Raw genomic sequence first — 57,671 nt, forward strand, 5'->3', positions numbered from 1 at the left:
CTGCGTGTGGGACAAGGTGAGACACAGCGGGACAAGCCATTTTAATAAACAGCTCATAATAAGTGGTTTGCAATAAAACTCCCAAGCCGCCTGGGACAAAGTGAGACTACTTATAAGTCAGGAAAATTAGCTGTGGAAATGGGTTAACCCGTTCATTATCAGTAGTGCTCCCGAATTACGAAATCTTGTCCCACGGTGGGACAAAGAGTGTTGCTTAAGTAGTTATCGGCGCAAAAATAGTTTACTCCTGTTTTGCGGCCAGTTGTATTGCAATCACCCAATCTTTAATCTTCAATGACTAATCTTCCCAACAAATTCCGCTACTTTTGATGGCATCATTAAATTATCTATCTTAAGCCCGCAACAGCAGTAAACCGCATGTTATCAGAACCAACTTACATACCCGCCCGCGTGGTGGCGCCAACCATTGAGGCGCATTTTGCTACTCACCTGGCCGATGCGCGCGAGCAGGGTGCGCTAGACCTGGGGTGCGAGCCTTCGGAAGCCATTATTGAGTCGGTTATTGATGTGTGTTTTTGGGCGAGCTTGCGTAAGGAGGAGGGCAAGTCGCCAAAAATTTCGCTGGCGCTGTTGCCTCCGGATCAGGCTATACACCCTCTTGTTTTTGGTAACCGCCTGCGCTTAACACCACATAATTTAACCAAGCTGGCCCCTGCAGTTGAGAGCCCGGGTATACACCTGGGGGTTTGGGTAGATGATAAGGATGAACTTTATGTATGGGGCACCACGCTTGCCATACCGGGCATTTGCATGGTGTTAGAAGTTATTGAACCAGGTATGCTGGTGGTAAAGCACAGCAGGATAGATGGTTACGGAAAGTTTGTTAACATTGCCGTTTTAAAAGGCGACGAAATAAAAGTGATTGACGAGCAAAACACCGGCCTGTTGCATTGCCCGGGCCTGTTAACATCGCTGGCTAATATGCCGTCGTTTTTATTGGAGGAGTCGGTTAATATTATTGTTGAGTTGGCGGCTGCAATGCGGTCGCATAAACGGGGAGGACTGGTGCTGATCGTACCATCGTACTCAAAAGACTGGATGCAGTCTATTGTACAGCCCATGGGTTATCCTGTAACGCCTCCATTTACGGGCGTTACCGTCCTTATGCAGCAAAATGCTACAGAGCGTTTGCGCGAGGGCTGGCGCGAAGCTCTGCACAGGGCCATTGACACCGTTGGCGGCTTTACCGCGGTTGACGGCGCCACTATTATTAATCGAGATTACGAAGTGATGGCCTTTGGCGCTAAAGTGGCAAGGGCCGAAATGAGTTCGCCGGTTGACGAGATAATTACCACTGAGCCCGTTATTGATTCTGTACCACGCAATGTGCACCCCAGCAAAAGCGGCGGCACACGCCATTTAGCGGCAGCACAGTTTGTCTATGATCAGCGTGATGCTATTGCATTGGTAGCATCGCAGGATGGTCATTTTACGGTGTTCGCCTGGGCACCGGATATGGAGATGGTGCATGCGCATCGGATTGATACGTTGTTGCTGTAGAAAAGGTAACAATCCTACTATCCTTAAATCAACTAAATCTAGTTCAAATAACTGTGCTGCTTGTCACTTTGTGAGGCCCATGCGCTTGGCTTGCCCCGCTCATTTGCCGCGGCGGCTGTTACTTTTGGCTTGATCCAAAAGTAACCAAAAGATCAAGCCAAGCTGATCGCTGCTACTACACAGGCCAGACTCCCGGCCGCGCACCTTGGCGGGCCTTTACGCGCTTTTTTCGATATGCAGAATCATTAGCGTATTCGTCAGCAGATAAGCTTCGGGTGAAAGCAGGAAAAACTGATAGCCCGTGCGCGGGCAGGGGCATAGTAATTTTTTGCTGAAGCGTACGGCCTGTGCGAGCGAGAGCGGGGCAAAATTTTACAGCCCGTGGTTTTTCCTGATTTGCCGGGCAAAGGCCCTGTGCGGCAAAGAAGCCTCTCTGCTGACTTGATTTTTGTTTCTTTTTATCAAGAAAAAGAAGAAAGGCCTCCGCGGCCCTAGCGGGGCAAGCCAAGCGCGAGGGACTAACCGCTTTACACAACCTAGTCACCTAATCTTTAATTAACTAATCTTTAATCTTCAACAACCAATCTTCAATCACAAAAAAAAACCTAAATTTCTGTAACCAAATATTTTTGGCGGAGTTTACATGGATAATAACACAATATATTAATTGAACACGCTTACTGATAACGTTATTATGCTGAAAGTAAAAGCAGGTAATCTTGACCTGATGGGGCTGTTATTTAAACGCCATCACAAGACGCTGTTTAATTTTTTGTATCACATGACCTATCAGCGCGATGTGGCCGAGGATATGGTGCAGCAGGTGTTTTACCGCATGCTTAAGTATCGTGATAGCTTTACCGGGAGCGGCGAGTTTTTGCATTGGATGTATACCATTGCCCGCAACGTGATAAAAGATCAGGGCCGCCGCCGCAAGCTGCCAATGGCTGGTGATCATATTGATGATATTGTGGATATGGTGCCGGGCCATACCCACGTAGAGGAAGCTTTAGAGCGGAAGCAAAGTGCAGAACAGTTACGAAAAGCAATAAGTACACTGAATGAAGGAGAGCGGGAGATCTTGTCGCTAAGCAGATTTCAGGAGCTCAAACACCAGGAAGTGGCCGAGATATTAGGCATAAGCGAGGGAGCGGTAAAAGTGCGGTTGCACAGGGCCATGCATCAGTTAAAGCAGGTTTATTTAACAACATTAAACAAAGAGCGCTATGAAATGTGAGCATTATGAAGAATTGTTTATAGGAAGATTACAACGCAGCCTTACAATGCAGCAGGAGGCTGATCTGGAGCAGCATTTAAAAGCCTGCCCGGCTTGTCGCGAGGAGTTGGCAGCGTTAACTATAGTTTGGCAGGATATGGCCACCATTGAAGCGCCTGAGCCTTCTGCAGCAATAGAGGGCGAGTTTAATGCCATGCTAAAAAATTACAAGCAATCTGTTGCGCAACAGGGTGTAGCAGCTAAACTGCGGGAACGTTTGGGGCAATTATGGAGACGCCCTTCGGCCTGGCCTTTAAGCTACCAGCTGGTTTTAGTTTTTATGAGCTTTTTCTGCGGATATATGGTGTTTTGGCAGGGCAAGGGTGCGCAGCAGGATAAGCAACTGGCACAACTTAGTGGGCAGGTGAACGAACTAAAGCAAATGACCATGCTGGCCATGCTGGAAAACCCCTCGGCATCTGAGCGGATGAAGGCGGTTAGTTATACAGATCAGTTAGAAGATACAGACCGGCAGGTTATTGCAGCTTTGTTAAGTACTTTAAATAATGATGCGAATGTAAATGTGCGCCTAACAACATTAGAGGCGCTGGCCAAACTTGCCGACCATCCGGAGGTGCGGGAAGGTTTGATCAGATCTGTAACGCAACAGGAGTCGCCGTTGATGCAGTCGGCAATTGCTGATGTAATGCTCAAACTGCAGGAAAAACGGGCCATAAAACCATTAAAAAAGTTACTTAAAGACCCTGGTTTGAATGAGGGCGTACGCGAGAAACTAACGCAAACTATTAACAGTTTAATTTAAGCCATTACAACATGAAAAGGATATTATTGATCCTGCTGATAGCAGGGTGGGGCACCTGTTTTGCCCAAAAAAAAGCAGAGTTTACAGCTGCTGATCACATCAGCAAAAAGTTTACGCTTACAGCCACCGCGGCTAAAACTACTTTCGCCTTATACAATACCTGGGGTAGCATAAAGGTTGAAGGCTACAATGGCAACGAGGTGATAATTGAGGCAGAGCAAACCATTCACGCCAATACTGCCGAAGATCTGGAAAAGGGTAAACGCGAGTTTAAAGCCGGATTTATTCAAACTATTGATAGCATTATAGCATACACCGCTGCGCCTATTAATAACCGACCGGAATTTAAGGCTGAGCGAGCGCGTAATACAGAATGGCCCGGATACTATGTGCAGCTAAATTACATAGTGAAAGTGCCTAATAACATTAATTTACATGCTGTTGCAGTAAACAATGGCAGTATAACTGTTGATAATGTTTATGGAGTGTTGAATGTACGAAACGTTAACGGGGCTATTACAATAAATAACGCCAAGGGAACTACCCAGGCTCATACAGTTAACGGCGCTGTTACGGCAAGTTATCTGGCAGCTCCGCCAGAGGGTTGCAGTTATCAAACCATTAACGGAAAGGTAGAAGTAACCTATCCGGCTGCTTATGGGGGAGAAGTACAATACAAAAGCTTTAACGGGCAGTTTTATACAGATTTTGATAATGTACAGGGGGTAGCCACCCAACCCGAGGTTACTAAGAATAAATCAGGCAATGGTACGGTTTACCGCATTAATAAGAACAAGCGTTTCCGTATTGGCAGTGGTGGTAAGCTAACCACTTTTGAAACGCTAAACGGAAATATATACCTTAAAAAGTCGTAGTTAATCAATTATGAAAATATCTATCCTGAAAGTTTTAATGATCTGCCTACTTGGCGGGGTTGCTAATGCTCAGCATAAGTTTGACAAACCGGTAAACCAGTCTGCAATAATATTAGATACGGCTTTAAAAAATTTAAAAACGCCTGCAATATCTGTTGCTGTTGGTATCAACAATAAAATAGTTTGGGCAAAAGCTATAGGTTATCAGGACTTGGAGAAGCAAGTGCCGGCCAACACTGACACCAAATTCCGGGTAGGTAGTTCATCCAAATCAATAACATCTGTTGGGTTTGGTAAACTATTAGAAACCGGAAAGATAAATCTCGATTCCGGCATTCGCTACTACCTTCCTTATTTTGATGCTAAAAAACCGAGGATCACCATCAGGCAACTGGCTTCACATTCGTCCGGGATCCGGAACTATAAAGACAATGAGTTTAATAGCGAGAAAGAATATTTATCCATTGAAGAAAGCATGAAGGTATTTATGTATGATACGCTGTTGTTTAATCCGGGCGACAAATTTGCTTACGCTACTTATAATTACACTGTACTTAGCGCTGCTATGGAACAGGTTGCTAAAATGAGTTTTCTGGACTATATGCAGAAAGCTATACTAACCCCGCTGAAAATGCGCAATACTACTGCCGATTATAAGTCTCGTAATATTTCGGATAAGGCCCAATTTTATAACTATGATGCTAAAACAGGTAAATACAAAATGGCTCCCGATGTGAATATTAGCAATAAGTGGGCTGGCGGAGGTTATCTTTCAACGCCGTCAGATTTAGTATTATTAGGTAACGCCCTTTTAAATAATACACTGTTAAAACTACGCACAACAGAAATATTATGGACCCCTCAAAGACTAAACAGTGGGAAAATTAACGGGATAAACTATGCTATAGGCTGGAAGGTGGATACCGTAAAGCTATTTAACGGAGCAAGGTCTGTGCGGCAAATTCATCATGGAGGCAGCGCGAGCGGCGCAACTGCTATGCTTGTATTATTACCCGAATACAACATGACGATAAGTATGCTGGCTAACCGCGATTTCGCGTCTGCTGATCTGTTTAAATACGTTAACCAGATAGCCGAAGCATTTATATCTGAAAAAGAAAATGATAATTAATTATAACTTTAAATACATAATAAAATGAAAGCACTAAAATTTATAATACTATTAATGGCAGGCTTAACTGCCGCGTTGGCATTAAAAGCGCAAACAGGCACATCTCAGCTTAAGGTTCCTTTAAGCAGTCCGGGTAAACCTTACACGCTTAATGTAGGTTTGATGAGTGGTAATATTGATATTGCCGCTTACGACGGAAACGAGATACTGATAGATTTTACCGGTGATGATGCAAAACGCACCCAAAGAGCCTATACAGGTAGTATGCGTGTTATAGGCGGGGGAAGTACCAGCGTTACAGCTATTGAAAAAGACAACAAAGTAACCATAAATGGCGATGCTTCGGCCCGGAGGGGAAACGTGAAGATAAAAGTGCCAAGAGGCACCAATACCTTTAAGCTGACCACGGTGAATTCTAACGGGATACTGGCAACAGATATAGGCGGGGAAATTGAAGTGAGCAATACCAATGGAGACATTAAGCTTACCAACGTTGCCGGATCTGTAGTTGCTAATACCACCAACGGCAATGTAGTGGTTAGTTTTAAGTCGGTGGATGCTAAGTCGCCAATGGCTTTTACCACTTTAAATGGCAAGGTTGATATAACAGTACCGGCTGCAATTAAAGCAAATATTAAATTACATACCGACAGGGGAGAGATCTTCAGCGATTTTGACGTAGCTGTAGAGGCCAGCACGCCAACAACAACCCGCGGAAAAGACGGAAGTTACCGTTATACAGAACAGGAATGGGTTACCGGCAAACTAAACGGCGGCGGCCCCGAATTTACTATGCGCACCTTTAACGGCAACATATTCATCCGCAAAGCCAAGTAAGCAGCAAAAAATCCACCACGTTTATGAAAACAAAGATCTTCGCTTTTTTAAGCGCCTGGCTTTCCTTTGCCTTAACAATAGCACAGGCTCAAGCCCCGGTAGGTAAGATAACAGGATTGGTGCGCGAGGTTGGCGGTGAGCCCGCAATAGCCGCTACCGTTAGGCTTAGGCAATTGCCTGACACATCTAAGATAACAACTACCCAAACTGATATTACAGGCAGGTTTACTTTTAATGATCTGAAGCCCGGAGATTTTAATGTTGAAGTTAGCGCTGTAGGTTTCAAAGGTCATCGCAGCGGCCCCATTCGTGTAAGCAACGGACCGGCTGCTGCAGACCTGCCTGTTATTATTTTGCAGAAAGATGCGCTAAGCCTTAACCAGGTGGAAATAGCTGCCCAACGCGACGTTATAGAGCAAAAAGTTGATCGCACGGTGGTGAACCTTGGCGCATCCATATCAAGTACAGGCGCAAGCGCGTTAGAGGTGCTGGAGCGCATGCCCGGTGTACTGATTGACCAAAGTGGGAATATCACTTTTAAAGGAAGAACAGGTGTAATGATAATGATAGATGATAAACCAACTTATCTATCAGGAGATAACCTGGCAAATTATCTTAAATCACTTCCTGCATCGCAGTTGGAGCAAATAGAACTGATGACCAATCCGCCTGCACGTTACGATGCAGCAGGCAACGCTGGGGTTATCAATATTAAAACAAAGAGAATTAAGGCGGCAGGCTTTAACGGTACTATTAATTCTTCGGTAGGCAAGGCTGCCTATCCGTTTACCAATCATAGCCTTGCGTTAAACTACAGGCAGGGTAAGTTTAACTTCTTTACCAACGTGGCTTATGATGTAAGAAATTTTTATAGAAGGCTTGATCTCGTTCGCAGGTATTATGATAACAATGGCATACAAACAGGCAGTTATACCGAAGAGGCTTATTTTCATCCCCTTAATTACAACCCAAGTTTAAAATTAGGTGTTGATTATGATCTGTCGCGCAAAACTACTATAGGTATGGTATTAACCGGGGGCATTAATACCGGCACCAACCCTAACCCGTTAACAAGCACTATGCGAAACGCCGCCGGAACGATAGACTCTACCATTGTAGCCAACAACACCAACAACAGTAAGTTTAAAAATGGCGGTATTAACCTAAACATGCTGCATCGTTTTGATAGCCTGGGCCGCTCGCTCAGTTTTGACCTTAACTATTTAGGGTATGATAATATGCGGACACAGGGATTTCAGAATACAGCTTTCAACAAATTTGGCGTGCCTGCCGTATCGCAGCATATTATTGATACGCTACCCACCCATATTAATATTTATACCGCCAAGGCCGATTATTCGCACCCGCTGAGGGGTAAAGCAACGCTATCGGCAGGTGTAAAAACCAGTTATGTTAATACAGATAACGCCGCGTACTATTATAACATTAACAACGGCATTACTACTGTTGACGATGGCCGCACCAATCGTTTTTTATATAAAGAGAACATACAGGCAGCCTATTTAAATTTTAATAAAGAATGGAAACGCCTGTCATTCCAGAGCGGTTTAAGGATGGAGTATACCAATGCGCGCGGGCACCAGTTAGGTAATTTGAAGGGAGCCGATTCATCATTTGTTAACCGGTATGGTAGCATCTTCCCAACAGCTTATTTACTGTATAAATTAGATACTGCCGGTAACCACTCGCTAAAAGCATCGTTTGGCAGGCGTATAGACAGGCCATACTACCAGGATCTGAACCCTTTTGTATTGATACTGGATAAGTACAGCGCCTTTGTCGGCAATCCTTTTTTGCGACCGCAATATTCAAACAACTATGAGCTCACTTATAGTTTTAAAAAGCTGATCTCGGTATCAATGGTTTATAGCCTTTTGACGGATTACCAGGTAGAGCATGACTATCAGCAAGGCAATATCTTTTTTGCCAGTTCAATTAATCTCGGTAAAACTATTTCAAAAGGCGTTAATGCCAACCTCACTTTCCCGCCGGCAAAGTGGTGGAATTTTAGCTTGTATACCCAGCTTTATCAAAACAGCTATGAGGGGCAGCTTAAAAACTCTTATCTTACTTCTGCACGTACTTTCTTTTATGCCACAACCACCAGTCAGTTAGCCTTTGGTAAAGGATGGACGGGCGAAATTACCGCATTTTATCAATCTAAAAACGTTTGGGGGCAGTTTGCCAGCCAAGCGCGTAAACAAGTAAACATCGGCCTGCAAAAAAAGGTGCTGAATAATAAAGGTGCCATAAAACTAAGCGCGCGCGATATTTTCCGCAGTAATTTCTCAGCCGGCGATATTACCAACCTGGGGAATGTAAAAGCAACCTATCGTAATGATAATGCTAACCGCAATGTGATCTTAGGGTTTAGCTACAACTTTGGCTCAAGCGCCAAAAACCAACGGAAGCATGACAGTACCGGGGCAGAAGCAGAAGCGGGTAGAGCAGGGAATTAGATATGCTGGTTATGGTGCAGGTTGATCTACCTTCACCGTAACCTTCCTCCAGATAGAATACACACCGAAAACAAATATAAACGCGATTACGGCGTATACCCACGGCGCTATATTACGGCCCACAATCATAACATACGTATAGGGTACACAAAAGCTGATGCCCGCAAAAAGTAGCTGTGTTACAAAAGGCTTTTTAAGGCGCATGTTATTGATGGCCCACCCCAGGCAGGTAAACAGACTTACCTTGCTGCACAGGTACAGGCAAAATATAAGCAAGGGGTCAACGCCGTGCTTGTCGCCAAGGTCAACCACCCAATCTTTAATTATGTTAAAGAATTCCTGCATAGGTGCAAGATAGGCAATAGCCGTTAAAGTTAAACATCACCAATGAACGAATATTGCGGTAGCATATTGCTGAAGGCTTTCAAAATACTATTTTGCAAGCAGCGCTTCGCCTTCAAAAATTATCCCCTCCCAGCCATTAGCCATAAACTGCCTTATGTTCTGATGATCCGTAGCGGCAGGAGTAGCGAGTACGGCCTTATAATGCTCGGCAAAAAGTTGCAGCGTGTCTTCTGCACTTAGATTATTCAACTTCGCAAAGGCGAAAACGCGGGCACTGCCCTGGTTCTGGGTCGCTTCATTATAAGCATCGCCATTTTTAAAAGCTGTTGGTTGGTGCCGGTATTGGGTATCTATAAATTCAATAACCTTAGCAAAATTAGTAGTGTTTGTTTTTAAGGATGCGAGTAAAGTTTGCAATTGTTCTTTCATGCGGTAAAAATAGCAGATGGAAACGTGACACAAAACTAAATGAACAATTTTACCCTAGATCAGTCTTCGCCATCCAGCAATCCGTTTACCAGCATTTTCCATTGCGGGCCTGCCAGGCCTATTCTTGCTGTTAAGGCTACAATGGTGTTACGCACCTTATCGTGCAGGTCCACATCCTCATTATTGGGGGTTTCGTTGCGGCCATGCGCGCCGGCTATCACTTTGTTGTGTGAGCGTTTAACTATAAAAGTATTGGTGGTTAAATCCTTATAAAAGTGCGCTATCTGCGTATCTGTCTTATGCGGATCCGGTACCGGGCGCACCGTAATGCTTATAAATTCTTCATCCGCTTTCGCGTCCTCAATCACCTCAATACGTTCAATCGTTACCCACTCCAATCCGTCGCCCGCGTTAGAGCCAGGTACCGGCAAATCTATACTGATCAGAAGGCCCTCTTTTGCAAATCCATTCAATTCCTGCCCTTCATTATTGGTAAGACAAAATTTAGACGAACCCGCACCTGCATACTGCTGCCATTGGTTAATAGTGAGCAAACGTGACGCGGCCTGTTTGAAGGCTTTGTGCGCGCTTTGTCGGTCGTCAAATTCGCGATCGGCTGTAAAATCCGTCGCGCGGCCGGTTTTCTGTTGTGGTATAGTTTGTTCTGCGTTTTGCATAAGCCGGATTAGTGTACTATACCTATTGTAACTGTTTGCAACGACGCTTGTTTTTAAAGAATTTAAAATTAGAAAACTACGCTGCAAAGTGCTTCTGGCGGTCGCTTACCTTGCAAACGTAAATTTAGCACCCTATAAATGAGGCGGTTTTAAATAATATGTGCCCTGGGATAAAAAAAATGTAAATAACCGTTGCGTAATTAGTTGCTAAATCCTACTTTTGCACACTCCAAACCGGATAACACTCCTGAGTAGCTCAGCCGGTTAGAGCATCTGACTGTTAATCAGAGGGTCGCTGGTTCGAGCCCAGCCTCAGGAGCAAAGGAAAGCCTTTCAGTGTATGCTGAGAGGCTTTTTTGTTTTTAAGTCCTTTACGTTAGGTATATCCAGATACAGCTTGTACGATGTAAATGTTTGTACATTGTTTGTACATGCTACTGCACACGCAAGGCCACAATCCGTGGTTCCATGATTACTTATAAAGTAGTATTAGACGAAAGAAGAGTTAAAGCCGGAGGGAAATACCCTTTGGTGTTCAGAGTAACTTGCAGTAGAAGCTCAAGCAATTATTATAGTGGCTTATCCATAGCTAAAGAACATTGGGATAGTGCGGCTTCACTTATAAATAAGCATTGTCCAAACTATAAAGAATTAAACAGAAGCTTAACAACGAAATTTTTAAACTTTCAAAAGCTCATTCTAGATATTGAAGCTGAAGGTGAGTTTACATTTGACATGTTACGGGAGCGATTAACAGAGAAGCCTAAACAGAAGGTGCAAAACTATACCTTCCTTACGTACTCACAGTTGCTAATTTCGGAGCTTATTGAGGTCAAACGAACTGGCAATGCAATAGTATATCAGACAGCAGTAAATAGGGTGATGAAGTTCTCTGAGAACAAGCAATTGAGATTTGAGCATATAGATTATAACTTTCTTGATAAGTTTAAACATCAACTGGCGAAAGATGGTGTTAAACAGAACACTGTTGGCAATTATCTCAGGTCTATAAGGGCCATATACAATAAGGCTATCAAGGCAAAGCTAGTTGAACGCAAGCATTACCCCTTCACCGATATATCAATCAAGACCGAAAAGACAGCTAAGCGTTCAGTAAGTATAGACAACATAAGCGCTTTATCACACTTGCAATTGAAGCCAAAGTCTCCTAAGTGGTACGCAAGAGCATACTTTCTTCTTAGCTTTTCTCTGATTGGGATGTCATTCACTGATTTAGCATATGTGAAGAACAGTAACATTGTAAATGGAAGGTTGATTTACAAAAGAAGGAAAACGCACAAAGGCTACAACATAAAATTAACTCCATTAACCATTGCATTGCTAAACGATTTGAAGCGAGGAGGCTTCTATCTGCTACCCGTACTTAAAGCGAATGTGGAGGAGGATAGCGTCGAAAGTAAAAAGATAATTCATCAATGGATTAAAACCTCGAACAAATGGCTGAAACGGATTGGTGCCGATTGTGGAATCGAACATCTAACAACCTATGTGGCGCGTCATACTTGGGCTACAACTGCGAAACGTATGGGTTATTCGATTGAAGTGATTGCAGAAGCTATGGGTCATGAACATGGTAACCGCATTACAAATATTTACTTAGATACCTTCGATCAGGATGTCATAGATGATGTTAACGCTAAAGTAGTGGAGGTTCTAAATAAGTAACTTTTAATAGGTAGTGGAGTGTAAAGCTCTGCTACCTTACTTAAGGATTTCACATCTTTGCGGTATGCACCATTCACAACGCATTAGCCTAAATTGGGATAGTCAAGCCAATACTGGTAGTGTTAGCTTAATCCTTGATATGAAGATTCTGGGAAAGTACTATCTACCGCAAATCTTAACCGCCTATAACCAGGAACATCAAATAGGACTCATCACTTACCCATGTGATTCCTCACAAGCCTACGAAGCTTATAAAGTACATGTTGAAGGCTATAGGGAGCTTCTCTCGATCTACCACCTAGATGCTGAATCAGACTTTCATGGAAGCCACTTGTTTTATTTGATGGTAGAGAATACCGCTCAACAATCTAAACTGGAACATCAACAGGAAGTGAAAAGACGTTTACACAACCGCTTCTACCTTTTAAAGCATCTGATGGACTTAGAACACTATGATAGCTACAACATAGAAGTGTACGATACAGTAAAAAATTTTAAGTACCACTTTGGTTCTGAACCTATCCTCAAAAGGAGCATAATTAAGTACATGGTAGGTGAAATGAAAGCACAGATCAAAGAATATGACCGGAAGCTTTATAAACGTCTAATCGATGGTGCTACGCTAGAAGAATTGGCAGCGGCTGTTGAAAGACTCAGTGAACATGAGATTAGGAAAGTCATGACTGCAAAACTGGCAAGAGAGATTGTTACCTATTTAAATAACGAAACGCAGATCCTTTCTAACCCAAGTAGAGTCGACGATCTGTCTGTATCTAATACGCAGGGCGACTTTATCTATGATATACTAACTCACTTCGGTTTATATCAACCTAAGCAACGGACTAACAGCACAGTCGTAAGGCATCATGATACGATACGTAAACTTATAAAACGATCAGCAGTGTAGGATGAAGACAAAGAAAATTTAAAATAGAATCTGGTTGTCTCCAGTCACCAATCCTAACCTTGACACTTTTGTATCGTCATCTAAACAAATGGCTTACAAAAACATGAGTTCAGCACTTATAATCAAAGCAGCTTACGAGAAAGCACAAGTCAAAGGCACACATAGATTGGCACCACGGGTGGGCCACTATTTATTTCAAAAACTCGAAGTTACGACCGTAACAAAAGAGATTGAAGTAGAGTTAGTGAAAACCTTATGGAAACCACTAGCAGATAATTCTTTTGTTGACGGTTTAACATTTGAAGTTATTACTCGAAGCTTTTATAGTCCATTTGCCACAGGCCCCGTTCACATTAAAACCAGTGATCTGATTAACCGCTTAGTCGTTGTTAAAGAAGTAACCATTTTCGATAATAATGTATGTGTGACATGGGATGTGCTTGCCGACAAACCTGGGATTGCTAAACCCACAAGCTTGTATGGTATGAATCCACTGAGCTACGACGATATTAATAGGATGAATAGAAGATTTGGAATTGATGACAATCCGAATGATAATGCACCTTATGATGCACCTGATGACTTATAATCATTCCTTACAATCCTTATCAACCAACAGTGATTCATTAAACATTAAAGTAACACACAATGTCAATTATATTCAATCAACTAGTAAAACATCGTATCGAACAATTCAACAGGTGCAATCCTGAAGGATCAGGCAAACATGACGTTAAGCCAGGGCAAGTTGTAATACATGAACTTTATCCAAAACGAATCGGTGTAACTGGAGAAACAATGTTTTGCGATGCCAACTGGCGACCTGATGATAAATCTCCCTTTTTACAAGGTTTAGCCTTCCGAATGAACACCGATGTACTATACAACAGCGCATCTAGGAGTAAAAACAAAAAGGTACCTGTACATGACCTAGTAAATAAAGTTGTATGCGTCACCAATCCGGGTATTATGAAATACCTAAGGAAGAATAGAAAATCATTATTAAAATACAACGTAACATGGGAAATTACAGATGAAGAGCCAAATCAGGTAATACTAACTCCCAAAGCTGCTGGTGTGTATGCTTTGACTAATACCGGAAGGGAAGCGGAAAAGCTAGGTGAAGCGATGGAAAACTTTTATGAGCAGTGTGGGCAGTACCTGAAAGACGCGGCATGTGATGAGGGCTATATTGATTTCGATATAGATAGTGTTGACTTATAAATATCAAGACGTGAAAATAACAAACATAGAGTACGACAGACAGATACCCTTTGACAGCAAGACCACCAAATACTTTACTGATATAGTGAGTGTTTATCCGATACCGGCATATACAATCTTATACAAAACAATCACGGGTATAGGTGCAACATTTGGTGAGATTAAGGCTAACCGCCATAGCATCATCGTTCTACCCCATATATCAATTGTAAAAAGCAAGCAGGAACAGCATAAGCTTAAGGATGACACATTCGCAGTATATCATAAGGTCTCGATAAAACAGGTGCTCGAATATTTGGTTAGGGCAGGTGCCTATAAAAAGTTTTTAACTACACCCAAGGGTTTAGACAAAATCTTAAAGGCACTTAAAGTTAGCGGGCATGATCTAAGAGAGAATGATTTCTTCCTGTTGATAGACGAACAGCACAAGTATATACAAGATGCTACTTACAGAGCGGATATGGTAAATGTGATGGAGCGATTCTTTACTTTTAAAAGTAAAGCTATGATATCAGCTACGCCAATACCACCAAGCGATCCCAGGTTTGAAATGCAGGGATTTGAGCATGTGCTTGTCAGACCGACTGATGATTACAAAAGACCCATCAAGTTGGTTCATACCGACAGCATTGCGAATTCGGTTAAAGAATACATTGATTCAAGTACTGCAAAGCACATTTGTGTCTTCTATAACACCGTGGATGGTATTGTTGGACTTATAGATGAGCTCAATGTAGAGAATTACATGATCTTTTGTTCCGAACTAAGCACAGTCATGCTTAAAGTTCTTTCTGATCATAACGTTTCGCATGATCTACGTCCACTATCAAAAATTAACTTTTTCACTAGTAGCTTTTTTAATGGGTTGGATGTTTACGATATTGATAATGATGTAGATGTACTATTAATATCCGATGTTGGGTTCAGAACACATACTGAGCTAGACCCTTATACAGATGTTTTACAAATTATAGGGAGGTTTAGAAAGAAGTACAAACGAGCTGTCCATTTTAACAACTGCAAGTCTGTTACAAGGCCTTTAACGGAAGAAGAAGTAAAGGACAACATTGCCAAGAGTAAGGCAGTCTACGAGGCAATCAGTATACTAAAGAACTCCTATGTACACGGAGACTTAGATATAATCTACGACCAAGCCTTGAATGCCATTCGACCTTACTCTAATTTTATTGACGAACGTGGCAATTTCAATCATTTCCTTTTAGATAACTACTTAGACGATTGCCGAATCAGTAGGTACTATACGGATGTTTCCTCATTAAAAAAAGCGTACCTTGATACGAACTTATACCATTTTGAAGAAGATAGGGAACCTTATAAACGATCTGAAAGGATAAAGATGGCTAAGGATACTTTAAAGTATCGTGCTACTAACATTGAACTAATCGCTGACAAACTTTTAGAACTCGAAGACTTTAAGTCTTCGGATGCTTACGAAGAGCAACGTGATGAAATCTTGGAGATGTTTCCTATAACTTTTGATGGGTATGAACGCCTTGGTTATGATAGACTCGTTGAATTAGAATTCGAAAAGAAAGAGATTGTGAAAGCCTTGCTGAAAGATAAAGTAGACGTAAATATGATTGCTTATCCTGTAATTGAATGTGTCAACCTAACGTTTTTTCCTAATCAAACCTATTCGGTTGCAGAAATAAAAATCAAACTACAGGAAATCTATGATGAATATAAGGTACCGGCAGTTGCTAAGGGTACAGATATATTATTTTATTTCCATGCAGATGAGAATTTCAAAGGAAGAGGCAAGAACCGTAGAGCCTTTGATTTAAAAGATAGGAAGTTTAATTCTGTTAAACAGTATCAAAGAGTATAGTGACTGCACATTTTATTTACACATCTTAACTTATAATACTATGTGTTTATAAAATGTGCAGAGTAGTCATGCAACTTTTAAAAGTCCAAACTTGCTGCATTCATACTTAAGGAAATCAAATCTTACGTATGGCTTAACCGGCTTCTCATACATGCTGAAATCCCAATCAACCTTATTCGTCAACTGGTAGTAGGTACGTACTTTATCCTTTTTCTTATATATAACGAAACGTTCTTCTACAAATCCTTTACTTATTAGGGAAGAGAACTGCTTGCGCACTTGCTCCCTTGTAAGTCCCAATTCACTGGCAAAGTGTGTAATGGCTTTAGGGGCGTGGCATTGAAGCCTGAACTCATTGAAGAATTGTCTAACGCATAACAGCATAGCACTTTCGTAACTGGATAGTTCTGAAGTAGCTTCAAAGTAATCCTTTGGTATCTTTGACAGTGAATTAGTATGCCACGGTCTAGCAAAGTAATAAAGATTAGATTTGTTCTTTTTATCACTTCTCTTTACATCAATAACACCTGAACGTTCTAAACGTTTAATTGAAGCAATCACGGTCTTCTTACACACACCTGAACGCTCACTTATAGTTTCGTGAGTTGGGAAGCACAGGTTATCTACCGCATTGTTGTACCACTTTAAAGCAGTGTATACTTGTATATCTATGTATTGAAGTCCACTTCTAGTTAACTTGTTAAAATTGGGTAAACCCACATAGGGTTTCGGGTCAAACATCATTAGGTCATGAAAATATTTTTCTACTGGGTGCGTCCAAGACAATGAACGCTTATCTCAAGGAATGTAAGGCAGTTGAGGTTCCAACTGATTACATATCAAATATACTAAAAGTTTAGTTTATATGCAAGTTGCCTGTATAATAATTAGTAAGGTATTTAATCAACATTGTTCGGGTGCATTTGAGAACAATATTAAAAACGTTCCAGCATGCACACGAACAATAGTACCTCTTTACTTTACTAGTTGAAAGAATTTACAAGATTGTTCGAGTGCGTCTCAGAACGAAACGAGAATAACTATGAAATTAGTTGTATGGCTCGTGTGTTATTGGTATCTTTGTATCATAAAGTTCAGCACAAGGTCAGGTGCAAACATTATTCTACTGAAGTGATAAGGGCTATGTCGACTAGCTCTTACTTAAAGATTAACAACTCTCTTCTCAGATACTTTACAAGTAAACAAATGTTAATACCAATGATCGTGAATAATACGCAACATGAAATCAAACAACTTACAGTAGCACAGTTCGCTACAGAGGCAGATACACAAGAGGACAAAGACTTACTAAGAGTAATAAGTTCCTTAAAGGACTTAATACCCGACATCATGAATTTTCCTATAGGTCGTCAACAGTTTCTTTTTAAATCAACAGTTTCCCTTTAAAGGTAACATGTTTAAATAACGAATCTTTACATACTATATACACACTTGAAGGCTGCCTCGTGCAGCCTTTCTCGTTTCTACTACTTGTGTAATTCGATGTAATTACACATCTTGCTTCACCTCATTACAATATGGAGCAACATCATTTTAAAAGTCTACTTAGTCAAGTAACTACCTTAAACAATCATTATATAAAAATCAACGAGCTTACAGGAGAGAACTTCAATGTCTTTCGAATCCTTAAGCTTGATTCATCTGAAGTAAGGATGCATTCAGCTTTCATTGCTGAACTATTGAATCCCCAAGGTTCACACGGTCAGCATGATATCTTCTTGCGCCTATTCATTAGAGAGTTTTGCTTTAAAGCAAATGGGTTTGATTCAAGTAATTGTCATTCAGATGTTGAACTGCATACAGCTTTTATAAGTCAAGACGGCTCCGAAGGAGGGCGCATAGATATTATAGTTACAGATTGCAATCACAACAAGATTATTATTGAAAATAAGATTTACGCAGGTGATCTAAAATCAACAGCTTGTAAGATACTATAATCACGACCCTAAAGCAGACTTGTTTTATCTCAATTTATACGGCAACCAGCCTGGGGATGATAGCAAAGGACATCTTAAGGAGCACGATCATTATCGATGTTTATCCTATAAAGATGATATTATAAACTGGTTAGACACTTGCCGGAAAGAGGTTGCTACACTACCTTTTATAAGGGAATCGATAACACAGTACATAAACCTTTTAAAGTACCTAACAAATCAAACCACTAACCGTACTATGCAAAATGAACTAACACAACTTATAAAGTCTAACGTCGAGGCATCATTTCTAATTAAGAACAACCTTACTCGCGCTCTAAACGAACTCGTTGAAGACTATACATCCCAATTAGATAGTATATGTAAGCCAATGGGACTGACCTGTAAAGACAATGTTGATTTTGAGGAACGGTATACGGGTTTTTTCATCTTTAAACCTGAGTGGGAGTATGCCAACATTGGTTTTCAGTTTCAAAACTATAATAGAGAACTCCGATTTGGTATCGTTGCCAAGCGAGACCCAGGTAAGTTTCCAAATGACCTGCGTATAAAACTTCGCGCCCTTCCGAACAACAACAAGAAGGAAAACGATTGGTGGCCTTGGCACAACTTCGCAGAATCACCATTTGCCGATTGGAGTAAAGTGGAAGCATGGAAAGCTATAGAAGATAGGCGCATGTTAAATTTCATGAAGCAGAAAATTGAAATGTTATTAGCAATGATTGGTAACATTAAGCTTTAACAAAGGCTATTATCTATCGTTAAGGTTTAATCCTGTAGTCAGTTATCTCTTCACTCTTCAACAGGAAATTCAAATGCCTTTCTATGTCTTCTAATAATACTGTCATGCGCTTGCCGGCGCATCGTTTCAATTTCTAAATCAGACATATCATACCCGTAATGAGAGAGAGTGGCTCTAACGTCATCATAAAAGCTTTGCTTGAATGCTGGATCACTGTCAAACTGATTCTTTACCATTTTGATGTTCTCCACAAAGGTCGCTTCTGAATCTTTGTAAAAAAAGTTAGATGTAGCATCTAAATCAAAGTATGCTTCTACGAGGTTACCTTTAGCAATAAGCGATTCGAATAACTGACTGAAATCTTGGACAACCTCGTCGAGCAAGACTTCTTTGCTTGCTGAAATATAGCCAGAGTAAGGGGATTTCTGTTCAGGATCTACTCCCTCATAGAGATACCTTCCGTGACAGGTTGCCATTGTGATGTATAATTTGTTTACTGTACTTATATTAATTTCTCTAAAGCATTCAACTAACTCAACCCAAGTAATAAGTTCATAATTCTTTAAAACTAATCCATCTTGGTCATGACTTCCATGCATTTCAAGATGAATCAATACGCCACCAGGAATGTATGGCGATTTAGCATTAATGTATTTCAAATCCTCTATTAGGTGTAGTTTATCACCCACATCCAGATATTCATGAGTCATTCCATTGTTTGATAATTCCACCATTCTGACAATTAAATCATCATACAGATCTTTCCCGGACTGCACTTCTCGTTCCCTCAAGCTTTGTATAATTACAATGTGTTTTATATCTCCAGTCATAAATGAGGTAAGGCCAATTGCACTGAGTACGCTATTACTCAAAACTAATTATTGAAGTCCAAGATTACAAGTTTACTTCTTTTAGGCGCTCACATACGTACAAGCCCTAGACACCAAATTTCCCCCTCCCCTAAATAAATAAAAGCGACTCATATATAGCTTACTCCATTCTAAGAATTTTTCTTTGTCTTGTGCTCGTTTCAAGGGGTATGAGATCAACCCCTCGCCATCTTTCGAGAAAAAGTGAAATATCTGTGTTGCACACGACCACCCACTGTCCCTCGAACCAATAAAAGCCGACCAGACGGTAAAAGTCCAATTCACCTTAAAACCTTCTAGGACTAGTGCCCGAAAAGTCTGCCAAAGTCATCAATCATTCTACTTAACCAACCACTTAACCCAATCAATTACTATGAAAATCGAAATTAATCCCGCTAAGAAGCAAACTCAAGACGATGAGGATGAAGAACCATTAAGACAATTAAGACTCTACCCAAAACGCAAGCTGTGGAAAATAGCTGCGCGACATCACATGGGTAAGAACAAAGTTGGCACCAACCACTGCCTTGAAAGAATCTTTATGAAGGTACGTGATGAAGTAAGACGACTTTATGCACAGCGTTTCGAATACTTTTATGATAGAGACTGGCGTGAGGATACCTCTGAAAATAGCTGTGTCATGCACACCCTGGCTTGCTCCACTTTATACCTGACATTAGAGTGTGACCATGACTACGATTACAAGGTTTACTATCATTTGGAGGATTGCCCTTTTAAAGAACAGATACTAACGTTACTCCAACGTTTAGGCACTCCCAAAGAATTAGAGTCGGACATGCCCACTTACTTTCAATACTTACGTTCCTATTACAAGGATAACCCACTATACTTTAGTCACCTCAAACCGGAGGAATAACAATCTTAATTAACCCATTTCATTCACCCTGATAAGCCCAATGGTATACACTGTTGGGCTTTTCTTTTTTAAAAGTTAAACCATGAAAGCACCACCTACAAACCACGACATCTTAACTTATAATAAGATAGTTAAGCAAACCTATTTCCAATTGCTAAAGGAAACTAAAGCATTGCTAGCATCCATTGAAGCAGAACCACTCCGGTTTACCCTTATAAAGGAAGATAAGCACAGCACTGCTCCGAATACCGTCATCAATGAGCTTGTTTCACCTTTACTTTATATGCGTCTAGCTGTTTATGACGAAGGTAAGTTTGGTATTCATTACGGTTGGGAACTTACACCAACATTTGGTGAGTACTACCACATCATGAACACGTTTGTCAGATTAGTTTACAAGTTGACAATGGCTAATGCTACATCGGTTAACATCGAGGATTGCATCCGGACAGACTATGTGATCAATGAATGTTCAGCAGCCTATGAACATCTTGAAGAACGAGGGTTGAGACATCATACTTTTCACCTAATCCCTTACAAGGCTAAACCTATAAAAAGAAAGTTACGCAAGGTAGCTTAACTTATAAAGGTTACTGATTAACTTTGTGTTTCAACCAACGAAGGAGGAATCACATAGACAGTATATACACAATTACATATTGATAATTAAAGATATAAAGCGTTAAGCTTTGTTTGTTTTGCATCGGGAAACCTAGGAAATTTCACATACAGCAAAAACAAATGAGTTCAACGTCCAGCACGAAAGTGCAGGGCGAAGACTTGTTTGTTGCTGTACGGGCTCTCCTAGGTGCCTCTGATGCGCAGATTAAGTTCAGTCCTGCGCTTTCGTGTTTTATACCCACCGATGAAGGACTGTCGGGATCATACCAAACCAATGTCAGTTCAAATAGTTACTTGCCCCAACTGTGGTGCAACGAAAACCAAACATCACAATCCAGACCTTGTGGTTACTTGTGACAAGTGTCGCGCAGAGTATAAACCTTTTGCTCCCTATGATAGCTCTGCCCGTCGATTTACTTTCAGTTCAAGAAAGCCCACTACTCAATTTACAGACTACATCAAAGGGTTGTTCCTGAATCGTCAAAAGGAAGTAAGCAACGCCGATCTTGTCAAGCATAAGAATCAAACAGTGAAGTTTTATTCAATCTCACAATTCAAGTTCAGAAACATGCGTATGGTAAGTCAAACTGATGCTTTCAACGATATGATTATGATAGAAATCCAACCAAATGGAAAGAAAATGACTATCGGTACTGAAAAGGAAACCTGGGAGTATGTACCCGTTACCGGCATGGATATAGGATACCATGAAGGGAAAGCACTTCTGTACTGGACTGCTGTAGATGTTTTGGGAATTACATACACTATGGTTAAGCTAATGTCGGATGATGGAGTTGTACAAATAAAACTAATAACCCGCAACGGCGAAGAGCAGATAATACATAACGTCTGCGAACTACCTAATAACTTTCAATTATCACAATGGATCAGATAGTATCAGCAATCATATTCATTGCCATCGTAATCGGGGTAATGCTTGCTATTAAAGGTTTGAAGACAGTCAACAAAGAAATCAAGAACAAGTAAACATGGGAACTATCATTTTAGCCATCATAGCCTTTGTGGTTTTAAAGTTTGCCTACAGCGCGATCTTTCAACAGGACAAGTTCGACAAGGATGGCAACTTCCGCAACTAGTAGGCTTAACTACACTCTTTAAAAGTAAATCATCGGAGGTAGCCATTCGGGCTGCCTCTATATTCTAACACAGATAAAAATCAACTAACACAACAAGATGAAACAAACCTTATCAATCCTGCTGCTTGCAGCACTAATGGCAATTTCATGCTCAAAGAGCAGCAACACTACTGAGCCAAAGTCCAATCAGTCAACAATCTTATTGAGCAAGATCATTGACAACACACCTGGTAGTGCTGACTACGGCAAACCCATAATTGAGTTTACCTATAATGGTAAACAACTTACCAAAGCTGTACGCGGGTCTGTTACACACCTATTCTTATATGATGGCAATGGTAAGCTAACAGGAACATCTATTACTCAAACAAGTCAAAACAACAATGGGGTGATTAAGTCGGTTATAACCACATCCGGTAGTGATATCACCAACATAAAGCTTCTAAAGGCAGGCGATGTGTTAAGTGCAGAACACCAGATTACCTATCAGAATGGTAACGTCACGAAATGGTTCAACCCTAATAGCGTAGAAATTCTCTATCAGTATGACGGGAATGGCAACAACACAACGCTTAATATCGCGGAGTACTCAGGAGGTAAGCCCAATGGCTTCACATATCTGACAACCAACAAGAGCTTTGATGATAAGAATAACTTCACTAAGGCTATGCCTTACTGGATTTACTTTAGAACTTATCACCAAAATGAATTCATCGGATTTGTTCCTGGCAATCACAACCCGGTAACTTTCAATGAAGGAGGTTCTGATAAAGTTTACAACTACACCTATAATAGCAATGGTTATCCAGTATCACGTACTTACATTGGTAGTCGTACTACTGAAAGCTATTTTTATGAATACATTGAAGTAAAGTAACATCCAAGGAGACGGACTCATATACAGTAGAACTTAATCTGTCCTGCGTTCTTAAAAGTTAACATACTTAAGCACAGAGCTTAGCTAATTGGGTAGGCTCTTTCGTATTGTGGTACTGGACTTTTATATCTAGGGTACAAATTGTTTTCAATGACCATTGCAAAGTTGTTATATCTGCAGTACAACTTGTTCCTTACTGTGCTGTTAGGATTGTAAGGAGTTTGTCTTGCAGTATGACTTCTCTGCTAAGTTGTGTTAATAGTATGATGCCGTTCCTCCTTTAGTTTTAAAAGTTAAGATGCTTAAGTCAGAGCTTACTTAATCGGTAAGCGCTTTTGATTTCAACTAACATTTAGTGATAAAAACTATATTTGGCACATGCAATCCAACCTTACAACACACTTATAGCATTATGAAAGAGGAAGATGTGTTCGTCCCTTTTAGTATAATGAGCGACTACGTTGTGTCCATAACTCCTTTGGAATTTGAACAACTGGTTGCAAATTACCTTATTGAACTTGGTAAAGACTTACCAGACTTTAAAGTTACGCATAACGAAAAGTTATCAAGTGAAGATGGAACCTATCAAATCGACGTTTATGCTACTTTTAAAGCTATAGGCGTTGAAATAAAAGTAATTATAGAATGCAAACGTTACAAGTCTTCCGTTAAACGAGAAAAAGTTCAAGTACTTCATGATAAGACTCGCGCTTTAGGTGCTCACAAAGCAATTATGTTTTCAACAGCCGACTATCAGGAGGGTGCCATACGATACGCAGTAGCTCACGGTATAGCTCTGGTTAGGCTATTGCCTGGCTCCGTTAAATATGTCACAAACTCTACATATACGCATCAGTTTAGACCGAATCAAATTGATGATAAGGACAAGTTTGTAGGTGAGTGTATTTACGATAATTACTTCGGCTACCTTGTGAATGGTAAGCTAACGGGATTAATCGACTACTTGAATCTCCCAATCCTGATAAAATAGGGTTATTTAATATTATAAGCTGCCGCTTACCCTCCCTCGTTTGGTTGCTTACAAGAGGAATGGTAAGCTCTGCTTATTCCTGTCCCATCGCATAGTCCACCACACAGGAAGATAGGTGTTCCGCATTCCTTACACTCACAATCGTTGCGACCAAGTTTCGTTCATGGTAATAAGCTTATCAGCACATTACCATTCACCGGCTCTGCTGACTTGTCACACCGCTTGTCATGAGTGAGCAGAATGCTTCACACTCACTTTCTCTGTCTTTATCTAACTTTCACTTATGCTGCACATCACTTGGTTTGCAACCAGGTGATGCTTGCAACGCTCAAGATTGATAAATCCAAGCGTTCGTATTGTCTGGCTCGCCTACGCCTAAGCAAGAAGCTGCTCAACTGTCACACAGTTTGAGGTGGCCATATGCTCTACCTATAGTCAAACTGTCCGACCAGTTGTTTGTCGCAGATACTGAACAGTCGCGTTTTACGCTTTCTCTGCTCAGACTTCTTGCTTTGCTCGCAACCACCTTTGTTTCTCTTCGGTGGTTTGGACGGCTCGCATATAATTCGATTGAATCTTTATATATTTGATGAACTGCAATCTAATGAATATCACAAAATACCTCGAACACGTAGACAAGGAAGCAAAAGAGATCTTTTCGAAGACGATACAAGATAGTGCTTCATTTGGCAAAGCGCACTTTTTATCAACGTGTTTATTCGAGTTTTCCCAAAGTATCCAAGACTTAAATGAGCAAGAAATGCTTAGAACTGTTTGTTCTCAACTTGAATCTGGAATGATTAACTTAGCATATGGGTTGTACAGACAAGCGTTTGCCTCATTACGTCTCGCGTTTGAGATGTGCTTAGGGGCGGTGCATTTCTCTATCCATAAGATGGAGCACTTTGAATGGATACATGGGAAAGCTGATATAAAGTGGGCTAAGCTTATAGATAGTGAAAATGGTGTCTTATCTAAGCGTTTTGCTAATGCTTTCTTTCCGGAATTAAGCGAGATAATGCCTTCATATAATGACAGAGCCGGCAAAGCCTATAGAGAACTATCCGAGTTTGTGCATGGCAATAGTCAAACTTGGCTTAAGAGTGGAATAGTACTTAAATATAACGACACGCTTAAAGGTCACTACTTTTCTTTGTTAAAAGAGGTGGGAGAGATCATTCTGATTGTTATCAGTTGTCGCTACCTTAAGTATTTTAAAAAGGAAGCCTTTGAAAGCATGGATTTCCTAGCAACGGAGCTGAATCACATTGACCCGATTAGAGAATTTCTTGGAGGTCCTAAACAAATACGTTAATGCCAGAATTTTATTTACGTACAGAGAGTATAAAATCAGATGACATACTATCGTTATCCGTTATAAACAACTACGATAAAGATATTATAACAGCACTCAAATCGTCTGAACCTTGTTTAATTGAGGGATCAAGGGGAACTGGAAAGTCTTTCCTTATGAGAGTAGCTGAACTTGAGATAGAACGATCAGATGTGTCATCAATTTCAGTTTATGTATCTTTCAATATTAGTTCTTTAGTAGATACAGAAGATCCTCTGCAGTTCTATCATTGGATGCTCGCGAAAAGTTTAAAAGCATTAATCAATAAGCTCAAAAAAAGAGGAATAGTTCTGTCAAGCTATTCGGTAAGTCTTTTGAGCAACGATGAACATAATGAATATGATGGCGTTGACGAAGACTTGAAGTCAATTGTTAGTGCCTTCGAGAACTCTTACAAAGGGAAAATAAATATACCGACTCATTCGCTTCCTGACATTGAAGATGTTAAGGAGGCGATTGAAACTATTTGTATAGAACATAAACTTAAGCGCATATACTTCTTTTTTGACGAGGCTGCCCATGTGTTTAGGCCTGATCAACAACGTCAGTTCTTCAGTTTATTTAAAGATTTAAGATCTCCATATATCACGTGTAACGCCGCCATTTATCCTGGTGTTACCTACTTTGGTAAATCCTTCGAGCCAACGCATGATTGTATTTACAAACGTTTAGATAGAAATATAAAAGACGCGGGATATATCGATTACTTCAAGGACATTGTATTGAAACAATCTGATGACGTCACTAAGAAGGCGATAAAAGAACAAGGTGGTCTGTTTAAAGTATTAGCATTATCATCTGGGGGGAATCCACGAATGTTGTTGCGAACGATTCAAGACTTAGAAAGGTTCAATACTCAGTCTGTAAATCAATTGATTAAACAATTTTATCGTTCACAGATTTGGATAGAGCATACCGAGTTAGGTGACAAATACAAAGGTCATAAGCAACTAATCGATTGGGGGAGGGACTTTCTTGAAAATATAGCAATCTCCGCAATTGAGAAATATAACACCAATAGAAAAGATAAAAACAAAGAGGAATCGACAATATACTTTTGGGTTCATAAAGACTCACCTGCTACCGTTAAAGAAGCTTTGAGACTGCTTACATACACAGGAATAATTAGAAAATTAGATTCAGGCGTGAGAGCGAGTCGAGGAGAATTAGGTACTAGGTATGAAGTGAAGTACGGTTGTTTGATTGCATTACAGAGTAGTCCAAATAATGAATCGGACGACTTCTTTAATACTCTGTCTATCAAGAAATTTCCGGAGTTTGGTAAGAATCATTCTTCATACCTTACAATAAGCAACCTAAAGAATACTATCGAGGATATTAATACTTTTCGCGAATCGTTGTCAAACATGCTGCAAAAGCCAATCTCCGTATTAAAACTTTTAACTTCGTGGCAAAAAAGTAAGCTTAACCACGCGAAAATCTTCAATCTTGAGCAACTGTATTCGTGTACAGAGACCGAATTGATCGCAAAGATTTATAATGTTGGACCGGTGAGAGCGAGACTTATGAAGAACGCAGCTACAGCTGAATTACTTGAATACCTTTCCGGTTAAAAGATAAGCATAGTATGTAGTTTCACAATATATTTGTAACTCTGCAAAGTTGCACTCGATAATATTTTCAACTTATGATAAAACAGCCGCTAGCTGAAGTGTTCGGATTTCCTATTACTGACGAGTCAGATCGCGCGATTCGGTATAAAGAAAACAAGCTTTGCCCGTATAATAATATTGTTTCCAATTGTACAAAGAACAGTATTGAGTTCCCTTTAGGGGTATGTAGTTTATACCACCACGGAGAGCCTGTGATCATTTGCCCAGTTCGCTTTCGTGAAGATTGGACAATAATAAGTGATGCTGCGAAGTTTATATTCGGGGAACACTCTAATTGGACTCATGTGGGAGAGGTCAGGCTAAATGATAAGCATGGCAAGTCTGCAGGTAATATAGATTATGTATTGGTTTCATATGACGACAAGGGAAGAGTTGTTGACTTTGGCTCATTGGAGGTACAAGCTGTTTATATTTCTGGAAATCTAACGGGCCCGTTTACGGCTTACCTCGATAACCCTACTCCCTCGTTTGAATGGAAGAATGCATTGAAGAATCCCAAACCAGACTACTTATCTTCATCGAGAAAGCGATTGATACCTCAGATCATAGCTAAGGGTTCAATACTAAATCAATGGCGAAAGAAGCAAGCAGTAGCCTTGCAGACAACCTTTTATAATACGTTACCACCATTTGAAGAAATTGCGAAAGAGGACTCCGACTTTGCTTTATTCTTATATGACCTAGTATCTAATGGCATAGGTGGATTTAATCTTGTTCTTGGACGTACGATTTATACAAGTTTTAAAATTGCATTAGAGCAAATAGCCAAGTTTGAAGCGGGCTCAATTGAAGTGTTCACGGATATATTACAAAGGAAGTTAGATGCCAAGCGTTCAGGTGGCTCTGCAAGAGATATAGATAATAGTGGTAGTTTGATTATAGAATAGTGTAGATGAGTCAATTGGAGTTGAGTATAGCGCGAGAGTTTGATAAAAAGGATAGAGATGTTGTTAACGTCTCATCGGTTCCTCAAAGAAGTCCATTTAGGTATCCAGGAGGGAAGACGTGGTTAGTTCCAACAGTGAGGAAATGGTTGTCTCAGAGTAAAACTGTTCCGATGTTAATAGAGCCATTTGCTGGAGGCGGTATAGTTAGTCTCACAGCTGCATTTGAAGGCTATACAGATAACATCATAATGTCTGAATTAGATGAAGAGGTAGCTGCTGTATGGCAAACGATACTAACTGAAGATAACAGTTGGTTAGCATCAGCAATACTTGACTTTCAGCTTAATGTGGACAACGTTAATAAAGTTATACAGGCTGAAGGAAAGACGATTAAAGAAACCGCACTAAGCACTATATTAAAGAATAGAACCTACCACGGAGGCATTATAACCAAAGGTTCCGGGTTTCTTAAGCATGGAGAGAACGGCAAAGGAATTCATTCGAGATGGTACCCGGAAACACTATATAAACGAATCAGTGCTATTGATACAATCAAGCATAAGATACAGTTCAAATTTGAAGATGCATTTGATGTGATTGAATCAGAAATCGATAATTGTGATGCATACTTTTTTATAGACCCCCCTTATGTGAAAGCTGCTAAACGATTATACTCATTATATGATGTTGACCATCAAAGGTTATTTGAGCTAACCTCTCGGATACAGGGTCGTTTCTTGTTAACATACGACGATGCACCCGAAGTTCGTGAATATGCAGCAAAGTACAATCTTAAGTACAAGAGCATTCCAATGCGGACAACTCATCATTTAAAAAAGCACGAGCTCTTGATAACCGATAATCTCGATTGGTTAGCTTAATGACCTGTAATACTCTCCTCAAAGCTAGCCTCACATCATCACATAGCCGCTTCGCTTCAAGGTAGTACCTCGTAATTGGGTATCCTTTCAGGAGCCTCCGCAATTACTCAATTTCCACCTTGCCTTAGTGATGCTGTTCAGCAGTTCGTTGCTTCGAGAATTCACTCGAACTAAAACTTACTGCTATGACATATTTCAAAGAACTACTTACAGCATTCGAACGCTATGCTTACGGACAATCCCTTCACACCGCATTCACTGAAATGCTTGAGTGGATGCTGTTACCTTTTAAAAGGTATGACGTTGCTGATGAACAACGCAAAGCACTCGAAAAATATCAATCTCACCCAAAGGTTGAACACCTTGTTAAACTTATAACACTGATAGGTGAGCTGTCGGAAAACTTCCGTGACCCGCTTGGCGAACTATTTATGCAAGCTATTAGCAACGGTCACAACGGGCAGTACTTTACACCGGAACCAATCTGTGATATGATGGCAATGATGCAGATGGGCGATGTTGGTAACAGTAGAAAGGTGAACGACCCTGCTTGCGGAAGTGGTAGGATGTTACTTGCAGCAGCTAAACTTAATCGCAGTAGCTTGTTGTACGGTGCAGACCTTGATATAACTTGCTGTAAGATGGCGTTACTAAACATGCTGCTTAACTCACTTACAGGTGAGGTAGCTCATATGAACACCTTAAGCAATGAGTTTTACAGAGGTTTCAAAGTTGATACTGTACTTGTTGATGGCTTTCACATGCCTTACTATACTGAGTTTACACAACCTGAGTTAAGTTACATTTGGCTGCGTCCTTTAAAAGTTCAAGAGGTCAAATCAAAGTTTGATAACCCTTTTGAACCATTAAGGTCAATGCAACCTGCGAATGGCGTTCAGGGTAGTTTGTTTTAACTACGCAACCAATCCTATATATTTACCTTATGAATCGACTTATCCTTATCGGTAATGGTTTTGACCTAGCACATGGTCTTAGGACTGGGTATAACGATTTTATTCTTTGGTATCTTAATAAGATTCTTATACAATCGGGTGGAGAAAATGGCTACGCCGATGCACTTATTAAAGTACGACTTAACCCCAACGTTAACCTATATCTACTACCACGCTTTTCTATTGAGGACGAATTAAGAGAGCTGTACGAAGATGATTGTCTTTATAAACTGCTTAACAATGAAGCCTTTCGCACTGGGCATAGTGAATTCTCAAACATCTTCAATGTGTACGAAAAGTCACCTCTACTCGTAGCACTACTCCAATCTTGCAGGGTAAACAATTGGGTAGATATTGAGAATGAATACTACAAACAACTAGCATTTATACAAACTAGCGACTCTTCGGAAGGTAAATCATCAAAACTAAAGGCTTTAAACGAGTCTATGAGTTGTTTGATAGCCCGTCTTCAAGAGTACCTTGTAAGCCTACCCCAGCCATCTATCATTGATAGCTATGAATCTATCTTTACTAGTAAAATTTTGACTAGAGATGTTCATATGCCAAGAGAACCGGAGTCTGGACTGTTCAATGACGAGCTACCCACCAGTACCCTAGTGGTAAACTTTAACTACACTCCAACTATAGATTTGTATTCTCATTTGCAAGTTGCTTCGCAGGAGACAAAAATGGAAGTAACCCATATTCATGGTACCATTAAATCTTTAGATTCGATGATCTTTGGATTCGGTGACGAACTTGACGAACGTTATAGCCTGTTTGAAAAAGAGACAGACAACGGTTATTACAAGTTTTTCAAATCGTTTTGGTACCTTAAGACCTCGCAATATCGTGATTTGACAAGATTTGCCGACTATGACCCTTTTCAAATTTATATCATTGGGCATAGTTGCGGATTGTCAGATAGAACAATGTTAAATATGCTATTTGAGCATAAGCATTGTATGTCTGTTAAAATCTTCTACCATAAAAGGGAAGATGGCTCGACAAACTTCACAGAACTTACTTATAACATCGCTCGACACTTTAAAGATAAAGGTCGAATGCGTATGAGAGTTGTAGACTTCGAGTCCAGCGAAGAGATGCCCCAAACCAACCGTCCAGATAAACCCATTAAGGATTAGCTTCTAAATAAGTCATGGATTGCACCTACTACAAGCATCAAAACCTTGTGACATTGCATCGCGCTTGCCAATAGGTATCGAACTTCTTCTCAAATAGCTACAGTATTCACTATGATATTTTGCACCAGTTCTCGTGATATAGACTGTTACTTCTTTCTGTACTTGTTTCTTTGTAGTTTTCTTTGACTTAGTTTGAGCAAAGGAGGGTTGACTGATTGCTACAGTTAGTACAGCCACTAACATTAAAAGATATTTTCTCATTGTGATAACTATTGGTACTACTAATATAACGATACGATATCATTTGCGCTATGCTATTGCTTAAGCGCTGTATAAAGTGTTAACAACTAAAGGTTTTGTGAAAAACTTTATTAACTCCTACACTAATTACGCTGTAACTTTATAATACACTAAAGCACAAGCATATGGCTAAAAGAGAAACATATCACGTTACGAAGACCGACAATGGTTGGAAAGGTGAAAAAGAAGGTGGTAAACGGGCATCCGTAGTGGCAGACACTAAAAAAGAAGCTGTCGCAAAGACAATCGAGATTGCTAAGAACAAACCCGAGAGCTCAGTTAAAATACACAAAACTGATGGAAAAATTCAAGAAGAGAGGACCTATCCCCGCAGTAGTGATCCCAATCCTCCTAAGGGATAATTTTACTAAACGCTAGGCCTAATCAGCCTGGCGTTTACTGTTTCTATATATACGAATGATTTTGTTATTCATCGGGTCATAGTATACATCTACCTCAAAGTCTGTAAGCTTATAACGTTGAATGTAAACATCATCAACAACTCTAGTTCCTATAAACTCACCTTCCCAAACTAAGTTGGCCTGAGAGTTGAGATCTAAAGCTTCAAACTCTTGCGCGGTCATTAGTCTCTTAATCCTGGAAAGTACATGGCATTGAGCGACCTAACTTCAATTTGAGGTTTTCCTTTATACTCGACCACTCTACCTATAAATGAAACAGGTTTCCCTTGTATAGAATTCATATAGGTTCGGGCATCACCTCGCAACACAACAGTAGCAATCTGATTTGGATATTCAGCACCAAGATTCACAAGTACGAAGCTACCCATATCCTTTACGCTATAAACGGTATCTACAACGATTACATCACTACCAATGAACCTACCAACGTCTTTAGTTTTAATATGCTTGATACCGGCTGTTTCAGCATATGTGCCGTCTGCACTTACAACATTTGGAGGATAAGGGTTACTTACAGTTGTAGGTTTGTAATCCTTTAACAGTTCATTTAGTAAACCCGCTAGTCTGATACCTGCCTTCTGAACACGTCCCTGAATAATTCTGATATTGGTTTTGTAATAATCATCACCAAGTTTATCTCCGGTTGATGTAGTCGCATATATCTTTGAGCTTGCCTGATAGCTTTCCCATAACCATTTCATTATAATATCGGATTGCCATTGCTTGATCTGCTCCGTTGTAGCCTTATCGTAATCAATAGACATTTCAACATCGCTTAGTCCTTCATGGTCTATAAGTCTACTGTCCCAAAGCGTGTGGAGATTGGTTCCCTTATTATCAAACCTTACTTGAACTGTGTTACCACCTTTATCAGCAGCTCCCGCTACGTGCATGGGTTGATGAGCATCACCAACTAAATGGATAATGAACTTTAAAGCTTCTCTTCGGGTTTCGATTGGATTAGTATCGTGGCTTAGAACATGAATTGACCTATTTAACGCAACGTATAGGTTATCACCTTTCTGCGATTCTATATTTGTCGTGAATGCTTTATAAGTTAAGCCTGACGGTAGGTTAAGGAAGTGCCAGCTACTTGTATTTCGATACGTAGGGTCACTTCTTAACTCGTCAGCCCAGGTACTTGCATCCTCGATGCTTTCACCGTTCAAAAGGTCAGCTATAGCAGTTTTGGCTTTAGGTGTTAAATGGTTCTGAGCAATCAATGCTATTGCACGATGGCCCTTGTAACCCCATGATAACAGACTTAGGATTGTAAAACTTATAAAGGCAAAGGTGGCATATTTCTTCATGAAGTAAAGATAACTAGTCTATTTCTTAGCAGCACAATGATTAGTCTCCTTAAACACCGTTTTGACCTTTTCCTTTCCCCATATCACCTTACCTGCATGTTTAGGATTCGCGAGGAAGTATTCATTTCGTTCTCTAAAATACATATCGATAGCCGACTGGCAATCTTCTAATGACTGATAATCACTATTATGGATAACAGCCTTGGCCAGACCACTGAAGATGGATTCAATTACGTTTAAGAATTGAGCGCAGGAAGGTAATGGTGCGAGCTTGATCTCAGGGTTGTTATGAATGGTTCTATATTCTATGTCGTTGAGTTGTTCCAACCTTGCTTTTAGCAGTTTCGAGTTGTGCCACGCAGCAGCATCCCAGGATAGATATAAAGTTCTTTGATGTGGGTATTGAATAATCAGCAAGTCTATTAGCTTGATCATTTCCTCCGTATCTTTTTTGCGTGAATAGAAATGAGTAATCTGATTAGTGGACAATTCAATTGCTGCTGTGACAACCATGAAACCTTTACTCTTTTGTAATTGGGGAACTACTTTATTTTCTCCCTTCCTGGAAAGGCTTCTACCACCTTTTAATTTAACAGAGAAGTGACCATATTCATCTATAGAGAAGAACTTTTCATCGTTGCGAAGGTTTCCCAGTATGTTTTTTATAAAATCCATCTTTTGCCTGAATTTGGGATCAGGACTAGTTAAAGTCTGCCTTGACCTTCTAAAGCCGTAACCGGCTCTATGCAGATTGTCTTTGATAGCTGATATACATATATACTCACCGTATAACCGTTGGTAAACGTTTGACAGGTCTCTTAGCCGCCAGCTAGTGCGGTTGAGTTGATAGAGTTTAGGCGACTGATGAACCAACTTAATAAGGTTGTCTTGCCTTACTTTACGGCTTTCAAGGATTGTATGGTTAACTGTCGTTACCTTTCGCTCTAACGCTTCAATTCCGCTTGTTCTATAAATCTCCATCCATTCTAATACAGTTTGAACCTTTGATTCGATCTGTGCCGCCAGGTGCTTTATATGTTTTCCGTTGTACGAACCGAGAATAATGACAGCTTTTCGGAACTTGGAAGCAACAGTGGTTCCTTTTTTCCAATTGGTCAATGTTACAAGGTCGTTAGGATGAATATGTTTGATCCTAAGATGATGGTAATTACAAATATTGTTGTCCTTTCGCCATTGAAACAGATGTTGAACGAACGGTTTGAAGGCATAGCCGTTAGGACATTTTGACTTATAAATAGCATACAAAGGTTTTAAACTAATTCCTTTTTTATAACTGACGCTGTCCATGATTTCAGGAAACAGTGTTACGAGCTGTGCTTCCCTATTTATTTCGTGCCTATTCCTATCGAGACTGTGGGGCATCAGGCAAAAACTATAATCATGGAGTTTATCGGGATACTCACGCTCTATAGTTTTAAAGCAACGCCTATAATTATTGATCGTCGTCCTGTCTAATTCCAGCTTTTTTGCGAGTATTTCGGGGTGAATGCGTGCTCCCAGGTAGTCTGACCTGATCAGGTCCCTTTTATGTTTAGGGATAGCTGCTGTCATTTCTTTAAATTGCTACAAGCTTAATGAATCGTAAGGTAAAAGATTCATGTAAGGAACCAAATGACTATTAGCCCTAAAGCCCTTTATATAAGTAATCTCATTGTTAAGAGCATCATAAACCACTTCTGCATAGAATTCACCGAGGTTGTAAAGCAAGATTCTTTTATCGGTTTCAGTACGAGTAGCTATATATGTCCCTTGCCAAACATAGTTGGCTTTCTCATTGATATCCAAATCAAGAAAGCGGAACAGAGAGACCATATCTTTACGTTACACGAAAGGTACGTAAAATTTCACTCTTTACTGTATTCATATCGTGTTCAAGCATGTTGTAAATGTTCTCATATTGTGCGCAAAGGTCGTATACCTTGAGGAGATATTTACTTATGAGTTCGTATCGCGCTTCACCATTAGTTTCCTTTATCTCGTTTGACAAGTCAAGCAAGCTAAGATACGTCAAATGCGTATTGGTGTTAGCTGTAATTAACTGGTTGTAAGATAGGGATACGTCAAAGTAAAGACTAATTAAGCTATGCTTCCATTTGTCAGCATTCAGCTTTTCAAGATGAGCATCAAGCTTAGTTATTTCTTTGTTGAAGAAGGTAATGCTTGCTTCACTACGTGGCTTGGTACGGTCCTTCCAATGCTCAATACTTTTCTTCAATACTGTCATTGTTTCACCGGTCACATAATAAAAGTTCTCAGCAATCTCTACTTGCTTCTGACTATAAAGTTTATTCAGTTCGAAAATGGCTTTTCGTTTATCACTTAAGTAACTGAACACACCTGTTAAAGCCTGCGTAATTACGGCACCTGCCAATCCAGAGAATGCACTAAGCGCTATTAAAGTTGAATTAGATTCCATATCCAAATTTATTAAAACTGATTTGTAATTGCTAATATTTTTAGCATAGATTTGTTGTCTCAATTGTAAGGGTATGGACAAGTTCAAGGTATATACAAAGAGTGGTGTTCCTGTGGTTGAAGACGTGGTAAACAACTTTAGGTTTCGTGTTGTAGATAGTAAAACAGTTAAGCTCACAGGTGAAACTGCCGTATTGGAGGCAACTTTATATGCTGAGCAAGGTGGTTTTGTACCTGTTCAGAGTTACCTGTTTGAGCTTGTAAATAGTGCTGGTGAGGGTACAGATATGGAGGTTAATATAGATGATTTTAAGACCGCTGTCGACTTCTTTTTCAATTCGGTATTAGGTACGGACTTGTTTGTCAAAAGCATTCCTAAGGCATCTACGCTGTGTCCTGATGAGGTTAAACAATATCAAGTTTGGTAGCGGGTCATGAGTAATGAAGGGCTAAACCGGCTGTATGAAAAGGTGCTACCGGACTTGATTCATTGGGCAAAAACCAATGACAGACTACACGGTCACATCACTGAACATGACCTAAGCTATTTGTTTGAGTTCAATGGTATACGAGGCTTGACAATTGACCTGGGTAGGTTTCATCCTGACTACTACAATACTGTATTCAAAGGTTTAGCTAATAAACGTCACATAGACGCGTTTGTTGGGAAGGTTTGCATTGTAATCAAGCTTTCACTCGCTCGATTAGGTAGGCAAGAACATAACATTACCATTCAGGTTAGACACAAAGTTTCAACAGTTACCTATTGGAAGACCTATTACATCACTCCAAGCTTTGACTACAAGGGTACAAGCGGTATGCAGTTGAAGGAGGAATAATAATTGCGGTGTTTTAACTTAAAGTAACACTATGGAAAGAATTACATTTGATCAATTACCTGAAATTGTAGCACTAATGCTTGAAAAGCTTGAAAGGATTGAAGATGCGTTAGCTATAAAAGGGCACATAGATCAGCGACCTTCTAAAGATATGCTTACAGTTGATGAAGCTTGTAGCTTCATGGGTATGTCCAAGTCAACCTTGTATAAAATGAGTAGTAGTAATGTTATACCATTATATAAACCAACTGGTGGACGTATCTACTTTAAACGCGACGATATTCTTGAATACATGCAGCAGAACAGAGTTAAAAGTCAAAAGGAGATAGAACAGGAAGCATTGAACTATGTAATTAATAATCCTGTAATGCGAAGAGCAGCGAGAGTATCTAAGAAATAAATATCTTAGCGGTATGGAGTTACCATATCAACCTGACCTACCTGTAAATCTGTTAGCTGCTTGTTTTAACAAAACTTCAGCTACCTATAAGTTTTATTGGTTCCTGGCAATACTAAGCAAAGTTGAAAGTGGTGTCGTGACCATAAACAAGAAGGACTTGTTTATTGAAATGATTGCTCACTCCTGGTTCACGGTTAACTACTTTCACGTGTCATTCGGCAAACAAGACAAATTGCAACACGCCATTGAAACGATTAAGGGTATTGAAGGACTAACCATTGACCTCAACCGTGACAAGATCATTACTCAATTGTCGCAAAGCAATAGTAGAGAAACTGGAAGGCAACTCAACTACTTCAATTCGGAAGTACCTCACCGTTTCTTAAGTCCGTGGTTCAAAGCAGAGGATATGAGCTTAGCTTATAAGCAATCTCAATCTTTTACGAACAATTGTCCATATGCTCTTTACAAAGAACACATCGAAATCAATCCATCCTGGGTAAGCTATCTGCAAAGTAATAGTAGAATCCTTAAAGACTTCTGTTACTGGAACCTGTCAACCTATCTCCAAACTAAGAACCCCAATGTTCCGGACATACCAAACAAACTAATAAAGTTACCGGTAAGAAAGGCTCTTAACTCGCAGCGAAAACACTATTGGGACATTGTAATAGGCGAACTTGGAAAAGTTGATTGCATCTACACAAATAAGGCTTTACAGGTTGGCAACTATGCAGTTGAACACTTTGTGCCATACGCGTTTGTATCTCATGATTTGATATGGAACCTCATTCCGGCAGACAGGTCATTCAACAGTACAAAGAGTGATAGGTTACCATTACTTAATACCCACTTTGATAGGTTTTTTACATTACAGCAGACAGCAGTAGAAATCATCCAACACAAGTTGCCGAACAACAAGTTCTTAGAAGAATACTTGAGCATCTTCCCTAATCTGAACCCCATATACTTCAATCGGGATAAATTTTTTGAGCATATACAACCGTTGGTCACGATAGCAAGCAACAATGGATTTCAATACTTACACATCTAACTTTCATGAACGCAATACATCTATCCGACTTTGACCGTTTAAGACAATTACTAAATGATGAAACGTTCGTTGATATGGGACAATGGACGCAAGTGAATAGCTTTAGTGAGTTGCGAACCATAGGACGTTCAAAGTGTGATTTTGCCGGAAAGGGCGGCATATACTCGATTATAGACGCTGATGGACATGTTGCCTATATAGGCAAAGCGAGTTGCCTTTATAACAGGTTATCTTCACACTCTAAAGCGCTTATCGGTAGAGACAAACTTAAAGCTCCGGCATGGGATCAGTTCTTTACATCAATTAGACACGACGGCTTAGTAGCAAGGTACATAGTGATAGAGGGTTTCTCTATCACCACAGAAGAATATGCTAGACAAGTAATTGAACGTGCTTTACAAATTAAGTACAAACCATACTTCGATGATCTGTATAAAAAGAAAGTCGTCATTGATGATTTTGACACAAAGTTAACGACGATTAAAGCATTAATATCAAATAGTTGATAACACCGTTATGGATTTCCTAAACATTACGCAAGAGTCTCAACAAAAGTTTAAAGAGATTGCTGAGACCTTGTTCAATGCGTACGCCATCAAGACTCATGATACATTGTACCGGATTACTGAAGTAGAATTCTACTGGTACTCAGATAGTCACAAAGACCATAGTACATATAAAAGGAAACATGTTTTCCCTAATGCCGGTCAATGGTTCTTTCATTACTCAGGTGTTGACATAGCTTTAAAAAATGATACTGGTGGTTATGGTGGTATATTAATTCGAGGACTACATGACGGAGAGCATTTTGTCAATGGCCCTATGGTATGTGCAATGAAGCTGTTCTCTTGTACAGATGCATTTAGTCCCACAATTCAAACTCACATTGTTCGTCACCACTTTCACAAACTTGATGCTGTGCCGTTGCAAAGGGTTGGCTTAGGTAAGAATGCGGTAGATAGCGGTACAGATCAGTTTCTTTATAGATTTCAAATCAAACCTGTAAATGGTAAACGATACGGAGACTAACTTCCTTTACCTGGCAGATACCTTACCTATAAAGTATCCTTCATTCTTTAAAAGGTTAGAGGCCCTACTTATCCGTTGTGAGGTTAGCTACGGTTTGCTTCCTGGGACTAAAGATATATGGGCTGTAGACTACATGCCAATACAGGTAGGTTTGGAGAAATTTGTTCAATTTTCTTATAACCCCTCATATTTACAAGGCCCAAAGTATGCTGACCTTATAACAGATAGTGATAAAGTTTGTGAGCAGATCGGTATCAATCCGGTTAAGTCCACAATTGTGCTGGATGGCGGTAACGTTATTCGTTGTGATGATAAGGTAATTATGACTGAACGCATCTTCAAGGATAACCCAAATTACGATAAGGATTTATTGATAACACAGCTTCGTGAACTTTTAGAAGTAGAACACATTTACTTGATACCTGAACAACCTTACGACTTTACTGGTCATGCAGATGGTATGGTACGTTTTGTTGATGATAATACCATACTTGTTAATGATTATCAACGCGAAAGTAAACGCTTTCAACAAGCGTTTGATGCCGCGATAAGGAAAACCGGATTGGACACAATCAAAGTACCCTATAACCCTTATGACAACAAAGGGACATACAGCGCGGTTGGTGATTACATAAACTATTTGCAGATGGAAGATATTGCCATCGTTCCAACCTTTGGTATTGCCGAAGACGACGCAGTTGTGAAGCTACTTGAAAGTGTCTTTACAAACAGCAAATTAGTCACGATTGATGCATCAGACATTGCGAAGGATGGAGGTGTACTTAATTGCATTAGTTGGAATATTAGGATTGATGGTAGTTTGAAATTGATTGAATGACGGTTCACAGTTTGACTATTATCTTTACAAGTTAAGCCTCGTAAGTCAAAGTCTAAACATATTTCATCTGCACATTTTCTTAACACATGGTATTATATAAGTACTATTGAAATAAAATGTGCAGACTCAGGCGGCTACTTAGCCTTGTCAACTTTTAAAGAATACAGTTGAAAATTTACTCAAAGGGCAACCTACCTCAATCCAAAACTTTCACTACCGGTATAAAGTAACAATTTCTAATATTCTTGGATTGACTCAATTCAGAATTCTTACGACCTGTATAAAGTAAAGAATGTTGAAAGTTGTGAATTGGGATAGTTGAAGTGAGTAGCTCAATCCAAAGTTTTAACTCCCTCTATAAAGTAATAATTTTCAATAATCTTGGATTGGGAGTGTAGTGAAGTATATAATTATTCAACAAAGTTACGCTCATAGCTGCTGTAGCGTGCAAGAGCTTCCGGCATAAACGCTCAATACAACCGCACTATCCATTTATTCCTTTTCCATCTTGCACTTGATTGCTATAAGCGTGATATGGCATCATAATTCTTTTATTCACTTAAACATTATGGTCATGCACAACACATCTTAAACAAACTTCATTATTACAGCCTAGAGGCGTAGATTCGCATTACAGTTCATTAATTAATTATTTAAACAGTGCTTTGTGTTTGCACATAGCTTGTACATATACAGTTAAAGGTTTAAAATCCTGCACAGCAAGCTTGAATCGCATAAAAGTCACTCACCTGTTAATCAGAGGGTCGCTGGTTCGAGCCCAGCCTCAGGAGCAAGGAGAAAAGCCTTTCAGCATATGCTGAAAGGCTTTTTTGTTTTTGAGGTATCCAAAGACAGCCTGCAAATTGCCTTTTGATAGTATTATTACACTGATAGTACACAGTTTACGCTATACACAGTATCAACCACAATTGCAAGATCCAAAGCCACAAGGAACGCGGTAACCTATACTATTTATATTTTGCAGAAAAAATACCTGAAAATGGGTATTGTGACTGTAAGAAAAATAATCCTCTTTTGTTGATTAGCAGCAATTAATATTAAATTTTATGAAGCATTTTTTCATAAAGACAAATAACAAAATTGTGTCTCAACTTGTCTCAGAAAGCGAGTTAATGATTTGACAACTTGACAAAGATGCTGAAGATAAAAAGGAATGGGTTGAGCTTTATAATAATATTCCTTTGAATGATATTGAAGGATATGAAGTTGGAAACTATTTCTAAGAATGAGCCTTAAAAGGTTCATTTTGACTTCATTATTTTTATTTACCTCTGCTGGCGCAGCGCAGGAATAAGCCCGGTGTTAAATTTACCAAATAATATACTAAATCTGAATACAATATTAGCCATTACTGATATGATAAAAAATCTTATTTTTTTGTTTCTGCTTTTCGTAACTATTTCTGCCAAAGCGCAAGATAAAGCAACTTTAACTAAAGATGAAACCATTTCCTATATAAACAGGAAAGTTAAGGAGATAGATGGACTATCCTATCACTATATTAACACGTTGGGAGAACGTCTTTCGAAAACCTGTAATGCTGCATCATTTGCTTTAAAATATGATACTAATGATAAATTATTGCTTAAGTATAATGAAGCATACCCGAATACAACCTTAGAGCTTCGGTACCTTTATGAATTTAAGGCCACATATATAAAATCAATAGAGTTAATGCCACCGGTTGTAAGTTCAGATCAATTGGGCTTTCTTAAAATTCAGCTTTCAAACGAATCGGCTTTGTACTCGATTAGATATGATGGAGGATCAAGGGGAGAAGGTAATACATCTGTAATTGAATTGCCGTTCTTAATTAGTGATACATCCAACTTCAGTAAACTCAAAAAGGCTTTAGAACATTTGCAGGCTTTGTACAAGTCTGAAGATGATCCTTTCGGTAATTAAGCTTACTCATAACATTAATTCTACATTGAAAATGTCGAAAGTAATTTTTGTTTTTTTAGGAAGTTTAGTGCTGTTTGGTCATCCTGCCTTTTCTCAAACTGCAGGGGCGGGTCACGTGGCATCAATAGAAGCAAAAGTGCAGCGTATCAAGGCTAATCAACTTACCATTAGCCAGTACAAAAATCAGCTAAATGAAATTAGTCAGGCTTGGAGAGCCAAGGAGGCAAAATTAAAAACGGAAATAGACGAGCTTTATAAAGAACGTGATGATATTATTGCAGACATGAAAGTTGGCGCAAAATGTAGTCAATGTGGTAAGTATAAGTCGCAGTTTGAAGCAGAGGGTGCAAGTTTTCAAGAACATCTTGGTAAAGTTAAAGGCTACGCTGTGCCAGCCACAACTTCAGAATTAGAAGCAACAAGAAGAAAGTACACGGAAGCCATCGCTTTAAAAAAAGTTCAATTACAAAATATGGGAAGTGGGGATAAAGCAATGCTAAATAAGCAAAAAGATATTTCCGATCTTGAAAAAAGCAACGAAAAATTGTGTACAGAAATCACAAATCATAGTAACGATTATCAGATGGTTGTATTTGATGAGGCTAAACAAAAGCACCAAATATGGACGGATGATTTAATAGGATATATATCTAATCTGTTAATTGCTCAAGACAAAGTTAGCATATATAAAAACAGGATGAATATCTATAATGCATCCTGGACACAGAAGGTGAAAAATAGTAAAGACGAAGTTATAAGTGAAGCGAAAGCAGAACAGAATGCAATAATTAATAACATTGAACAGAATAAACAAAAAATAAGTGATGAAAAGATAAAGCAAGAGGAATATTTAGCTGAAGCACAAACGAGATTGAACGTTGCAAAAAGCAGGAAAGCGGAGGTGAGCACGGCACTTAATGGTTTATCTTCTGCCGATACTTTAAGGCCTGGTTACATTGCTGTGCAAAGTAAATTAACTTTCGAAATCAACGCCATCGAAAAGGATATGTTGGCTTCTAACCTTACTACAAAATCATTTATAGCAGGTGTTGAAACGAAAAATGCGACCTTGAAAAGCAAGATATTACAAATTAATTCTAACATTACACAAAAGCAAACTATACGAATTTCCGAAGCACGGAAACTAATTGACAAGCTTAAACAAACAGCAGCCACAGCCACAATAACTGCAACAAAAGATGTTTTTAGTGCTCAAAGCGCTTATACTCAACGCGTAGCTTTTTGTAAGGGGTTACAATCTGTTTATTCTGATCTTGTTGTTAAGGAAAGCAATAGAATATTGTCTGCCAGCCAAGCCGTGGGCTGCAGCGTTTATAATGATATAAGAGGCCAGGTAGCATTAAATTGGAATCAAGTATTTTCTTGCGTAAATGCGCTTACTACATTGGCGAAGCCATATAGCACAAATGCTTTCAACTCTTACTGCCCGGGTAAGTCAGCACCAACATATCTTTCGGCTTATAAAAGCTTTTTGTCGGGTTTGAGCCCTGAAGACAAAGACGCAGTAAGATTAACAAGTAACGCTGCGTTCTTTGAGTTAGTAAATAATTGACTATATACCACAAATGCAGCATAAATAGCCGCGTTGGCGAAAGAATGCAGTGTGGACAGGGGATTCTTTTATTCACTATCATTGTATTTTAGGTTCGAGCCCAGCCTCAGGATCAAAATAAAAGCCTTTCAGTGTATGCTGAGAGGCTTTTTTGTTTTATTATCTTTTTAAAAAGCATTGGAAATAGCCGAATGTTTGTACATTGTTAGTACAATTAGTCAGGATTTATAATTTCGAAGCCAATTTTCGGGGATTTTTAATCCCTGTGAACCGCCATGTACATTTTTGGGCACTATTATATAACAATGCCATTTACAGAAATTCGTCCTGTGGTTTACGCGGATTGCAAATCCTCACCTATCTAAGTCCGGGATCGTAAACCTGGACTAACAGGTATAAGCGATGCTCAGCACGCGGTACAAGGGTGGGAATAGTTAAGCGTAAAAAATGGGCAAGGCTATCGTTCATATAGTTGCGCAGCAGTTGTAAAACCAGTAACCTGACCGGCGGTCTTTCCTGGGAATGCTTCAACACGTATTAACCTGGGAGCGATCATTTGCACTAGTAACACTCCCTCAGTATTCCCTGCACCTATATAAACAAACCCCTGATAGGTTTGCATATCCCAGGGGTTACCGTTACCGAGCGAATAAGTAATATTCGCCAATTCGTATTTTACTAAGCCTGAAGACTCCATAACATTTTTCGGGTCGGGTGTGTTTCCTTTTACCGAAAACTGCCACCCTGCTTTAACCTGCTCTTCGGTGGCACCAGGTTTATTCCATCTGCCAATAGATATTTCAACAGCCGAAGGATCAAATGCATGGTAGGCGAAAACCAAATGCCCGCGCCAATAATCATTACCCTGATTAGCCGCACCCTCATATCCGTTTGTACCCTGCAAAAACCAGGTGCCCGCCAGCTTCCCATCCTCATCATAATCAAACCTACCGCCTTTGGGTTCGGTTGTTCTCAATGTTTTGGCAAGTAGCGCGTTTTTTATGCCAGGGGTATAAAACATAAACGGATCTGTAGCATATTTTTTAGATTGCTCCTGGTAATGTGCCGGTACCACCCATTTCTTTTCGGGTGTATTCGTATCAAAAAAAGTGACATCCAGAGATTGTCCGCCAACTCTTGCAATTTGCTGACCCGCAGTTATTTTTATATAAGTGCTTTTACCTGTTCCCCTTTCCAGTTGTCCAATGGCAGCACTCATTTCGGCTGTTATGCCGGTTACAAGTGTGAGCAGCGTATAGGTGTTGCAGGAATGCTGAATTAAGATATCATAATTATCGCGGGGCGCCAGTCCAGCTTCTACCTGAAAATTACCGGTTCTGGATACCCTTATCACATAACCGTCAGCGGGCGCGTATACAGGATATTCCTGAACAGGAACTGCCAGAACATTCAGCGGGTAGTAATATTGATGGTCAATTGGAGTAACATGTCCCTTCCACATATAGCCTAATGGAAAAAGAATAGATATATCTTCCGGTTTCATAATCGGAGCGGTAAGAACAACAGGCGGTTTCCCGGCAAAATCCTGTTCATCGCATAAACAGCCTAAACTTTTGGCTAAAGCATTCTCTTTACCACCAACGGTAACTGTAGCTTCCGCGGTTACATTTTCCACCGTCGCTATTACTTTGGTAGCACCCGATTGTAAAGCAGTAACCAGTCCGGTGGGACTTATTGAAATTAAGCCAAGAGCCGAAAGGCTCCACGTTACGGTTTTGCCGGTTATTATTACCCCTTTAGCATCTTTTACTTCGGCAACTGCTTGTGTTGTTTTACCTATCTGGTCTAACTGTCCGGCCACTTTTACAGTAACCGTAAAAGTTTTATCCGTACTTGTTACAGGCGAAGTCTCAGTTGGTACAGTTGGCGTAGCTGGTGGCACAGCAACTTTTTTACAGGACACCAACACGGTAACTGCACATAAGGTAACAAAGGCAAGTCTACGTAATTTTTTCATGTGTGATAATGAATGTTGCCAAAGTTTAGATTATACATCGATAAAATAAAATACTTATTTTTGATCTAATGATAATTTTATTTGATCGATATGAATATTCAGCAACTCGGTAATTTCCTAATCATTTGCGAATTACTTAATTATCGGAAAGCTGCCGAACAGATCAATATTGTTCAGCCTGCACTCAGCAAGCAAATTCAGTTATTGGAACAGGAAGTTGGAGCGGTACTGTTTGATCGCAGCAGACGAACTGTGAGTTTAACACCCGCCGGACTATTTTTTAAGAAAGAGACCGACCGTATTTTACACGATCTGAAACGAACTATTGTCCGTACTGCTCAAATTCACAACGGAGAGGTTGCTGAAGTTAGGGTAACTCACTCAAGTTCGGCAATGAATACTGTAGTTCCTTCTTTTTTGGCAAGCGTGAAGAAAACGTGGCCTATGATTAAAACTACAACGCAGGAGACGTCGAATTTTCAGCAGCTCGAAATGTTACTGACAAGAAAAACTGATCTTGGAGTTGCTCCCAATATTATCCTGCCTGAAGAAGTAAACAGCAAGATTCTATACCGGGAAGATTTTGTACTGATCCTGCCGGCTAACCATCGTTTAGCCAACAATTCTTTTAATGACCTTACGGCGCTTAAAGACGAAGTTTTTATTCTGCCCCAGGTTGCTACAGGAATTGGCTACGTAGAAGAAATTTTTCAGATGTGCCAGGACGCGGGCTTTACACCAAAAATTGCCCACGAATCAGCAAATGTTACCGGTGTGTTACGGATGGCGGAGGCTGGTCTTGGTATTTCAATTGAGCCGATATCAGGCGTAAAAGGTGTAAATATGGATATTGCATTAATACCTTTAAAAAATATCAGGCAAAAGGTTACCATGACTCTTTTTTGGCTGAAAGAACGGGAGGAAGAACTTGGTCAATTTATTCAACGGTTCTAATTCGACGACGATTCAACTTATCAAATACTAATTGTACAATAATCTTTTATATTTGATATTGTAACCAATTATTGTTTTGTAAGGCCTCTTTTACTGCTTATCCCGCACAGCTGTAATAGTGGTTTATATATGTAAATACCAATTAACCACCTCAAATTACAAAAAAATGAAACGTATTTTATCAACACTTCTACTAGCGGGACTGACGGCTATTTCCTTCGGGCAGGCAATAACGGGCGACTATAATGGCAGGGGCATGTCCCTTATACCAGACTATGTATACAAGGGATCGGCACTTTCGGGCTGGCATACCTTAGGTAGTGCAGATTGGAAAGCCAATAACGGTACGATAACCGCAAAGGCCAACGGCGCGGCAAGTTATTTAATATCCGATCGTGGTTTCCAGGATATTCATTTGCGCACGTTATATAAAGCCAATGCCAATGCCGAGGTTGGATTTGTATTTCGTATGGAAAAAACCAATGATGGATTTAAAGGATTTTTAGCATCAATAAAAGGCACAGAACTCGGTTTTTACAAAGTTACGCTGGATGCACAAGGCAAAGAAACCAAAAGAGAGGATTTGCACCCCGCCGGTGGTATTATACGGCAGGCTCCTGCATTCGACCCGAATGCAAGGACACCAGAACGAGGCTCAGGAAGTTCGCCGCGCGGCGTTACCGGCCCTGCAACAGAGCATTTGCCTTTTACACGCCCTACACCGGCACCAATACCCGGCCAATGGAATCAGTATGATCTCATTGTCGATCTTAATATAGTGCGCGGTTATATAAATGATGGCGCCGAAAATACTTTCAGCACCGAGTCGGATATGGGCTTTGGGCCAATAGCATTAATGGTTAACGGTACAGGCGAAGTTCAGTTCAACGAGTTAAGCTACGTAGATGCGGGTATTAAAAAAATGCCTAAGGAGCAAACAGGTGCAGGGTTTAAGGTGCAACGCATACAGGATATGTACTACTCATGGGCTGCAGGGTCGGGTGATTTTAACCATGATGGCGTTACTGATATTGTTGCCGGTCCGTATATCTATTTCGGCCCTGATTATACCAGCTCCCGCGAAATTGCCTACGCTACATCGGGTGCTCCATCCACAAAATTTACAGAGTTTAATTGCCAGTACGGTTATGATTTTAATGGCGATGGCTGGGACGACGTTTTAAGCGGCGGTTCCTTATTTGTTAATCCTAAAGGAGAATCACGCCGTTGGGATAGATACCAGGTTGTAAGAGGCATACAAACAGAAATTATGACATTTAGAGATGTTGATGGCGATGGCAAACCCGAATTGGTTTACGGATCAGGTGGGCAGGTATCCTATGCGAAACCCGATCCGGCTGACATTACCAAACCATGGATACAGCGCCCCATATCTGAAAAGGGCGCATCAAATGCGCATGGCATTGGTGTAGGCGATATAAATGGCGACGGTTTAATGGACATTTTAAATGTTAACGGTTGGTGGGAGCATCCAAAAAACGATGATGGTAAAATGTTATGGGCCTATCACCCCGTTGCATTTGGGCGCATAGCGCATCGTGGCAATAATTACGGTGGTGCTGTTATGGGTGTTTATGATGTAAACGGCGATAAGTTAAATGACGTAGTAACATCGCTTAACGCGCATGGTTTTGGCCTTGGCTGGTTTGAACAAAAGCGCGATGCAAAGGGAAATATAACTTTTGTGCGCCACATTATAAGTGATGATTACGGCACAATGGATAAAAATGCCGGGGGCGTAGCCTTCTCTGAAGCGCATGCCACAGCTTTTGCCGATATGGATGGCGATGGTATTCCTGATTTTATTACAGGTAAACGGTATTGGTCGCACCTGGATACTTATCTTGATCCGGACGCTTACGGGCCGCCGGTTATTTACTGGTATAAAACAGTACGTAATGCTAAGGTACCGGGTGGTGCCGAGTTTGTGCCGCATTTAATGCATAACCGGTCTGGCGTAGGATCTGATGTGTTAGCTGTTGATTTAAATAAAGACGGAGCGGTAGACATTGTTACCGGCACAGACAGAGGTGTATTTATTTACTGGAATGAAATGAAAGGGAAAGCCAAAGCCAAGGCTGTTGCTAAAAAGAAATAATTGAACACCGGCGCAGAAAAGTAGGTGTGGCTAAATTAAAATAGCATATCGCCTAAACAACTCCACAGCATAAGCAAACCTCGAATAGCTGATATTAGAGGTTTGCTATTTACTTCAGATGCTTATAGAAATGGCCTTTTCCCTCGCTATCCATTCAAGGGCTTCGCTGACCCTTTTGTGCGGTGTTTCCTCCATGTAATAGGTTATTACTCATGTTAATCAATGCAAATATTAGTTAATATTTACATGATTTTTATATTTGAGATATATTTTAATTTTTAATGAATTATGCCTGTAAAAAGATTTTTGGCGCTCGACGGTTTTAGAGGCATATGTGCAATTGTAGTGGTGGTTTATCATACTCATGTACTTGGCACATTTACAGAGTGGATTTTTTTTAGGAACGGTAGTCTTTTTGTTGACTTTTTCTTCATACTCAGCGGCTTTGTGCTTTGCCACAGTTATGGGCAGCGGCTTTTTAATAAAACCGTGTTTAAGCAGTTTCTAATTAGTAGAACATTCAGATTGTTCCCACTACATCTTTTTATGCTTCTTGTGTTCATTTTATTTGAAACCGGGAAGTCTGTTGCGCAATCAAAGGGTTATAATTTCACAACACCATCTTTCTCGGGAGTTAATGATGAGTCAGAAATATTCTTTAATTTATTTTTACTCCAATCATGGCTTTCTAATGCTAGCATCTATTCATTCAACTATCCTTCCTGGAGCATTAGTGTAGAGTATTATACCTATATTATATTGGGACTAATATTGTTTATAGTACCTGCATTTAGAACAACTATATTCTTTATTATAGTAGCTCTCACATTTTTTCTAATGTTTAACGGGTCCCACTTATTAAAAGACGAAGCTGTAGGTGGGCTTTTTTGCTTCTTCTCGGGGTGTTTATGCTATCTCTTGTATTTGCGCATAAAAGATGCATTGTTATCTAAAACCAGCTATAATTTTCTTGAAATCATTTCTTTATCAGCTTTGGTGTTAATTTTTGAGATGAACATTGATCACAAGAATATTGTTGTAAGCTTTCTTTTTATGATTATCATCTTAATTTTCTCCTTTGAAGGAGGGATTATATCAGCAATTCTAAAATCAAAGCCCGTTGGCTATTTAGGTAAATTATCTTATTCTATTTATCTTACTCACGCCAGCATTTTATTCCTTGTTTTAAGCGGAGTAATGATTCTAAGTAAAGTAACCGGCAGAAATCTTACACCCGTAATGGGAATCGGCAATGATGTCTCAATGAGGTATATCACCACCGGAAATGTAATAATTAATAACCTTCTTGTATTTTCAATTGTAGGGGTAGTACTTCTAGTTGCTAAGTTCTCTTATAAGTTAATTGAATTAAACGGTATCTCTTTAGGGAAAAAAGTCTCAAAGTCTTTGATCAAATCCTAGTAGGTCCGGCAGTATTGCCATCCTTTCTGATATAATTTTTCATTCCCCCGGGTGATATTTTGTCCATATCTTACACATAGTAATAAATACCCTCTGATAGCTATGAATAAAAACACATTATCTACAGTTGAAATGCGCGAAATATTCTTTTTAGGCCTTTATAAAAAGGGATTTCCCGCGGTGGCGCGTTATGTAGCCAAAATGGGCGGCGACCTTAACCAAGCCCAGGATATTTTTCAGGATACGCTCATTATATATTACGAGAAGGTGACTTCAGAACAGGTTCATGCCGTTGTAAACGAGAAAGCATATTTGTTGGGCATTGCTAAAAAGCTATGGCTGCAGCATTATAAATTTAATAGCAAAAATCAGCCGCTTGGCGATTGTGACATCCCATTTACAGCTGATGAACAACCTGCAAGCGGTAAACTAATGCATTACCTTGAAACAGCGGGTAAAAAATGTATGCAATTACTGAAAGCCTGTTATTATGATGCTTTGCCATTAAGTGATGTTGTTAACCTTTTTGGCTATTCGGGCACACATTCTGCAACGGTGGCAAAATACAAATGCTTGGAAAAGGTTAGAGAAACAGTTAAACAAAGATCACAGACCTATGCGGACTTCATTGAATAACATTAAAGTAATTGACGATTATCTTTTTGGCGATATGGCAACCAGCGACAGGTTGTTGTTTGAAGCCAACCTATTGTTGAATAGTAGTCTGAGTGACGACGTGCAACACCAAAAGATCACTCACGCAGTTATAAAGCAATACGGCCGTCAATGCATTAAGGCCGAGATCAAGGCTGTACAGCAAACCTTAGCTAATGCACCGCAATACAGCAGCTTTATGCAGCGCATTGTAAACCTGTTTAAAAAGTAAAGCCATGAATATAAATACCGAATTTAGAAAATATGCCATTAAACATCATCGCATAGGCAGTCAGCATGTTGATGGTTACCTGGGCCGGGCGGTTAGTGTACCCACAAGTATGACGCCGTATATTACCGAAGAGCGGCAGATGAATGTGGCGCAAATGGATGTTTTTTCGCGGCTGATGATGGACCGGATCATATTTTTAGGCGAACCAGTTGCGGATAGAATGGCCAATATCATCCAGGCGCAGCTGCTTTTTCTGCAATCTGTTGATGCTAAAAAAGACATTCAGCTCTATGTCAATTCACCGGGTGGCGATGTGTACTCAGGCATGGGCATTTATGATACCATGCAGTTAATAACGCCCGATGTAGGCACCGTTTGCATAGGCATGGCTTGTTCTATGAGCGCCATACTGCTTTGCGCAGGCAAAAAAGGCAAACGCTCAGCACTGCCGCATTCGCGCATAATGATCCATCAGCCATCGGGCGGTGTGCAGGGTGTATCGGCAGATATAGAAATAACCGCGCAGCAAATTATAAAAGTAAGGCATGATCTGTATAAGATAGTTGCCAAACACAGCGGCCAAACTTACGACTGGGTGCACAAGGCATCTGAACGCGATTACTGGATGACAGGCCCCGAAGCTATGCAGCACGGTATAGTTGATGAGGTGTTAGGCGATATTGATTAAGTTAGCTTATAACGGTTGCAAAAATCCTATACATTTTCTTAAAAACTAAATAAGCAAACTTTTAGTTTATTAGTGCTAAATGTAATACTTTAGTCTCCTTAAAAAGAGGGGACTATTTACATAGTATGCGGAGCAGTTTTTTAAAGAATAATCTAATTACGATTGCTTTTCTTGCCTCTGCTTTTTTGCTTTTCAGCACCCCGGCTTTTTGTCAGAGCCTGGGCGACCCTATTGTCAATATAACCTTTGGTACCGGTAGCGGTAAATTTGGCGGCAGGTTGCCCCCTGCATCCGGCACTACTACTTACACTTATTATGATGATGCCAGCTTTCCCGGGCAGGGGTTTCCGCAGGACGGCCAATATACTATAACGAATACTTCTGCCGGGATAAACCAGGTTTGGGTATCAACATCAGATCACACCGGCGACCCCGGAGGATACTATATGCTGGTTAACGCTGCTAACACCCCGGGCATTTTTTACACACGCAATGTTACCGAGCTATGCGCCGGGACTAAATACCAGTTTGGTGCCTTTATAAAAAACATCTTTAGCAACAATGGCGGTAACCCTCCAAATGTCAAGTTTCAGATAGAAACAGATGCAGGCGTTATCCAGTATGATACCGGCAATATACCTGCGGATAATACCTGGCATGCTTATACCATGGAGTTTACCACACCAGCTAATGCAGGAACAATTGTATTAAAAATGATCAATAATGGTCCGGGTGGATATGGTAATGATCTGGCCATAGACGATATTACCTTCCGGCCATACGGAGCACCCGTACAGGTTGCTTTCGATCAATCTTCATCTACCCAGATCTGCGCCGGGGTGCCGCAAACAGTAAAAATAGTTAGTGCAACTGCAGCTTCGCAAGGCTACTCGCAGAAAGTTCAACAAAAAGTTAATGGGGTATGGACAGATATAGTTGCTACTGTTAACGGCACTCAGTATAGCTTTGCTGCGCCGTTGGTGGCAGGCACTTATAACTACAGGCTTATATCAGGCTTATCGGCAAATATCGATAATTCCAATTGTGTTGTGGCTTCAAATGAACTGGTTTTGACTGTGTTGCCGCAACCAATACCGGCTTTTACCGCGCCAGCCGATGCTTGCCCCGGTAACCCGGTGTCATTCCGCGATAACTCAGTATCCAACGGAGCGGCTGTCAGTTCATGGCTCTGGAATTTTGGTGATGGACAAAGCTCCAATCTTCAGCATCCGGTGCATAGTTATAACGCAGCCGGCGACTATACTGTAAGTTTAAGGGTTGCCAATGGAAATGGATGTAGCTCAGTAACTATAACACAACCAATACACATCAATGCTTTGCCTGTGGCGGCGTTCACTATTTCAAACCCGGCGTGTGCCAACAGACCGATAGTAATTACTGACGCTTCTACTGCACCTTCGGGTACTACCGTTCAATCGCGCGTTTGGGAAATTGAAGGCGTAACACTGAACAAGGCTGATGGACAGCCCTTTGTACATACTTTTGCGGCAGCGGGCACTTATGCTGTTAAACTTACAGTTACTTCATCAACAGGTTGCCCATCAACAACAACGCAACAGATAGTAGTAAAACCCCTGCCTGTGATTGATTTTGATACGCCACCCACCTGTATAAGCGATAATACTATTTTTACCAATCGCACAACTATTGCGGATAACAGCGCGCTTACTTACCTATGGAACTTTGGCGACAACACACCCGTTTCAACCGCAAAAGATCCGGTTCATAAGTATCAAAGTACCGGTAATTATACAATAACCTTAACAGTAAGTACTGCTTCAGGTTGTAGTGAAACTAAATCCAAACCTTTTACCGTTAATGGTGCTACTCCAGTTGCAGATTTTGAGGTTTTAAACAAAAACAGTTTGTGCAGCAATAATGAAGTTGTTATTCAAAATAAATCTACTGTGGTTGAGTTTGGCAACGTGACACGGATAGACCTTTATTATGACTACGGTAATACCCCGACATTGGTAGAAACTGACAATAACCCAACACCCGGCAAAATGTATGGGCATACCTACCCCCAAACTCACGCAGGTAACAAAACCTATAAGGTACGGATGCTGGCCTATTCGGGCAGCGTATGTATATCGCAGGAGAAGACTGAAAATATCAATATACTTGCCACACCCCTGGTTGTATTTACGCAACCGGCTGCTATTTGTGCAAATAATGGCCCTATACAGTTAAACGGGCATGATGAAAGTGGAAGTGGCATTCCCGGCTCAGGAATTTACACAGGAACAGGTGTTAGCCAGGCAGGGCTTTTTGATCCCGCCGTATCGGGCCCGGGTAAGTTTGTTATTCAGTATACTTATACCTTTAGCACTACAGGTTGCTCAAATACTATAAGTCGCGAGGTAACTGTTGATCCCGTACCAACCGTAGAAGTGCCTGGCAATATAACCATATTAGAGGGTGGTAGTCGTGTTATTACCGCAAACGCTACGGGTAACGGGCTGAGGTATGCCTGGCTACCGGTTACGGGGCTAAGTGATGCTACCATAGCCAGCCCCACAGTTACCGGCATAGCCGATATAACTTACCGGGTTACCGTTACTAACGATAAGGGCTGCCAGCAATTTGCCGATATGGTGGTAACAGTGCTAAAAACTCCGCTCATGCCCAATGCATTTACACCCAATGGCGATGGCATTAATGATATCTGGGAAATTAAATACCTTGATTCGTATCCCGGTTGTACCGTTAATGTTTTTAACCGGTACGGGCAAAAGGTTTTTTCGTCAATAGGATATTCAACCCCCTGGGATGGGCGCGCAAATAATGGCAATTTAACTCCCGGCGTTTATTATTATATTATCGATCCAAAAAATGGCAGAAAAGCCATGTCGGGGGCCGTAACCATTATCAGGTAGTAATGAAAGTTTAAAATGGACTATCCCCATATTCCATTTAAAAATCACACTTATTATAAAAATCATTTTATTAGGTTTGGTAATACTTAATTGTATGTACAATGTTTTGGTATGAGGATGAGGTAAAACGTTTGGAAAGACAACGTTTACAGGATAAACGCCAACCGGCAACACTTTTTTATGGAAGTTCATCCATCAGGCTATGGGACAACCTAAGTGTAGATTTTAAAGATTTTGATGCTGTTAACCTGGGTTTTGGGGGTTCTACGCTGGCTGCATGTACCTGGTTTTTTAATAGGGTAATGGCTGGGTATAAACCTAAACGACTGGTGCTATACGCCGGAGATAATGATTTGGGCGATGGCAGGCACCCCGAAGAGGTGTTTCTTTATTTTCAGCAATTTGCTGCAAGAGTGATGAAGAAATTTGGCCCCATACCTTGTTACTTCATCTCGCTAAAGCCAAGTATAAACCGCTGGGGCCTTATTAACAGTTTTAAATTCACCAATGATATTTTATTGCAGGAAATAAAGCAAAACCAACCCAACTGGCGCTGGATAGATATTTATAACCCTATGTTAAATGCAGACGGCTATCCGGATGCTCAGTATTTTTTAGAGGATGGCCTTCATTTAAGCCAACGGGGTTATTTGCTTTGGAAGGATATTATACGCGGCGCATTAATTGCATAATTAACTGTTTTTTTACCTGCATTTAATATAGGGTAGAAATATTTGGACAATTTTTGTGCTATGAACAGAGAATACCACAAGTGGTATAGCGACCGCTTGGGGCGGGACATGGAACTACTGGTTTATGGTAACGGCGGCAGGGCAGTGCTTTTCTTTCCAACCCGTATGGGCCGCTTTTATGATTACGAGAATTGGGGCATTATTGAAGCGCTTGCACATAGAATCAATGCAGGAGAATTGCAATTATTTTGTGTGGATAGTATAGATCAGGAAAGCTTGTACAACCCGTGGTCGCATCCGGAGCAAAGAATTAACCGGCATTTGCAATATGAGGAATATATACTTTGTGAGGTATTGCCCTTAATGCGTTTAAAAAAGCCGGATAATGATTTTGAGTCGGCAGGTTGTAGTCTCGGGGCCTACCATGCGGCCAACATAGCTTTAAAACACCCGCATTTATTTAATAAACTTGTTTGCATGAGCGGCAGATTTGATCTGACCCGGCCGGTTCAATATTTTAGAGATCTGTTAGACGGCCATCATAACGATAATGTGTACTTTAACATGCCCAGGCAGTTTTTAGCTAATATGGAAAGTGATAGTTTGCTTAACCAGATCCGCAGCCTTGAAATTGTGGTGGCAATAGGCGACACTGACCCCTTTAAACCGGATAATTACGAATTTAGCGACATACTAAACCGCAAACATATTGGGCACCAGCTTTATACATGGAACGGATATGCGCACGCCCCGCGCAGCTGGAAAAAAATGGCAGACCTGTACCTTTAAAAGCGCCTGTGCTTATAATTAAGCGGCATAAACTGAATTTGGCAAAAAACAAGCATATTTGCAGCTAAACAGAATAAATTTATAGCATGAGCTTATTAGTGATCGGTACCGTTGCGTTTGACGCCCTTGAAACTCCTTTTGGTAAAACTGATAAAATTGTTGGCGGCGCTGCAACCTATGCGGGTTTGGCGGCTTCCTACTTTTATAATAAAGTTAAAATTGTTGCCGTTGTTGGCGATGACTTCCCGAAAGAAACCATTAAGGAGTTTAATGATCACGGCATTGATACCGAAGGCCTGCAGGTAAAAAAAGGCGAGAAATCATTCTTTTGGAGCGGAAAGTACCATAATGATATGAATACCCGCGACACGTTGGCTACCGAGCTTAATGTGTTGGCTGATTTTGACCCCATCATCCCGGAGAGCTACCAGGACTGCGAATACCTGATGTTGGGTAACCTTACCCCGCAAGTACAACAAACGGTTATAAAACGCTTAAAAAACCGCCCTAAACTGATTGTGATGGACACCATGAACTTTTGGATGGACATTGCCATGGACGATTTGCTGGAAACTATTAAAATGGTTGATGTACTGACCATTAATGATGCAGAGGCCCGCCAGCTATCAGGCGAATACTCATTAGTGAAAGCTGCCCGTAAAATATTAACCATGGGCCCAAAATATCTTATCATTAAAAAAGGAGAACACGGTGCTTTACTTTTTGGCGAGGATAAAATATTTGCAGCACCCGCCTTGCCGTTGGCGGAAGTGTTTGATCCAACCGGTGCCGGTGATACCTTTGCAGGTGGCTTTATTGGCTATATGGCCAAAGTGGGCACAGTCAACTTCAATAACATGAAGAACGCCATCATCTTCGGCTCAGCATTGGCATCATTCTGTGTAGAAAAATTTGGTACCGAGCGCACCATTGATCTTTCGCAGGTAGAAATTGCCGCCCGTGTACAGGAATTTGTTAACCTGTCGGCTTTTCAAATCGGAGAGTAGTTGGCAGTTTTAAGTTGGCAGTTTGCTTAAACGTGCTACTGCTAACTGCCAACCGCACACTGCCAACTAAAAGAGGCTACTTCAATTTCCCTATTACATCCAGATTCTGAAAAACCCATTCATCATGAGGCGCGTCGGCCAGTTCAGGGGTTAAGTCCTGCCCGGCCCAATGCTCGTAATGTTTACCGTTCTTCCAAAGGCGGCTGCGGCTAACATCGTAGATAAGGCCTTTATAGGCAATCCATACTTCGGGTTTATCCTGTCCGTTGCGCAGGGCTAATTGAGAGCGGGTATATTCGGGTAAATTTTCCATTCTGACCGAAGGTAGCAATTAGCGATAAAAAAGCAGAGCCGCCTCGGATTTTCCGAGGCGGCTCTGCTTTAATTTTTAAATTTCTGCTTATTTGCCTGCTATTTCAAACACAGCGTTTATCCTGAAAGTCAGTTTGATTTTTTGTACATCAATATCTGATTCAGGTACGCCGGCACCGTCAGCTGCCATCGCCATATTCATGGTTTTAAATCGGGCTTGCGGGTAATCATTACTCATATCCAATTCTGATATCTGAATAACGCCGCCTAATCTTTCATTCAGCGCAACCACTAACGCGTTAGCTTTTTCGCGGGCTACCAGCAAGGCTTGTACCTGTAGTTCCCTTTTTAACTCGGTTATTTTTGAATAGTCATAGCTGGCTACGTTGGTTGATTGGATACCCTTAGGATCAACCTTGCTTATTACCTGGTTAAATTTGTTCAGATCGCGAAAGCGGATGCCATACTGCTTTGAAGCTAAAAAATCAGTTGTTTTCTTTTTAGGGTCGATGTAATTATATGATGACAGGTTATTAATAGTAAAATCTTCCTTAGCAATTCCTGCATCCCGCACAGCCTTTTCCAACTGTTGCTCCAACTGACTGATGGTTATTTTGGTCTTACCATCAAGATACTCTTTTAATGATATAGATACATTGATGATATCCGGAGTAACCTCTTTTTCTACTGTACCACTTACTTCAATTTTCCGGCGCAGGTCAACACTTTGCGCAAAACCTGATGCTACACTTACCGCTACCAGGGCTATTATTATACTTAACTTTTTCATATTCTCTTGTTTTTATTGATAGGATGCAACTTTGCACCGGTTTCCATAAGCCCCAACAAAATATTTTGCTTTTTGTTGAACAAAGCCTTATGCATTTTATATTTGACGAATGATGGAGAC

General features: G+C 40.4%; 60 protein-coding genes, 1 tRNA gene and 1 pseudogene (1 of these 62 running past the window's edge). 48 read left to right on the top strand and 14 right to left on the bottom strand.

Translation table 11 applies throughout. The features are described 5' to 3' along the window. Positions 1-378: 378 nt before the first annotated feature. The 7 genes from ACFQZS_RS13970 (at position 379) to ACFQZS_RS14000 (ending at position 8,884) form a co-directional block, all read left to right on the top strand. Positions 379-1,521 (top strand): putative sensor domain DACNV-containing protein, encoded by a 1,143-nt coding sequence (locus ACFQZS_RS13970; protein ID WP_377101241.1) that lies wholly within the window; start codon positions 379-381, stop codon positions 1,519-1,521. Between the two features lie 667 nt (positions 1,522-2,188). Continuing rightward, positions 2,189-2,758 (top strand): RNA polymerase sigma factor, encoded by a 570-nt coding sequence (locus tag ACFQZS_RS13975; protein ID WP_377101242.1) that lies wholly within the window; start codon positions 2,189-2,191, stop codon positions 2,756-2,758. Further along, positions 2,748-3,560 carry a HEAT repeat domain-containing protein gene (locus ACFQZS_RS13980; protein WP_377101243.1) on the top strand — a complete coding sequence of 271 codons (813 nt, stop codon included), beginning with the start codon at positions 2,748-2,750 and terminating at the stop codon, positions 3,558-3,560. Before ACFQZS_RS13975 ends, ACFQZS_RS13980 begins: the two co-directional genes overlap by 11 nt. Positions 3,561-3,571: 11 nt before the next feature. Then, positions 3,572-4,435, top strand: a complete 864-nt coding sequence (locus ACFQZS_RS13985) for a hypothetical protein (RefSeq protein WP_377101245.1) — start codon at positions 3,572-3,574, stop codon at positions 4,433-4,435. A 10-nt stretch (positions 4,436-4,445) separates the two neighbouring features. Further along, positions 4,446-5,567: a serine hydrolase domain-containing protein gene (locus ACFQZS_RS13990; RefSeq protein ID WP_377101247.1), complete on the top strand. Its 1,122-nt coding sequence runs from the start codon at positions 4,446-4,448 to the stop codon at positions 5,565-5,567. 24 nt (positions 5,568-5,591) lie between these two features. Beyond that, complete coding sequence (locus ACFQZS_RS13995; RefSeq protein WP_377101249.1) at positions 5,592-6,404, top strand: DUF4097 family beta strand repeat-containing protein; 813 nt, start codon at positions 5,592-5,594, stop codon at positions 6,402-6,404. 23 nt (positions 6,405-6,427) lie between these two features. Then, positions 6,428-8,884 (top strand): outer membrane beta-barrel protein, encoded by a 2,457-nt coding sequence (locus ACFQZS_RS14000; RefSeq protein ID WP_377101251.1) that lies wholly within the window; start codon positions 6,428-6,430, stop codon positions 8,882-8,884. A 9-nt stretch (positions 8,885-8,893) separates the two neighbouring features. Here ACFQZS_RS14000 and ACFQZS_RS14005 read toward each other — a convergent pair whose 3' ends face one another. The 3 genes from ACFQZS_RS14005 to ACFQZS_RS14015 all read right to left on the bottom strand — a co-directional run bounded on the left by ACFQZS_RS14005 (position 8,894) and on the right by ACFQZS_RS14015 (position 10,335). Next, complete coding sequence (locus tag ACFQZS_RS14005) at positions 8,894-9,229, bottom strand: hypothetical protein (protein WP_377101253.1); 336 nt, start codon at positions 9,227-9,229, stop codon at positions 8,894-8,896. Positions 9,230-9,316: 87 nt separating this feature from the next. Next, on the bottom strand, positions 9,317-9,658 hold the full coding sequence (locus ACFQZS_RS14010; RefSeq protein WP_377101255.1) for a HopJ type III effector protein: 342 nt from the start codon (positions 9,656-9,658) through the stop codon (positions 9,317-9,319). A 59-nt stretch (positions 9,659-9,717) separates the two neighbouring features. Then, a complete protein-coding gene (locus ACFQZS_RS14015) occupies positions 9,718-10,335 on the bottom strand; it encodes a hypothetical protein (protein ID WP_377101257.1) in 618 nt (205 codons plus the stop codon). 245 nt (positions 10,336-10,580) lie between these two features. Between ACFQZS_RS14015 and ACFQZS_RS14020 the strand changes: the two genes are divergently transcribed. The 6 genes from ACFQZS_RS14020 to ACFQZS_RS14045 all read left to right on the top strand — a co-directional run bounded on the left by ACFQZS_RS14020 (position 10,581) and on the right by ACFQZS_RS14045 (position 16,001). Next, positions 10,581-10,654, top strand: a tRNA-Asn gene (locus ACFQZS_RS14020). Positions 10,655-10,803: 149 nt separating this feature from the next. Continuing rightward, on the top strand, positions 10,804-12,021 hold the full coding sequence (locus tag ACFQZS_RS14025) for a phage integrase SAM-like domain-containing protein (protein WP_377101258.1): 1,218 nt from the start codon (positions 10,804-10,806) through the stop codon (positions 12,019-12,021). A gap of 64 nt (positions 12,022-12,085) precedes the next feature. Continuing rightward, entirely contained in the window at positions 12,086-12,928 is an 843-nt protein-coding gene (locus ACFQZS_RS14030) for a hypothetical protein (RefSeq protein ID WP_377101260.1), read from the top strand. Between the two features lie 88 nt (positions 12,929-13,016). After that, positions 13,017-13,517: a hypothetical protein gene (locus ACFQZS_RS14035; RefSeq protein ID WP_377101262.1), complete on the top strand. Its 501-nt coding sequence runs from the start codon at positions 13,017-13,019 to the stop codon at positions 13,515-13,517. A gap of 59 nt (positions 13,518-13,576) precedes the next feature. Further along, positions 13,577-14,152 (top strand): hypothetical protein, encoded by a 576-nt coding sequence (locus ACFQZS_RS14040; protein ID WP_377101264.1) that lies wholly within the window; start codon positions 13,577-13,579, stop codon positions 14,150-14,152. A 10-nt stretch (positions 14,153-14,162) separates the two neighbouring features. After that, positions 14,163-16,001, top strand: coding sequence for a hypothetical protein (locus tag ACFQZS_RS14045; protein WP_377101265.1), 1,839 nt, complete (start codon positions 14,163-14,165; stop codon positions 15,999-16,001). Between the two features lie 66 nt (positions 16,002-16,067). Here ACFQZS_RS14045 and ACFQZS_RS14050 read toward each other — a convergent pair whose 3' ends face one another. Continuing rightward, positions 16,068-16,745 (bottom strand): helix-turn-helix domain-containing protein, encoded by a 678-nt coding sequence (locus ACFQZS_RS14050; protein ID WP_377101267.1) that lies wholly within the window; start codon positions 16,743-16,745, stop codon positions 16,068-16,070. A 794-nt stretch (positions 16,746-17,539) separates the two neighbouring features. Here ACFQZS_RS14050 and ACFQZS_RS14055 point away from each other — a divergent pair. The 3 genes and pseudogenes from ACFQZS_RS14055 to ACFQZS_RS14065 all read left to right on the top strand — a co-directional run bounded on the left by ACFQZS_RS14055 (position 17,540) and on the right by ACFQZS_RS14065 (position 18,701). Beyond that, on the top strand, positions 17,540-17,959 hold the full coding sequence (locus tag ACFQZS_RS14055; protein ID WP_377101268.1) for a PDDEXK-like family protein: 420 nt from the start codon (positions 17,540-17,542) through the stop codon (positions 17,957-17,959). A 19-nt stretch (positions 17,960-17,978) separates the two neighbouring features. Continuing rightward, a pseudogene (locus tag ACFQZS_RS14060) lies at positions 17,979-18,098 on the top strand (hypothetical protein); the annotation flags it as partial. Between the two features lie 99 nt (positions 18,099-18,197). Next, the gene (locus ACFQZS_RS14065; protein WP_377101575.1) at positions 18,198-18,701 is read left to right on the top strand and encodes a hypothetical protein; all 504 of its coding nucleotides are present in this window, start codon (positions 18,198-18,200) and stop codon (positions 18,699-18,701) included. Between the two features lie 50 nt (positions 18,702-18,751). Here ACFQZS_RS14065 and ACFQZS_RS14070 read toward each other — a convergent pair whose 3' ends face one another. After that, positions 18,752-19,531 carry a hypothetical protein gene (locus tag ACFQZS_RS14070; RefSeq protein ID WP_377101270.1) on the bottom strand — a complete coding sequence of 260 codons (780 nt, stop codon included), beginning with the start codon at positions 19,529-19,531 and terminating at the stop codon, positions 18,752-18,754. 412 nt (positions 19,532-19,943) lie between these two features. Between ACFQZS_RS14070 and ACFQZS_RS14075 the strand changes: the two genes are divergently transcribed. The 11 genes from ACFQZS_RS14075 (at position 19,944) to ACFQZS_RS14125 (ending at position 30,887) form a co-directional block, all read left to right on the top strand. After that, positions 19,944-20,447: a hypothetical protein gene (locus tag ACFQZS_RS14075; protein ID WP_377101272.1), complete on the top strand. Its 504-nt coding sequence runs from the start codon at positions 19,944-19,946 to the stop codon at positions 20,445-20,447. An 82-nt stretch (positions 20,448-20,529) separates the two neighbouring features. Continuing rightward, on the top strand, positions 20,530-21,027 hold the full coding sequence (locus tag ACFQZS_RS14080) for a hypothetical protein (RefSeq protein WP_377101274.1): 498 nt from the start codon (positions 20,530-20,532) through the stop codon (positions 21,025-21,027). Positions 21,028-21,678: 651 nt separating this feature from the next. Beyond that, on the top strand, positions 21,679-21,963 hold the full coding sequence (locus tag ACFQZS_RS14085; protein ID WP_377101276.1) for a hypothetical protein: 285 nt from the start codon (positions 21,679-21,681) through the stop codon (positions 21,961-21,963). Positions 21,964-22,367: 404 nt separating this feature from the next. Next, positions 22,368-23,042 (top strand): hypothetical protein, encoded by a 675-nt coding sequence (locus tag ACFQZS_RS14090; RefSeq protein ID WP_377101278.1) that lies wholly within the window; start codon positions 22,368-22,370, stop codon positions 23,040-23,042. Between the two features lie 412 nt (positions 23,043-23,454). Continuing rightward, entirely contained in the window at positions 23,455-24,033 is a 579-nt protein-coding gene (locus ACFQZS_RS14095) for a restriction endonuclease (protein WP_377101280.1), read from the top strand. A 604-nt stretch (positions 24,034-24,637) separates the two neighbouring features. Next, positions 24,638-25,348 carry a hypothetical protein gene (locus tag ACFQZS_RS14100; protein ID WP_377101282.1) on the top strand — a complete coding sequence of 237 codons (711 nt, stop codon included), beginning with the start codon at positions 24,638-24,640 and terminating at the stop codon, positions 25,346-25,348. Further along, the gene (locus ACFQZS_RS14105; RefSeq protein WP_449288897.1) at positions 25,348-26,961 is read left to right on the top strand and encodes an ORC-CDC6 family AAA ATPase; all 1,614 of its coding nucleotides are present in this window, start codon (positions 25,348-25,350) and stop codon (positions 26,959-26,961) included. The genes ACFQZS_RS14100 and ACFQZS_RS14105 overlap by 1 nt, the downstream gene beginning before the upstream one ends. Positions 26,962-27,035: 74 nt before the next feature. Further along, positions 27,036-27,908, top strand: coding sequence for a NotI family restriction endonuclease (locus ACFQZS_RS14110; protein ID WP_377101286.1), 873 nt, complete (start codon positions 27,036-27,038; stop codon positions 27,906-27,908). A 5-nt stretch (positions 27,909-27,913) separates the two neighbouring features. Further along, positions 27,914-28,789 (top strand): DNA adenine methylase, encoded by an 876-nt coding sequence (locus ACFQZS_RS14115; protein ID WP_377101288.1) that lies wholly within the window; start codon positions 27,914-27,916, stop codon positions 28,787-28,789. Positions 28,790-28,974: 185 nt separating this feature from the next. Beyond that, positions 28,975-29,703 (top strand): N-6 DNA methylase, encoded by a 729-nt coding sequence (locus ACFQZS_RS14120; protein ID WP_377101290.1) that lies wholly within the window; start codon positions 28,975-28,977, stop codon positions 29,701-29,703. 29 nt (positions 29,704-29,732) lie between these two features. Next, complete coding sequence (locus ACFQZS_RS14125) at positions 29,733-30,887, top strand: AbiH family protein (RefSeq protein WP_377101292.1); 1,155 nt, start codon at positions 29,733-29,735, stop codon at positions 30,885-30,887. A gap of 12 nt (positions 30,888-30,899) precedes the next feature. On the opposite strand, the gene ACFQZS_RS14130 is transcribed toward ACFQZS_RS14125, so the two are convergent. After that, a complete protein-coding gene (locus tag ACFQZS_RS14130; RefSeq protein ID WP_377101294.1) occupies positions 30,900-31,148 on the bottom strand; it encodes a hypothetical protein in 249 nt (82 codons plus the stop codon). 164 nt (positions 31,149-31,312) lie between these two features. Between ACFQZS_RS14130 and ACFQZS_RS14135 the strand changes: the two genes are divergently transcribed. Next, positions 31,313-31,549 (top strand): DUF2188 domain-containing protein, encoded by a 237-nt coding sequence (locus tag ACFQZS_RS14135; RefSeq protein ID WP_377101296.1) that lies wholly within the window; start codon positions 31,313-31,315, stop codon positions 31,547-31,549. 18 nt (positions 31,550-31,567) lie between these two features. On the opposite strand, the gene ACFQZS_RS14140 is transcribed toward ACFQZS_RS14135, so the two are convergent. Genes ACFQZS_RS14140 through ACFQZS_RS14160 form a run of 5 tightly spaced genes read right to left on the bottom strand, consistent with a single transcriptional unit; the run spans position 31,568 to position 35,179 of the window. Further along, positions 31,568-31,771 carry a hypothetical protein gene (locus tag ACFQZS_RS14140; protein WP_377101298.1) on the bottom strand — a complete coding sequence of 68 codons (204 nt, stop codon included), beginning with the start codon at positions 31,769-31,771 and terminating at the stop codon, positions 31,568-31,570. After that, positions 31,771-32,919, bottom strand: coding sequence for a S1/P1 nuclease (locus ACFQZS_RS14145; protein ID WP_377101300.1), 1,149 nt, complete (start codon positions 32,917-32,919; stop codon positions 31,771-31,773). The genes ACFQZS_RS14140 and ACFQZS_RS14145 overlap by 1 nt, the downstream gene beginning before the upstream one ends. Positions 32,920-32,937: 18 nt before the next feature. Continuing rightward, positions 32,938-34,491 (bottom strand): IS630 family transposase, encoded by a 1,554-nt coding sequence (locus ACFQZS_RS14150; RefSeq protein ID WP_377101302.1) that lies wholly within the window; start codon positions 34,489-34,491, stop codon positions 32,938-32,940. Positions 34,492-34,503: 12 nt separating this feature from the next. Continuing rightward, complete coding sequence (locus ACFQZS_RS14155) at positions 34,504-34,752, bottom strand: hypothetical protein (RefSeq protein WP_377101304.1); 249 nt, start codon at positions 34,750-34,752, stop codon at positions 34,504-34,506. A gap of 4 nt (positions 34,753-34,756) precedes the next feature. Continuing rightward, positions 34,757-35,179, bottom strand: a complete 423-nt coding sequence (locus ACFQZS_RS14160; RefSeq protein WP_377101306.1) for a hypothetical protein — start codon at positions 35,177-35,179, stop codon at positions 34,757-34,759. Between the two features lie 250 nt (positions 35,180-35,429). Here ACFQZS_RS14160 and ACFQZS_RS14165 point away from each other — a divergent pair, with 250 nt between their 5' ends. The 9 genes from ACFQZS_RS14165 to ACFQZS_RS14205 all read left to right on the top strand — a co-directional run bounded on the left by ACFQZS_RS14165 (position 35,430) and on the right by ACFQZS_RS14205 (position 43,014). Beyond that, complete coding sequence (locus tag ACFQZS_RS14165) at positions 35,430-35,783, top strand: hypothetical protein (protein WP_377101308.1); 354 nt, start codon at positions 35,430-35,432, stop codon at positions 35,781-35,783. Between the two features lie 6 nt (positions 35,784-35,789). Continuing rightward, positions 35,790-36,194: a hypothetical protein gene (locus tag ACFQZS_RS14170; RefSeq protein ID WP_377101310.1), complete on the top strand. Its 405-nt coding sequence runs from the start codon at positions 35,790-35,792 to the stop codon at positions 36,192-36,194. Between the two features lie 31 nt (positions 36,195-36,225). Beyond that, positions 36,226-36,594: a helix-turn-helix domain-containing protein gene (locus ACFQZS_RS14175; protein ID WP_377101312.1), complete on the top strand. Its 369-nt coding sequence runs from the start codon at positions 36,226-36,228 to the stop codon at positions 36,592-36,594. Positions 36,595-36,607: 13 nt separating this feature from the next. Further along, complete coding sequence (locus tag ACFQZS_RS14180) at positions 36,608-37,648, top strand: HNH endonuclease domain-containing protein (protein WP_377101314.1); 1,041 nt, start codon at positions 36,608-36,610, stop codon at positions 37,646-37,648. A 5-nt stretch (positions 37,649-37,653) separates the two neighbouring features. Further along, positions 37,654-38,154 (top strand): GIY-YIG nuclease family protein, encoded by a 501-nt coding sequence (locus tag ACFQZS_RS14185; protein ID WP_377101315.1) that lies wholly within the window; start codon positions 37,654-37,656, stop codon positions 38,152-38,154. A 10-nt stretch (positions 38,155-38,164) separates the two neighbouring features. Then, a complete protein-coding gene (locus tag ACFQZS_RS14190) occupies positions 38,165-38,677 on the top strand; it encodes a hypothetical protein (RefSeq protein WP_377101317.1) in 513 nt (170 codons plus the stop codon). Then, complete coding sequence (locus ACFQZS_RS14195; protein ID WP_377101319.1) at positions 38,655-39,515, top strand: agmatine deiminase family protein; 861 nt, start codon at positions 38,655-38,657, stop codon at positions 39,513-39,515. Before ACFQZS_RS14190 ends, ACFQZS_RS14195 begins: the two co-directional genes overlap by 23 nt. A gap of 1,377 nt (positions 39,516-40,892) precedes the next feature. Beyond that, a complete protein-coding gene (locus ACFQZS_RS14200) occupies positions 40,893-41,441 on the top strand; it encodes a hypothetical protein (RefSeq protein ID WP_377101321.1) in 549 nt (182 codons plus the stop codon). Between the two features lie 31 nt (positions 41,442-41,472). Further along, positions 41,473-43,014, top strand: coding sequence for a hypothetical protein (locus ACFQZS_RS14205; RefSeq protein WP_377101322.1), 1,542 nt, complete (start codon positions 41,473-41,475; stop codon positions 43,012-43,014). A 457-nt stretch (positions 43,015-43,471) separates the two neighbouring features. Here ACFQZS_RS14205 and ACFQZS_RS14210 read toward each other — a convergent pair whose 3' ends face one another. Beyond that, entirely contained in the window at positions 43,472-44,992 is a 1,521-nt protein-coding gene (locus tag ACFQZS_RS14210; protein WP_377101324.1) for a hypothetical protein, read from the bottom strand. 90 nt (positions 44,993-45,082) lie between these two features. Here ACFQZS_RS14210 and ACFQZS_RS14215 point away from each other — a divergent pair, with 90 nt between their 5' ends. The 10 genes from ACFQZS_RS14215 (at position 45,083) to ACFQZS_RS14260 (ending at position 56,449) form a co-directional block, all read left to right on the top strand. Beyond that, entirely contained in the window at positions 45,083-45,946 is an 864-nt protein-coding gene (locus ACFQZS_RS14215) for a LysR family transcriptional regulator (RefSeq protein ID WP_377101326.1), read from the top strand. A gap of 166 nt (positions 45,947-46,112) precedes the next feature. Then, positions 46,113-48,065 carry an FG-GAP-like repeat-containing protein gene (locus ACFQZS_RS14220; RefSeq protein ID WP_377101328.1) on the top strand — a complete coding sequence of 651 codons (1,953 nt, stop codon included), beginning with the start codon at positions 46,113-46,115 and terminating at the stop codon, positions 48,063-48,065. A 288-nt stretch (positions 48,066-48,353) separates the two neighbouring features. Continuing rightward, positions 48,354-49,487 carry an acyltransferase family protein gene (locus ACFQZS_RS14225; protein ID WP_377101329.1) on the top strand — a complete coding sequence of 378 codons (1,134 nt, stop codon included), beginning with the start codon at positions 48,354-48,356 and terminating at the stop codon, positions 49,485-49,487. 102 nt (positions 49,488-49,589) lie between these two features. Next, positions 49,590-50,123, top strand: a complete 534-nt coding sequence (locus tag ACFQZS_RS14230; protein ID WP_377101330.1) for an RNA polymerase sigma factor — start codon at positions 49,590-49,592, stop codon at positions 50,121-50,123. Next, the gene (locus ACFQZS_RS14235) at positions 50,104-50,373 is read left to right on the top strand and encodes a hypothetical protein (RefSeq protein ID WP_377101332.1); all 270 of its coding nucleotides are present in this window, start codon (positions 50,104-50,106) and stop codon (positions 50,371-50,373) included. The genes ACFQZS_RS14230 and ACFQZS_RS14235 overlap by 20 nt, the downstream gene beginning before the upstream one ends. Positions 50,374-50,377: 4 nt before the next feature. Then, on the top strand, positions 50,378-51,061 hold the full coding sequence (locus tag ACFQZS_RS14240) for a ClpP family protease (RefSeq protein WP_377101334.1): 684 nt from the start codon (positions 50,378-50,380) through the stop codon (positions 51,059-51,061). A 185-nt stretch (positions 51,062-51,246) separates the two neighbouring features. Next, positions 51,247-53,961: a PKD domain-containing protein gene (locus ACFQZS_RS14245; RefSeq protein ID WP_377101336.1), complete on the top strand. Its 2,715-nt coding sequence runs from the start codon at positions 51,247-51,249 to the stop codon at positions 53,959-53,961. A gap of 101 nt (positions 53,962-54,062) precedes the next feature. Continuing rightward, a complete protein-coding gene (locus tag ACFQZS_RS14250) occupies positions 54,063-54,653 on the top strand; it encodes a GDSL-type esterase/lipase family protein (RefSeq protein WP_377101338.1) in 591 nt (196 codons plus the stop codon). Positions 54,654-54,713: 60 nt separating this feature from the next. Further along, a complete protein-coding gene (locus ACFQZS_RS14255) occupies positions 54,714-55,442 on the top strand; it encodes an esterase family protein (protein ID WP_377101340.1) in 729 nt (242 codons plus the stop codon). Positions 55,443-55,528: 86 nt separating this feature from the next. Then, positions 55,529-56,449 carry a PfkB family carbohydrate kinase gene (locus tag ACFQZS_RS14260; protein WP_377101342.1) on the top strand — a complete coding sequence of 307 codons (921 nt, stop codon included), beginning with the start codon at positions 55,529-55,531 and terminating at the stop codon, positions 56,447-56,449. 76 nt (positions 56,450-56,525) lie between these two features. On the opposite strand, the gene ACFQZS_RS14265 is transcribed toward ACFQZS_RS14260, so the two are convergent. Both ACFQZS_RS14265 and ACFQZS_RS14270 read right to left on the bottom strand, forming a co-directional pair. Next, positions 56,526-56,762 carry a cytochrome b5 domain-containing protein gene (locus tag ACFQZS_RS14265; RefSeq protein WP_377101344.1) on the bottom strand — a complete coding sequence of 79 codons (237 nt, stop codon included), beginning with the start codon at positions 56,760-56,762 and terminating at the stop codon, positions 56,526-56,528. An 87-nt stretch (positions 56,763-56,849) separates the two neighbouring features. Further along, the gene (locus ACFQZS_RS14270; protein WP_377101346.1) at positions 56,850-57,551 is read right to left on the bottom strand and encodes an SIMPL domain-containing protein; all 702 of its coding nucleotides are present in this window, start codon (positions 57,549-57,551) and stop codon (positions 56,850-56,852) included. 112 nt (positions 57,552-57,663) lie between these two features. On the opposite strand from ACFQZS_RS14270, the gene ACFQZS_RS14275 reads away from it, so the two are divergent. Next, positions 57,664-57,671, top strand: partial view of a tRNA-binding protein gene (locus ACFQZS_RS14275; RefSeq protein WP_377101573.1) — the start only. The gene runs 328 nt beyond the window's last position; the window shows 8 of its 336 coding nt (coding positions 1-8); it begins with the start codon at positions 57,664-57,666; its stop codon lies off the right edge, out of view.

This window comes from Mucilaginibacter calamicampi, from assembly GCF_042676765.1.
Lineage (GTDB): Bacteria > Bacteroidota > Bacteroidia > Sphingobacteriales > Sphingobacteriaceae > Mucilaginibacter > Mucilaginibacter calamicampi.

Excerpts from the sequence above, each read along its gene's own strand:
- ACFQZS_RS13970 (WP_377101241.1), top strand. The coding sequence starts at position 379 with ATGTTATCAGAACCAACTTACATACCCGCCCGCGTGGTGGCGCCAACC.
- ACFQZS_RS13980 (WP_377101243.1), top strand. The coding sequence starts at position 2,748 with ATGAAATGTGAGCATTATGAAGAATTGTTTATAGGAAGATTACAACGC.
- ACFQZS_RS13985 (WP_377101245.1), top strand. The coding sequence starts at position 3,572 with ATGAAAAGGATATTATTGATCCTGCTGATAGCAGGGTGGGGCACCTGT.
- ACFQZS_RS13990 (WP_377101247.1), top strand. The coding sequence starts at position 4,446 with ATGAAAATATCTATCCTGAAAGTTTTAATGATCTGCCTACTTGGCGGG.
- ACFQZS_RS13995 (WP_377101249.1), top strand. The coding sequence starts at position 5,592 with ATGAAAGCACTAAAATTTATAATACTATTAATGGCAGGCTTAACTGCC.
- ACFQZS_RS14000 (WP_377101251.1), top strand. The coding sequence starts at position 6,428 with ATGAAAACAAAGATCTTCGCTTTTTTAAGCGCCTGGCTTTCCTTTGCC.
- ACFQZS_RS14005 (WP_377101253.1), bottom strand. The coding sequence starts at position 9,229 with ATGCAGGAATTCTTTAACATAATTAAAGATTGGGTGGTTGACCTTGGC.
- ACFQZS_RS14010 (WP_377101255.1), bottom strand. The coding sequence starts at position 9,658 with ATGAAAGAACAATTGCAAACTTTACTCGCATCCTTAAAAACAAACACT.
- ACFQZS_RS14015 (WP_377101257.1), bottom strand. The coding sequence starts at position 10,335 with ATGCAAAACGCAGAACAAACTATACCACAACAGAAAACCGGCCGCGCG.
- ACFQZS_RS14025 (WP_377101258.1), top strand. The coding sequence starts at position 10,804 with ATGATTACTTATAAAGTAGTATTAGACGAAAGAAGAGTTAAAGCCGGA.
- ACFQZS_RS14030 (WP_377101260.1), top strand. The coding sequence starts at position 12,086 with ATGCACCATTCACAACGCATTAGCCTAAATTGGGATAGTCAAGCCAAT.
- ACFQZS_RS14035 (WP_377101262.1), top strand. The coding sequence starts at position 13,017 with ATGGCTTACAAAAACATGAGTTCAGCACTTATAATCAAAGCAGCTTAC.
- ACFQZS_RS14040 (WP_377101264.1), top strand. The coding sequence starts at position 13,577 with ATGTCAATTATATTCAATCAACTAGTAAAACATCGTATCGAACAATTC.
- ACFQZS_RS14050 (WP_377101267.1), bottom strand. The coding sequence starts at position 16,745 with ATGATGTTTGACCCGAAACCCTATGTGGGTTTACCCAATTTTAACAAG.
- ACFQZS_RS14055 (WP_377101268.1), top strand. The coding sequence starts at position 17,540 with ATGGAGCAACATCATTTTAAAAGTCTACTTAGTCAAGTAACTACCTTA.
- ACFQZS_RS14065 (WP_377101575.1), top strand. The coding sequence starts at position 18,198 with ATGCAAAATGAACTAACACAACTTATAAAGTCTAACGTCGAGGCATCA.
- ACFQZS_RS14070 (WP_377101270.1), bottom strand. The coding sequence starts at position 19,531 with ATGACTGGAGATATAAAACACATTGTAATTATACAAAGCTTGAGGGAA.
- ACFQZS_RS14075 (WP_377101272.1), top strand. The coding sequence starts at position 19,944 with ATGAAAATCGAAATTAATCCCGCTAAGAAGCAAACTCAAGACGATGAG.
- ACFQZS_RS14080 (WP_377101274.1), top strand. The coding sequence starts at position 20,530 with ATGAAAGCACCACCTACAAACCACGACATCTTAACTTATAATAAGATA.
- ACFQZS_RS14085 (WP_377101276.1), top strand. The coding sequence starts at position 21,679 with ATGATAGAAATCCAACCAAATGGAAAGAAAATGACTATCGGTACTGAA.
- ACFQZS_RS14095 (WP_377101280.1), top strand. The coding sequence starts at position 23,455 with ATGAAAGAGGAAGATGTGTTCGTCCCTTTTAGTATAATGAGCGACTAC.
- ACFQZS_RS14100 (WP_377101282.1), top strand. The coding sequence starts at position 24,638 with ATGAATATCACAAAATACCTCGAACACGTAGACAAGGAAGCAAAAGAG.
- ACFQZS_RS14105 (WP_449288897.1), top strand. The coding sequence starts at position 25,348 with ATGCCAGAATTTTATTTACGTACAGAGAGTATAAAATCAGATGACATA.
- ACFQZS_RS14110 (WP_377101286.1), top strand. The coding sequence starts at position 27,036 with ATGATAAAACAGCCGCTAGCTGAAGTGTTCGGATTTCCTATTACTGAC.
- ACFQZS_RS14115 (WP_377101288.1), top strand. The coding sequence starts at position 27,914 with ATGAGTCAATTGGAGTTGAGTATAGCGCGAGAGTTTGATAAAAAGGAT.
- ACFQZS_RS14120 (WP_377101290.1), top strand. The coding sequence starts at position 28,975 with ATGACATATTTCAAAGAACTACTTACAGCATTCGAACGCTATGCTTAC.
- ACFQZS_RS14125 (WP_377101292.1), top strand. The coding sequence starts at position 29,733 with ATGAATCGACTTATCCTTATCGGTAATGGTTTTGACCTAGCACATGGT.
- ACFQZS_RS14130 (WP_377101294.1), bottom strand. The coding sequence starts at position 31,148 with ATGAGAAAATATCTTTTAATGTTAGTGGCTGTACTAACTGTAGCAATC.
- ACFQZS_RS14135 (WP_377101296.1), top strand. The coding sequence starts at position 31,313 with ATGGCTAAAAGAGAAACATATCACGTTACGAAGACCGACAATGGTTGG.
- ACFQZS_RS14140 (WP_377101298.1), bottom strand. The coding sequence starts at position 31,771 with ATGACCGCGCAAGAGTTTGAAGCTTTAGATCTCAACTCTCAGGCCAAC.
- ACFQZS_RS14145 (WP_377101300.1), bottom strand. The coding sequence starts at position 32,919 with ATGAAGAAATATGCCACCTTTGCCTTTATAAGTTTTACAATCCTAAGT.
- ACFQZS_RS14150 (WP_377101302.1), bottom strand. The coding sequence starts at position 34,491 with ATGACAGCAGCTATCCCTAAACATAAAAGGGACCTGATCAGGTCAGAC.
- ACFQZS_RS14155 (WP_377101304.1), bottom strand. The coding sequence starts at position 34,752 with ATGGTCTCTCTGTTCCGCTTTCTTGATTTGGATATCAATGAGAAAGCC.
- ACFQZS_RS14165 (WP_377101308.1), top strand. The coding sequence starts at position 35,430 with ATGGACAAGTTCAAGGTATATACAAAGAGTGGTGTTCCTGTGGTTGAA.
- ACFQZS_RS14170 (WP_377101310.1), top strand. The coding sequence starts at position 35,790 with ATGAGTAATGAAGGGCTAAACCGGCTGTATGAAAAGGTGCTACCGGAC.
- ACFQZS_RS14175 (WP_377101312.1), top strand. The coding sequence starts at position 36,226 with ATGGAAAGAATTACATTTGATCAATTACCTGAAATTGTAGCACTAATG.
- ACFQZS_RS14180 (WP_377101314.1), top strand. The coding sequence starts at position 36,608 with ATGGAGTTACCATATCAACCTGACCTACCTGTAAATCTGTTAGCTGCT.
- ACFQZS_RS14185 (WP_377101315.1), top strand. The coding sequence starts at position 37,654 with ATGAACGCAATACATCTATCCGACTTTGACCGTTTAAGACAATTACTA.
- ACFQZS_RS14190 (WP_377101317.1), top strand. The coding sequence starts at position 38,165 with ATGGATTTCCTAAACATTACGCAAGAGTCTCAACAAAAGTTTAAAGAG.
- ACFQZS_RS14195 (WP_377101319.1), top strand. The coding sequence starts at position 38,655 with ATGGTAAACGATACGGAGACTAACTTCCTTTACCTGGCAGATACCTTA.
- ACFQZS_RS14200 (WP_377101321.1), top strand. The coding sequence starts at position 40,893 with ATGATAAAAAATCTTATTTTTTTGTTTCTGCTTTTCGTAACTATTTCT.
- ACFQZS_RS14205 (WP_377101322.1), top strand. The coding sequence starts at position 41,473 with ATGTCGAAAGTAATTTTTGTTTTTTTAGGAAGTTTAGTGCTGTTTGGT.
- ACFQZS_RS14210 (WP_377101324.1), bottom strand. The coding sequence starts at position 44,992 with ATGAAAAAATTACGTAGACTTGCCTTTGTTACCTTATGTGCAGTTACC.
- ACFQZS_RS14215 (WP_377101326.1), top strand. The coding sequence starts at position 45,083 with ATGAATATTCAGCAACTCGGTAATTTCCTAATCATTTGCGAATTACTT.
- ACFQZS_RS14220 (WP_377101328.1), top strand. The coding sequence starts at position 46,113 with ATGAAACGTATTTTATCAACACTTCTACTAGCGGGACTGACGGCTATT.
- ACFQZS_RS14225 (WP_377101329.1), top strand. The coding sequence starts at position 48,354 with ATGCCTGTAAAAAGATTTTTGGCGCTCGACGGTTTTAGAGGCATATGT.
- ACFQZS_RS14230 (WP_377101330.1), top strand. The coding sequence starts at position 49,590 with ATGAATAAAAACACATTATCTACAGTTGAAATGCGCGAAATATTCTTT.
- ACFQZS_RS14235 (WP_377101332.1), top strand. The coding sequence starts at position 50,104 with ATGCGGACTTCATTGAATAACATTAAAGTAATTGACGATTATCTTTTT.
- ACFQZS_RS14240 (WP_377101334.1), top strand. The coding sequence starts at position 50,378 with ATGAATATAAATACCGAATTTAGAAAATATGCCATTAAACATCATCGC.
- ACFQZS_RS14250 (WP_377101338.1), top strand. The coding sequence starts at position 54,063 with ATGTTTTGGTATGAGGATGAGGTAAAACGTTTGGAAAGACAACGTTTA.
- ACFQZS_RS14255 (WP_377101340.1), top strand. The coding sequence starts at position 54,714 with ATGAACAGAGAATACCACAAGTGGTATAGCGACCGCTTGGGGCGGGAC.
- ACFQZS_RS14260 (WP_377101342.1), top strand. The coding sequence starts at position 55,529 with ATGAGCTTATTAGTGATCGGTACCGTTGCGTTTGACGCCCTTGAAACT.
- ACFQZS_RS14265 (WP_377101344.1), bottom strand. The coding sequence starts at position 56,762 with ATGGAAAATTTACCCGAATATACCCGCTCTCAATTAGCCCTGCGCAAC.
- ACFQZS_RS14270 (WP_377101346.1), bottom strand. The coding sequence starts at position 57,551 with ATGAAAAAGTTAAGTATAATAATAGCCCTGGTAGCGGTAAGTGTAGCA.